This is a genomic window from Bartonella sp. LB28NMGDW (assembly GCF_042194435.1).
Classification (GTDB): Bacteria; Pseudomonadota; Alphaproteobacteria; order Rhizobiales; family Rhizobiaceae; genus Bartonella; species Bartonella grahamii.
Window position 1 is genome coordinate 1 of the sequence record NZ_JBHIMX010000007.1, and the last position, 57,671, is coordinate 57,671.

Sequence of the window (57,671 nt, forward strand, 5' to 3'; positions counted from 1 at the left end):
CTGGATAAGGCTTATCAAATTTCATCACCACTGTTTTCTCATCAACAGCTTGCAAAGCATCATCAACATTTTGTTCTATAATTCCATATTCATTAAAAATTGCCGCATTACCCATCTTCAATTTGACAATCCGCTTCATCCCCCAAACAAGATCATTGGCATTAGCTGGTTTGCCATTATTAAACTTCAAACCATCACGCAAATGAAAAGTAATCACCGTACTGTGATCATCGCCTGAAACATCCCAATGCGTTGCTAAAGCAGGAACCATTTTAGCAGGATCATCTGTCGCAGTACTGACTAAGTTATCACAAACATTGCGAACAATTTCACTTCCATAAACATCATTGAGCTGCGCAGGATCAAACGTACTGATTGCATCCAGATTCCAAGCCATCACAAGGGTATCAGCCGGTGTTTTTGCTGAAACCTGTTGTACAACTACTCCCAGTGCCATAAGAGCAGCAACAATAGAGCTGCTACTTTTCAATATCTTTCTTTTTAAGTTCATAGACTTTTCCTTTTAAAGTTTATTGTATAAATTCCCCACGCAACAAGAATGCGCAAAATAATAAAATCAGACAAACCATAGGCTCTGAGAGATAAAGTATTAAAACGTTCAAACAACATCACTTATCAACCACTCCTCCTGCCCATAGTTACAAACCAACCCCCAATATGCACCGAGAAACAATCTAATATATGATGAATGACATAACCCATCACCAATCTATTGATAATATTACAACGTCTACCATTGAAAGCTATAAGACAAAGATTTCTTCTCTCTTGTCGAACAAGTTTACCTCTTCTTTACTCTAGCGTTTTTATGCCATCAAAGAACTATCCCCTGTTAGCTCAAAAATCTTAATAACAAAAAGCCTTCATAATAACTTGATTATTTCAACAAAACAGAAAAATTTGCCCATCGTCCAACATCAAGCACCTCTACCTCTTCTGCAAAAGGAATTTTGAATTTTTCCATAATTCTCCACTAAATAACGGCTTCTCATTATATCTTATTTCCAAATAAAAGGAGCACGGGCACCACAAACCTCTAACATTCCCTCACGCGTCCGTACATAACAAAACTTTTTTCAATATCGTATTTTAAATATCTTTGCTCCTTTAACAACACTCAATTCATTGCTTATATTTTTTCAGAAAAAAAGATCTTTTCAATGCACTAAGGTTGAAATATCTGAATATAATATCTATATAAGCACACCCTTATTAGAATAGATAGTCTTTTTTTAAGTAAACTGTCTTGAAATATTATTTCTATACACGACAATAATAAGTTTGTTACAAAATCTTCAATATACTAAAACTCTCACTCTGATGCGAAATATCGAAACGTTATAAAATTTCTCTACAAATTCTCAGAAACGAAAGGATCTCCCTTCATTTAATAAAAGAAGCGCCATGAAAATATCGCAAAAATGCAATAAAACATGTGCATATTTCAAAAACCAGCACCGTTAATCAGACTAAAGGTGATAAACTCAAAGTAAGAAAAAATAAAAAAATGTTTTTGCTTTATGATAGTAACATCGCCGCACTATGATAATACAATAAGAAACACGATCTTCGAAAGTATATTAAAATGAAGCGGAAAAAAAGATTATCAGATTCTTTTCGTGCGTTTCTTGGAAGAAAATTAAGCAGCGTTAGTCTAAAATTGCTTATCCTGTCATTCTTCATTGGCATCGTAATGAATTTTTTGGGATGGACACACCGAAACCTCATACACAAAATAGTAGATTTTTTTAAATCACTATGGGAAGCAGGATTTATAACGCTTACAAATTTCTTCCATATAACTATGACGGGAGCTATTATTGTTGTGCCTATTTTTCTTATCTTACGAATTTTTCATAAAAAATAAAAGCCTTAACATTTTCCTTGCGTTAATCTTTTCGAAAAATCAAACGACATAAAAATCCTGTAGTAATAGCAATAATCACTGCAACAATACCATATAAAAAACGATACTTGTGCGCTGCATAAAAAATTGTATAAGCGATATGTGCTTTAACAATTTCAAGAGTCGTTGTTGCACTATCAATAAACTGTCCATCACGAAAAAGATAAGCACGAACTTTATAATGTCCAACCGGGATATTTGCTGGCAAACGAAAATGTGCTGTGAAAAGTGTGTCAGAACCAAAACGAACCCCACCCACTTCCTCATAATAAAGGCTTTTAGCTTTTTGCAACTTTATAAGTTCATCGCGAAAGATTTGTATTTTTTTCTGATCTTGTTCATCCGTCTGCAATGGCAAATAGAGTAATCCTAACCCCAAGCGTTTATAATCTTCAATGCTCGTAATATCGCCAATTTCACGCGTTGTGACCATAGAGTAAAAAAGAGGAACCTTTTTAAAAATAAGAGAATCTGTATTAACCCATACACCGGCATTGCGTTTTTTTTCTCGCATCACCATTGTCCGATCTTGTCCCTCCAAGCTTACAACAATATCATAACGGTTCTGTCGAGAATATAACGGATCAATATTTTCCAAAACACCAGCAATATAAAGATCACGACCAGCAAAATTTGCATCCACAGTAATCGTATTCGTTGTTACGATAATTTGGACAGTTTCGTGGTCAACTTGATCAATGAATGTAGCTGGCGTCCCAACATGTGACCATGTAGAAAAAGAAATAAAACAAAAGCAACCTGCAATGATGTATAAAGAAAATAATCTACCCATTTTTATCTCATAAGAATATCCAAAGAGAAAAGATTATCAGGGCGTATAAATAATTGAAAAGCAAGACGCATACACACAATCAACACTAAACATGCAAGCGCCATACGCAATTGTTCAGCCTTTAACTTCCGTCCAGCCCTTGTTCCATATTGTGCACCAATACTTCCTCCAAGCATTAACAAAAAAGCCAAGACAATATCAACGGACTGATTAGTCACACTTTGCAAAACTGTCGTGAAAGAAGACACAAATGTAATCTGAAAAAGTGAAGTCCCAATCACCACACTGGTTGGAACACGCAGAAGATAAATCAATGCTGGTATCATAAAGAACCCCCCACCAATTCCCATAATAGAAGACAACAATCCCACAATGAGACCAATCCCTAAAACTGGAATAATGCTAACATATATCATAGATGTCCGAAAACGCATTTTTAAGGGTAAGCGATGAATCCAGTTATGTCGACCAGCAAGACGAATATTGGCTTTTCCTGCCTTACGCTTGCGCATCATATCATACCAACTTTCAACGATCATCAAGCTTCCTACACTTCCAAGAAGAATCACATAAAGAAGCGAAATCATTAAGTCTAATTGACCTAACTTTTTCAAAACAGAGAAAACCTGAATCCCAATTAAAGAACCACCTCCTCCTCCAATCGCCAAAAGAATACCAAGTTTAATATCGAGCGTACGTCTTCTAAAATGTGTAATTGCTCCTGTTACAGATGACGCAATCATCTGGTTAGCGCCTGTTCCAACAGCAATAGCAGGAGGAATATTATAAAAAATCAATAACGGTGTGATGAGAAACCCACCACCGATTCCAAAAAGGCCTGAAAAAAAACCAGCAACGACTCCCATACCAATCAAGATCAGCATATTGAGTGACATTTCAGCAATTGGTAAATAAATACTCACTTACAGAACCTTCAAGATAATTTGAGGTTTTTTTACAACTAGAGAATCCTTCTCCAATTATCCTCTTTTCCAATAATTTCTGTTGCGTGTTTAAAAGAATAATTTTAGTTTCTATAGCTTTCGCACAAACACGAATGCGCAATACATTTCACATCTATTAACATCAACATCATACAAATTAAAAAAAACGAGCTCCTTTTAAAAAGCTATAAAGACATAACGTTATCGCTAGCACAAATACAACGGTTAAAAAACAAAGAACACTTTTTTTTACCAAATAAGATAAAAACGAGACATGTTTCCGAGACTGCACCTTTAAAGAAGAAAAATCATTCTCACTGCAATGATTAGATGCCTGAACACCCATCATCCCCTTTTCTTCTATTATAGCACGCTTCACTACTCCCTCATCCTTTTTAAAAGAAGGTTTCAGAGCATCACTTAGCAAAATAGCATCACTGGGCAAAGAGCTTCTATTTTCTTGCTGCAACGTATTTTCAACATTTGTTTGGAGTGGAATTATACCGTTTTGTTTCGAAAAATTTTGCACCTTTTGAAGGAATAAACGTTCTTGATTGTCCTTACATTCCATATGAGCAAGTTTTTGTACAACAGAATCAGGTGATTTTGAACGAGATACCCGTCGTGTTACCGCTTCTTCTTCTAAGCTTTTTTTTTCACTCTGCAAACTTTTAACAATTGTTTTAATCTGCTCTAAAGACTCAAAAAGCTTTTTTTCTCTTTGACGACGCATATAATGTTCAGCCAAAATGGCTCGACTAATATCATCTAAGTAAGATTTAAAATGCTCTTCTACAGAACTCTGCTGCATCAAAGAATGGGGCGGATGCTTCATTTGCATTTGCGTATAAACGGTGCGTAATTTTTGAGCAATATCTGACATCGTTACTTCTACAGAAGTATCCATTCTCTCTTTCTGTTCAACAAAAGAAAAGAATTTACCATGCCTAACCTGATTGGTCGCCTGATCGATCGTATGACCCTTCGTATTCACAAACGCTTACCCCTCATTAACCTTTTTGAAAAGAATCGCAACAAATGATGAGAAAGTGTGGTCTATTTTAGTAAATAGAGCTTTAAGAACTCCTAAAAACTTTTTATTTTGCGCATTTGTTAGAAATATTTTTCCCCAATCTTTATCCAAAATATTTGAAAGAAAGTTCTTTAATTTTTCTGTCTTCAAGATTTGAAGAGCAAAATCATTCCCCCATTTTTATCTTTTTCACTTAATTTTTCATTGTATAAAGGGCCTATTGCACCATCATAAACAAAGCATAAGAAAATAAAAAAGAATATTCTCACAAGACAGATTGATTTTTTTACTTTTTATTCAAGCAAATAAGGCAATTATAGCAATGCAAAATATGAAGGTTGAAAATAACGACGAGAAAGTACAAGTAAACGTAAAAAAGCTTATATCAAAGAGAACACAAGTTATAAATGAGACTTCATTCTAAACAATTTGGTTTCTTATGAGTATTGCTATAAACTTGTGGGCATACAAACAAAGAGGATCATTATGAAGATAATTGTCGCTGTCAAACGTGTTGTTGATTATAACATCAAGATACGCGTCAAACCCGATAGTACAGGTGTTGATCTGTCTCACGTAAAAATGTCTATGAATCCTTTTGATGAGATAGCCGTGGAGGAGGCTATTCGCCAGAGAGAATCCGGTAAAATTTCAGAAGTTCTTCTTGTTTCAATTGGCCCAGAAGCAGCCCAAGAAACTCTACGAACAGGACTTGCAATGGGCGCTGATCGCGCACTTCTTGTCACAACGGATCAAACACTTGAACCCTTAGCAATTGCTAAGGTTCTCAAAGCTATTGTTGATGAAGAAAAACCCGATATGGTCTTTTTAGGAAAACAAGCAATTGATGACGATAGCAATCAAACAGGACAAATGCTCGCTGCTCTTCTTGGTTGGGGACAGGCAACTTTTGCCTCACATCTTAATATAGAAAATGGGCATGCTACAGTTACTCGTGAAGTTGATAATGGAACACAAACTCTTTGTCTTCCCCTTCCCATGGTTATGACCGCCGATCTACGGCTCAATGAACCGCGTTACACCTCTCTCCCCAATATCATGAAAGCAAAAAAGAAAATCATTGAACAAAAATCTCTTGCTGATCTTGGCATCGATACGGAAGCACGCTTAACAATTTTAAGCGTTGAAGAGCCAAAACCCCGTCAACCCGGTATTAAAGTGGCGAATGTAGCAGAGCTTGTCAGTGCACTAAAACAAAAGAACTGCATTTAATATTCTCACCACTAGAGTAAAAGCAACACTCACATAAAAGGGCAAAAACTTATGGCAATTCTTTTATTGGCTGATCATAATACAGAAGAAACAGCAAAAGTGCTCACCGCTGCACGCGCACTCAGTAATGATATCGATATTCTGGTTTGCGGAGAAAAAATTCAAACGATAGCGGAAAATAGTGCTAAACTTAGTGGTGTGCGGCAAGTTCTTATTGCAAAAGCAGACTATTTAGCCCATCAACTTGCCGAGCCTATGGCAGATACAATTCTCACGTTAGCAAATGATTATGATGTGATCATGGCAGCATCCAGCAGTACTGGGAAAAATGTGATGCCGCGCGTAGCAGCTCTTCTTGATCTTATGCAAATTTCAGACATTACCGCCATTCTTTCACCCAATACCTTCAAACGACCAATTTATGCAGGCAATGCATTTGAAACTGTACGCACCAATGATTATAAAAAGATTATAACAGTTCGCACCGCTTCTTTCACCCCAACGCCTTCCCAAAATGATTCTGCTCCCATTAAAATAATAACACCAGCTCCTAATCCAAATCTTTCTTCTTTCGTAAAAGCAGAAACCAACAAAAGTGATCGTCCTGATCTTACCTCTGCACGTGTTATTATATCAGGCGGGCGTGGTCTTGGTTCTCAAGAGAAATTTATGGCCCTTCTTCTTCCTCTTGCAAACAAATTAAATGCTGCTTTAGGTGCCAGCCGCGCAGCAGTTGATGCAGGCTATGCTCCCAATGATTGGCAAATTGGACAAACAGGAAAAGTCGTTGCCCCTGAACTCTATATCGCCGTTGGCATTTCCGGTGCAATCCAGCATTTAGCCGGTATAATGGATGCACAAGTTATTGTTGCCATTAATAAAGATGAAGAAGCTCCTATAATGCAAATTGCCGATTACACCCTTGTAGGTGATCTCCACCAAATTATTCCAGAATTGGAGAAAGCTTTATAAGTTATGAATACATCTCTGCATGACCAACGTGAAAGTATGGAGTTTGATATAGTCATTGTCGGAGCGGGACCTGCAGGGCTTTCTGCCGCAATTCGTTTTAAACAAATTAATCCTGAGCTTTCTGTCACAATTGTTGAAAAAGGGACCGAAGTTGGTGCACATGTTCTCTCGGGCGCAGTTGTTGACCCCATTGGTATAGATACACTCTTACCAGAATGGAGAAATGACAACGACCATCCCTTCACAACCCCCGTCACCCAAGACCAATTTTTTTTTCTAAAGCCTCAAAAATCCACAGTATTTCCCAATATTTTGCATCCCAAAATCTTATCAAATAACGGATGTTATATTGTTTCGCTTGGGAAAGTCTGCCGCTGGCTAAGCAAAAAAGCTGAAGCGTTGGGTGTTGAAATCTATCCTGGTTTTGCTGCAACAGAACCCATCATCCAAAAAGATAACGGAGCTATCATTGGTGTTCTCACCGGAGATATGGGGCTTAACAAAGATGGAACCCCTGGAAAAAATTATATGCCTGGTATGGCTTTATTGGCAAAATATACTCTGATTGCGGAAGGAGCACGCGGCTCAATTGCAAAACAACTGATACAACATTTTAATCTTAGCAAAAATCGAGAACCACAAAAATTTGGTCTTGGTCTCAAGGAGCTCTGGGAAATTGCCCCCAACAAACACCAACGCGGTTTAGTGCAACATTTCACTGGTTGGCCCTTAGACAATAATACCGGTGGTGGTGGCTTTCTTTATCACCAAGAAAACAATATCATTTCTGTCGGTTTTGTTGTGCACTTAGATTACAAAAATCCTTATCTTTCTCCTTTTGAAGAATTTCAACGTTTTAAAACACATCCAAAACTCTATGAAATCTTCAAAGGTGCAAAACGTCTTTCCTATGGTGCACGTGTTATCAGCGAGGGAGGTTGGCAATCTGTACCAAAACTCACCTTTCCTGGTGGAGCACTTATTGGCTGCTCTGCTGGCTTTGTCAATGTTCCTCGTATCAAAGGCTCACACAATGCCATCTTATCTGGCATATTAGCTGCCGATAAAATCGCTGCCGCTCTCGCCCAAGGGCGTGCCCATGATGAGGTCAAAGAAATCGAAGAACAGTGGCGAAAAGGTCCCATTGGCAAAGATCTTTATAAAGTGCGAAATGCCAAACCGCTCTGGGCAAAATATGGGACAAAATATGGAATTAAACTTGCCGGTTTTGATATGTGGTGGCAACAACTGTTCGGATTTTCCTTATTTAAAACACTCTCCCATGGAAAGGAAGATTATGCATGCCTTGAACCAGCAGAAAAATTTCAACCCATTGCTTACCCAAAACCAGATGGCGTTGTAACCTTTGATCGCCTTTCAAGTGTTGCCCTTTCCAATACGCAGCATGAAGAAAATCAACCTTGCCATTTAAAAATAGCCTCATTAAAAAAACATAAAGACTCTGAATATGCAATCTATGGAGGACCCTCTACACGCTATTGTCCCGCCGCTGTCTACGAGTGGCTAGAGTATAATGATCATCTGACTTATATGATCAACGCTTCAAATTGCATACATTGTAAAACATGCGATATCAAAGATCCGAACCAAAATATCACTTGGATCTGTCCGCAAGGTAATGAGGGGCCCTTCTATCCCAATATGTAATGCCCCAATGTACAATCATTGTTCACTCTCCCAAAATTGAAATATACAAAACGCAATGAATAAAAATATTCTCCTCAGATCAGAAATCTATCAATCACCTTCCTGCATACGTTCTTTCACAATGTAAAAAGGACTCTATTCTTATATAAAATACTCTCCCCACCGTATGACTTTTTTCAATAGCAAAACATAACATATTTTTATCAAAAATTTTTATCTAAATGACAAAACAATAATGAATATATTCTTGAAAATTCTGCAATAAAGAAACAGCCGCGCTTCTCGAAAAGAAGGAAAATAAGTCCGCTCTACTTTGCTCCCTCTCCCACATGATCCAAAATGCTTTTAGCCCCTCATAAGAAACATCAATTGTTTTAACTAGCCAAGAACAAAAGCCATGACGATGCGTTTCAAGTTTATTTTTTCTCCTAAACTTTGCCAAGTAATGCTCACTAAAGAAAACCACAGACAAATGTAGAAAAAACGTTGCGAGATAACGAAATAAAGAGCATGCTTGTTCAAGCCCTTTCAATGGTTCTACTGATAATGACACGAAAAAAATCTTTAACCTTACATTAACCTTTTATTTTTTCATCAAGGATAATCGCCTTGCATCTAACCTTTACCAATATACTGCAATGAATGTGTACAAACACCGTAAGAATAAGCAGATGCCAAGCCATGGAGACTATCGCTATTAGCAAAACCATCTGATAAAAAACCAAAATAGCTTTCATAACCACTCTATGACGCGTTTTATAGGGTTGTTTTTCTTATAAAGCTTGTGCTTTCGCTGTTGCTTGTCAATCAACATCCAAATTTAACACAAGTGATATATTTAAAAGAAAGATTAAGGTTAATGAAAGCTCTGCGCGCCGTTCCAGCTTTTGTAGTTAGAGAAAAAATATTGCCTATTCTATTTGAGTAATCTCTGAAACGAAAATACAGCTTCATTTAGCAAGAATATAAAATCTGAAAGGAAAAAACCTGTTTTCCTCTTTACTATCATCTGTCCATTCAGTTTTAGAACTTTCAAAAGAATCACAATATCTTTTAAAAAGAAAAGACCACGGATTATCCCCGCTTTTTACGCATTATATTTATGGGCTTGTTTTTAAGAGATAGCTCTTAATCAATATGCAAAATGATAAACTCTCCGTTATAAATCAAATCTTTAAGATAAAAATTAGCCTTAAACATTTCTAAGGTACTCATTCATACTGTTAAAGCTGTAGAGAATATGAAAAAATCAAATATTTTGCTGATAAGGGCTTATATTTGATCAATAACAATACAGTTAGCTGTTTATGTTTCAAAACAGGCTGTTTATATTTTCTCAGAAAAATAGTTTGGATATCAAGAGAATATTTGAAAGATAGGCGTTATGGAAATAATCTAAAAATCTTAGTTTTAAAAGAGCACAGCCAAGCGTGAGATGGTGGCATAGGTAAAATTGTTTTTTGGTTCTCGAAGGAAAAACTTTATAGAAAATCATGGAGCTGATAGAATATTGGTGGAATTTTTTTTACTAAAAAAGATAACGCAGATCAAAATAGATAATAATGTTAGATTAAGACGTTAAAGATGAGATTATCTTATTAGAGAGTAATCGATTATTCGAGTAAGGTAAGCCTTTATAAGGATAAAAAATGTGCTGGTAAAAATGAGCCAAAATGACTTATGAGTATGGATAAAAATCTTGTGGTGAGGGAAATTTGATGAAAAGAAAAGAGCATGTGTGAAAAAGCATATTTTATAGGTGCGCATGCTTATTCTGCACCCGTTATAGAATCAGGGCTTTATCTTGTGGCAACGCCTATAGGAAATCTTGCAGATATTACGCTTCGTGCTTTGCAAGTGCTTGCAGGAATTGATATTTTAGCCTGTGAGGATACGCGGGTAACACGTGTTTTGTTGGAACGTTACGGTATTCAAAAAAAACCTTTTCTCTATCATGAATATAATGCGCAAAAAGCGGGTCCGAAGCTCTTAGCGGCTTTAGCAGAAAACAAAACAGTAGCGCTTGTGTCAGATGCGGGAACACCACTTATTTCTGATCCTGGATTTAGATTGGTGGAAGAAGCCCGTAAAGCTGGTCATAAAATTATTCCTATTCCTGGAGCATCTGCTCTTTTAGCCGCTCTTATACCGACAGGGCTTCCTACTGATAGCTTTTTTTTTGCAGGTTTTTTGAGTGCACGCAAGCTACAGCGCAGAAAACGGTTGGAACAATTAAAAGAGATTCCAGCAACTTTGATTTTTTATGAATCACCGCATCGTCTTGTTGAAACTTTACAGGATATGGTCACTCTTTTTTCGGCTGATCGACCTGCTGCCATTTGTCGTGAATTAACAAAGAAGTTTGAAACAGTAGATGTTTCCAATTTAGGGAATTTGTTGGAAAATTACAGAAAACAAGCACATATTCGTGGGGAGATTGTTGTGCTTGTTGGAGAATCATCCTCTTCTTTAAATGTGATAAGTGATCAAGAAATTGATGAAATGCTATTAGAACGCGCACGGACACATTCTGCTGCTCAAGCAGCAGCTTTGGTTGCAAAAGAGACCGGTTTTAAAAAGCAGGAACTTTTTCAGCGATTAATCTTTTTAAAAAATGCGTAAAATGATACAAAAAAAACGTAGACAAAAGTCTTTTTATCGAGGGATTCGTGCAGAAAAATTGGCCGCTTGGTGGCTACGTTGCAAAGGGTTTCACATTGCCGAAAGGCGTTTTAAAACAAAATGTGGGGAAATTGATTTAATTGCACGACGTGGAAATCTTGTGTTAATCGTTGAAGTTAAAGCACGTTCATCGTTGGCTGAAGCAATGGAAGCGGTTTCCCGAATGAATGAAAGGCGAATTGAAGCAGCTGCCGATATTTGGCTCGCACGGCAAAAAGATTATGCCCTTTTATCTGTACGCTTTGATTTAATTGCAGTTTTACCTTGGCGTTGGCCACAGCATATCCCTGCATTTTTTACATCTGATCAATAAAAGGCAGCCCCCGTTTTAACCATATTCAATAAAAAACATTTCGTTTTTATGTGCATGTGCGTTAAAAAGTGTGTAATAATTGAGCGCTATAAGGAGTGAAATATGGATGATTATGAAAAGTTTGCAACAGGTTTGCTCATTGTTTTTGGAGCGCTGATTATTGGTGGTTTAATGGCAATGCATATTGTGCTTATGAATAAACCAGGTTTTTTATTTGCATTAGCCGCAGCTGTTGTTGGTTGGTTTTCTGCTTTTGCCGTTCTCTTTGACAAGCCTAAAATCTATTTGGGCTTGATTATTTTTGCTATGTTATGTGTTGCTTCTTCAATTAGCGTTTATGTTAGTTAAAACACTTGAGATGTTGATTAAGATTCCTTTTAAATTGTAAAACTGAGAAATAGAAATGAGACTTGGCTTTTTAGGAACGGGTACAATCAGTGCTTCAATGGTGAATGGCTTAATGACAAGCACCTTTGATGTTTCTTCTATTGTTGTTTCACCTCGCAATGCACAAACAGCAGAGCGCCTTTCAAACACTTATAACAAAGTTATGATTGCTGAAAATAACCAAACATTGCTCGATGTTAGTGATTGTGTTTTTCTTTGCTTACCCAACCAAATTGCAGAAGACGTTTTGCGCTCTCTTCGTTTTCGTCCAGAACAGCTGGTTATTTCCGTACTTGCTATGGCAAAAGCAGCAGAAATAGAAGAGTGGATTAATCATAAAGTTTATCGTGCTGTTCCATTACCTTTTGTTGCAGAATGCAAAAATTTGACACCAATCTATCCCGATCATCCCTTCTTACGCACTTTATTTGACGCATTGGGGGGCACATTGGTGCTGGATAAGGAAGAGCAGTTTAATCTTTTTATGACAGCTGGTTCACTTATGGGAGTATATTTTAATTTTATAGAAACAGCCCATCAGTGGTTTATAACACAAGGGTTAAAAAAACAGCAATCAGCAGAATTCCTTACCATGATGTTTGGAAATCTTACGGATGAAATGCGTAAAACTATAGCAATTGATCGTTCTGCACTTCTCGATTTTGCACTGCTTGAAAAAGAGTTTTCAACAAAGGGTGGAACAAATGAATTTTTGTCAAATTACTTTTCTCATCAAGGGGGAAGGAATGCTTTAACAACGGCTCTTGAGGCTACTTTGCAAAAAATGAATGCTTCTAAAAAGACTTGACCAACATTTTTTTATCATCTCAATAAGAAAGAGCTAAATGTTGAAGATTTATATCAAGAAAACTCATATCGAAAAATGCTTTTTACACCTGAAAAAGATATCATCTTATGAAGAGAATTGATTTTTAAAATATTTTTTACAACCTTTTACAATTTTTCTAAATTATTTTTATTTTCTGTCTTCTTCTTTTATCCTCAATACCAATATTTTTTCTACCTCATGGTTCTATCTCTTCTAATTTGGGTCCCCTTCAGGTTATCCAAACGCATGAATAATTTTTTGTTTATTTAACCTATATACTCTACTCACACATTAAAACTTCCCCTTACAAAGAAGCAACTATTTTTACGTCTTCCATGATTGTGTTTTAATAAACTTTCTCAAACAAATATCCATTTAAAAAAGTTGATTTTTTATTTGATCAACAATTTTACGATACAGTTTAGTATGCTCTTTACTAGGCTTAGCAACAAAAATAGGGGTCCCCTCATCTGAAAAAAATCGTAAAGCTGCATCAAGCGGTATTTCCGCTAAGAAAGGGACTTCTCGACGTTCCGCTTCTGCCCGTGCACCACCATAGCCAAAAATATCATAGCGTTTTCCCGTATCAGGAGCGATAAAATAACTCATATTCTCAATAATTCCTAAAATAGGAACATTGACTTTCATAAACATTTCTATTGCTTTACGCGCATCCACTAAAGCAAGATCTTGGGGCGTAGAGACAACCAACGCACCTGTTAACTGTACCTGTTGTGCAAGCGTTAGTTGTGCATCCCCTGTACCTGGCGGCATATCAACGACTAAAACGTCCAGAGGTCCCCATAAAACGTCTCGTAACAATTGCGTTACCGCTGCCATAACCATAGGACCACGCCATACTACCGGCTTTTCTTCCTCAACCAAAAATCCCATCGACATCAATTTAAGTCCGAATTTTTCAAGAGGTTGAATCTTTTTTTCTTCAATGAGCTGTGGTTTTTGATTAACAAGTCCTGTCAAACGCGGCAAAGATGGACCATAAATATCAGCATCCATCACCCCCGTCTTGAAACCAGAATCTTGTAAAGCTAAGGCGATATTTATTGCCATTGTCGATTTTCCGACCCCTCCTTTTCCAGAAGCAACAGCAATCACATGCCGCACACCTTCTATGGGCATTTTGATCGGTAAGAGATTTGCTCTCCGTCTAGGTGCTGCCTTTGTTGTTTTTTCTGCTGTAAGTGTGACAACAACAGATTCCACTCCCTCCAAAGCACATACCATCTTTTCAGCAGAACGACGCAATGATTCCCATTCTTGCACACCTCCATCAGGAACTGTAATGGAAAAAAAAACCTTACCATCAGCAATCAATATTTCTGAAAGAAGCCCCAACGACACAATATCGCTTTCAAGATCTGGTCCTTTGATTTTACGTAATACGTTGCGGACAGCCTCACTTGTAATAGAATCCAAGTTCTTTCCTCTCTATAAAAATACCAGCAAATACAAGCATAAGAACGAAAAATACTTACAGGTTCATCACCTGATAATTTTCTACTTTACTCAGAATTATAAAGTATAAATTACTTATCTCTTTTCTCTTTTCTCTTTTCTCTTTTCTCTTTAAAAATATGAAACCATCCTTAAATAAAGAATCTCAAACATAAAATCTGCTATAAAATCCTATCAATCGTATTTTTCTACAACCACTTTAATGAATGTTCTGATAAAAATTTTGTAAAAACAAAAACTGAAAAAATTTTTTTAATATTAAAGGATACTTTAAATTGAGTATACAGTAATCAGTCACACTTTCTTTAATTCTTTAACGCCCTAGTCATTTATTTTCTGTAGACTCAATCGTTATTTCTGACACTCTTACAGTATCGTAAAAAAATATCACAGACGGTTGTAAGGTGTTTTGTATTCTTTCAAGAGCGAGAAAAACAATCTAAGATTGACTTTTTTTATATTTTTCCTTATGGGTTAACAGCCGTATGATAGGATAAAATCGTTCATCTCGCGCATAACTGCTCATAAAACGAAGATTAAGAAGGGCCGCACTCCGCGGTATTTAAATAAATGAAACGTACTTACCAACCCTCTAAACTTGTCCGTAAACGCCGCCATGGGTTTCGTGCACGCATGGCTACAGCTGGAGGACGTAAAGTTATTGCTGCAAGACGTGCTCGTGGACGTAAGCGGCTCTCTGCTTAACCATTTAAATTTTCACAACCGTTGAGGATTGCTCACCATTTCTTCGTTGTGAAACTTTTGTTATGAACCTCTAATGCCTGCTTGCAGGCATTTAGTGAAATTGCGAAATGTTCTTTTATGAAGAAAAAACATCCCTGCCGTATTCGCAAAAGAGCAGACTTTTTGGCTGTCCGTACAGGAGAAAAGCGGCGTGGTCCTTTATTTTTGCTCGAAGTTAAATCTCGTGAACAAACAACAGAAAGAAAAGATTCTCTTGTTGCACGTGTAGGCTTCACGGTTACCCGTAAAAACGGTAATGCTGTGAAACGCAATCGTATCAAAAGGCGCTTGCGTGAAGCCGTAAGAGTTGGTGTAACAAACCACATGGAAGCAGGAACAGACTATGTCATTGTAGCATATCGTGATGCGTTACATGCGCCTTTTACATCCTTAATTAGTGAATTAAATCGGCGAATAAAACCAAAAATAAAACATCAGCAACAACAACAAGGGTGTACGGATGGAATATAACCGCAATTTCTTTATCGCTATTGGCTTATCTTTCGTAGTGCTCATCGCATGGCAATTTCTTCATGTTGCTCCCAAACAAGCAAAGTTACAAAAACAACAAGTCATCACACAGCAATTGTCAAAACAACAATCAACCCTTTCTACTACCACGACGAATTTTTCTGACGATACCTCAACGCATCAAGCAACATCTATCATCGAACAGCCAATGACACCTGAAATCCGGAAAGCTGTATTGGCCAAAACAAAGCGTATTGCGATCAAAACCAATGAACTGGAAGGCTCTATTAATCTTGTTGGTGCACAATTTGATGATCTTCACCTCAAAAAATATCGTTTAACAGTCGATAAAAAATCACCGGAAATCGATTTGCTGAATCCTAAGGGTTTCAAAACGACCTACCTTGCTGAATTTGGTTTTGCAAGTGCATCTTTACCAGCAAAAGCTTTGCCACAATCGGATACACAATGGCAAATAGAGGGAAACAATACAATCCTGACTCCTTCAACACCTATCACTTTAATTTATAATAATGGACAAGGACAGATCTTCCGGCGTATTCTTTCTGTTGATGATCATTTCATGTTTACCATTGAAGATTCTATCAGCAATGAAAGTGATCAACCAATATATCTCTCATCCTATGCCCGCGTTGCTCGTGCAGCACCACCAGAACATACAAATGCAACCTATTTACTTCATGAAGGTATGATAGGTATTGCAGGAGATTCGCTCAAAACTGAAAAATATAAAACCTTAGCAGAGCTTGATCCAAATCCTGATAATGGGCAAAAGAGCATGACTTTCTCCAAAGTAACAGGAGGTTGGATTGGTATTACCGATAAATATTGGGCTGTAGCAGTTATTCCCCCGCAAAATAAAGAATATACAAGCCGTTTTATTTATTTTGATCGTTTGCAAACGCATTATCAGTCTGACTTACTAGGATCGCTTTTAACGATTGCTCCAAATGAAACAAAAACTATTACAAATCGGCTTTTTGCTGGTGCAAAACAAGTTGAAATTATTAATAACTATCAAAATGACCTAAAAATCAAAAAGTTTGCTCTTTTAATTGATTGGGGCTGGTTTGATTTCATCACCAAACCAATGTTTTCTCTCATTGATGTCCTTTATAAACAAACAGGAAATTTTGGTATCGCCATCCTTCTTGTCACGGTGCTCTTAAAAACTCTTCTTTTTCCTCTAGCCAATAAATCTTATAAATCTATGGCACGCATGAAGCTTTTACAACCGCGGTTGCTAGAAATAAAAGAAAAATATCCCGATGATAGAACCAAGCAACAACAAGCAATAATAGAACTATATAAAACCGAAAAAATTAATCCCCTTGCTGGTTGTTGGCCAATGTTGGTTCAATTCCCAATATTCTTTGCTCTTTATAAAGTTCTCTATATCACCATTGAAATGCGCCATGCCCCTTTCTTTGGCTGGATTGAAGATTTAGCGGCACCCGATCCAACTTCTCTTTTTAACTTGTTTGGTCTCTTACCGTATACAACTCCAACATTCCTTATGATTGGTGCATGGCCTTTGATTATGGGAATAACGATGTTTTTACAAATGCGTATGAATCCCGCTCCTCAAGACCAAACCCAAGCGATGATATTCACATGGATGCCTGTTGTCTTTACTTTTATGCTCGCCTCTTTTCCTGTTGGTCTCGTTATCTATTGGGCATGGAACAATATATTATCAATCATTCAGCAAGGTATCATGATGAAGCGCCAAGGAGTTAAAATTGAGCTTTTCGATAATCTGAAAACCATGTGGAGAAAATCACCCAAAAAAGAAGTGCATGAATGACAAGAGATTCTTCCCTTTCTGGAATTTTTTCTCGCAATTGGATTTTTATTCGTGGTGTACCAGCAATACGCTTTCTCCCCCCTGAAGGACCACCAGAAATTGCATTTGCAGGACGTTCCAATGTTGGAAAATCATCTTTAATAAACGCACTCGTCCAACAAAAAAGCTTAGCACGCACCTCAAATACACCAGGACGGACTCAAGAGCTTAATTATTTTGTCCCCGATGGCTTCAGTGGACAGCTGGGAGATCTTCCCCCTCTAGCATTAGTAGATATGCCTGGTTATGGTTTCGCTGCTGCTCCTAAAAATCTGGTTGATGCGTGGACAAATTTGATTTTTAGCTATTTACGGGGGCGCACAACATTAAAACGTGTATATATCTTAATTGATTCACGACACGGAATCAAAAACAATGATGAAGATGTTCTTGCTCTCCTTGATAAAGCAGCCGTTTCTTATCAAATTGTTTTGACAAAAAGCGATAAAATCAAATCAAATGCCTTGGAAAAATTAATTATGAGCACACAAACAAAGCTTCTCAAACGTCCGGCAGCTTATCCTGAGCTTCTTGTAACCTCTTCAGAAAAAGCTCTTGGTTTAGAAGAATTACGTGCTGCCATTTTGCAAACCATCGCATAAAAGAATAATTGCTATTATTAACAATTTATTAATTATAATTGCTAGCAGCTGCTAATGATCTTGTACTTCTAGTCAAGCATCTTTATAAAAATGATTACTTGAAAGAATTCTCATCAACTCTATTTGATAGTGTAAATTATGCTGACACTTTTTCACTCTCCCCTATCCGCTGCCTCGCGCTTCATACGCCTCATTCTTGGGGAATATGGTGTAGCCACTCAACTGATTGAAGAATATGAATGGGCAAGAAGACACGAATTTCTAGCCCTCAATCCCGCTGGTCATGTTCCTGTTTTTCTCGATGAACACGAGGTTCCATTATCAGGTCCTCTTGTTATCTGCGAATATTTAGACGAAACACATGGAAGTTTACGACAAGACAATAAGCTCTTTCCGGAAAATCCTTTAGATCGTGCGGAAGTACGCCGTCTCAATGACTGGTTCTTAAATAAATTCGAAAATGAAGCAACGCGCCATATCGTACGAGAACGAATCCATAAACGTGAAATGCCACTTGCCATTGGTGGTGGTGCTCCTAATTCACAAATTTTACGCAATGCACGTGCCAATATTTTACCACATATGAACTATCTCAACTGGCTCTGTGCCTCTCGCGATAGCTTAGTCGGTTCTGCCTTGTCCTATGCAGACCTAGCAGCAGCAGCCTCTATTTCTGTACTTGACTTTCTAGGGGAAATTGACTGGGAACAATCTCCTGCTGCCAAAGACTGGTATATGAGAATTAAATCACGCCCTTCTTTTCGTTCTCTTTTAACAGATCGCGTCCGCGGAATTGTTGCAAGTGCTCACTATGCAGATCTTGATTTCTAGCCTTCTTCCACAAAAAAAGTAAAAACGATATTTTATCTAAAGGATATTTATAGGCTTATGAATTTTTATGCATGCGTATAAACAATACGATAATACATTGATTTAGAATCATATTAAACAGAGAATAAGCCCCCCATAATATTTTCTTATTTTATCCCCCTTATAATGCATGAAAAAAATCACTTTCTTGACGTATCACAAAAATATTAGCACAGGAATAAAAATTATTTAAGAAAAGACTTTAAAGAATCTCTTTAAATATAAGAGCTGTAGCATCACTGGAAGCTAGGCAAATAAAATAACAATACTTAACACATGTTATCCTCCATTCTCCCCAATATATGAAAAAACGCATTACATAACATATATACTATTTTCTCTATAACAAACAAAGCCTCATCATGCGTTTTTACAACATAACAATTTTTTCAACTGACTTTCCTAAAAGATAAAGAATCCGACCAATTCTCATGTATAAACAATTCAACTTCTTGTTGGTCCCTTATTTCTACCCCCTTTTACGTGATTTTATTAATGGATAACATATTGATATAAAATGATTAAATAATCGTTTTTTTAACTTGAATCATCAATTCCAAATACCTTTTTCTCATTACCTTCATCAAATTTGAAACAATCAATATCGCTTGCTTAAGCATCACACATGGAATTGGTGTGTGAAAAAATATTAAAGAAAAGCATAAATTGACAACATAGGTGTATTTGTTTGGGAGATCTTGTTTTGCATAAAGAACGCCCCCCTTAAAGAACGAAAGAAACAAAAACGTGAAGTAATACACAATCTTCATTAGGTTTCATAAGCAAACCTTATTTAGGAATATTCATGACACACTCTAACGAAAAACATCTCTAATTTAAATTTGTAAATCTTATATCACTTGCTCTAAACAACAGTGTTTTACAGCACAAGAAGATAAATTAAAGCAGGAAAAATTTTTTCCTATAAAGAAAAAGAACCATTGGAAAGAAGGCAAGAATTTGCCTATACTGCACAGTGAAGTATTATAAGGAGATAAGAATGCGCCTTACAGTTGTTGGTGCAAATGGGAGAATGGGACGTGAACTCATTACAGCAATCCAACAGAGGAAAGATGTAGAGCTTTGTGCTGTTCTTGTACGCAAAGGCTCACCGTTTGTAGGAAAAGATGCCAGTGCCTTAATTGGTTCAGATTCTCTTGGGATTGGCATTACTGACGATCCTGAAAATGCCTTTTCTAACACAGAAGGTATTTTAGATTTTTCTCAACCAGAAGCCAGTATTCTTTATGCTAACTACGCTGCTCAAAAAAGCCTTGTCCATATTATTGGCACCACAGGATTTAGCAAAACAGAAGAAGAAAAAATTGCAGATTTTGCGAAATATACAACAATTGTCAAATCCGGAAATATGAGCCTTGGAATAAATCTTTTGGCCAACCTTGTAAAGAAAGCCGCTAAAGCATTAGAAGCCAATGATTTTGATATCGAAGTTTATGAAATGCATCACGCGAACAAAGTTGACGCCCCTTCTGGAACAGCCCTTCTTCTTGGCCAAGCAGCAGCTGAAGGGCGCAATGTTACGCTTAAAAATGTGCGTGTCAACGAACGCAATGGTTATATAGGTAAACGCGAAAAAGGCTCCATTGGCTTTTCTTGTTCACGTGGTGGAACAGTTGTTGGAGAACACAGTGTCATTTTTGCCGGTTCCCATGAGCGCATTGTTCTTTCACATACAGCGCAAGAACGCTCTATCTTTGCCAATGGCGCATTAAAAGCAGCTTTGTGGGCAAAAAATCATGAAAACGGTCTTTATTCAATGCTCGATGTTTTGGGATTGAACGATGAATTTTAAACAATCAATAGAATAGAGGCAATTCATAATGGAACGCATACTTGTACTAATTCGTCATGGACAAAGTGAATGGAATCTCAAAAACCTTTTTACCGGTTGGAAAGATCCCGATTTAACAGAAAAAGGTCATGCAGAAGCGATAGAAGCAGGAAAAAAACTGAAAGAATATGGTTTGAAGTTTGATATCGCTTATACATCTGCCTTACAGCGTGCTCAAAAAACGGCTCAGCACATTTTAGAGCAAATGGGACAATCAGATTTAGAAGTGATAAAAAATCCCGCATTAAATGAACGTAATTATGGTGATCTTTCTGGTTTAAATAAAGATGAAGTACGCCAACAATGGGGACAAGAGCAAGTGCAAATGTGGCGCCGCTCTTATACGATTGCGCCCCCGAATGGAGAAAGCCTACGCGACACCGGTGCGCGCATCTGGCCTTATTATCTTTACCACATCCAGCCTCATATTTTGCGCTCCCAAACTGTTTTGATCGCAGCGCATGGAAACTCTCTTCGTGCTCTTATTATGGCGCTTGAAGGTCTCTCCGGTGAGGAAATTATATCTCAAGAATTAGCGACCGGCATTCCTATTATTTATACATTTAATTCGGATTCAACAATTTTATCGAAGACAGTCCTCGCACCTTAAACTTCTAAAATCATGATCTCCCAAAAAATCAATTCAATCGTTTTAAGCTAAAAAAATAAATTCTATAATTTCATTGACAGAATTGCTTCATACGCTTAGATCAATTTTATGAGCCCAGATGGCGGAATTGGTAGACGCGCAGGTTTCAGGTACCTGTGCCGCAAGGCGTGGAGGTTCGAGTCCTCTTTTGGGCACCATTTTATTTATTAAACATATTGAAATATATAGATTTTTTCTTTAAATAGCCATTTTCAGACCAGCTTTTAGACCACCTTATACGGTTTATACAACTTTACCTAATTTACTCCTATTTTCTCCTTATTTTTCTTTGGAGTGACGGTTAAGATCTCTTTCTTTCTCCACCTCACTGCTCTACCTAGCTTATATAGTTCTGGAAATACCCCTTTGAAATACCCAATTACAAATTGTGGTTGTGGATACACTAAAAAGCTTTGCACATTCACGGGTTGTTACATATCTATCTCCATCATCAAGTATCATCTCATTGCCTTTCTCTTTTTTATATTAATTAAATGGGCGGGGGTGTTGGGGGAAGCACCCCCATAGGTTTAAGCGGCTTTTGTCAAAATCTTGTGCATCTCTTGTTCTATTTCCGCTAAGAAGGTTTCAACAGTTTTATTAATCTCTTCAATGTGTTTCTCATCATGGAGGATGCGTTTGATTTTCATTCTCAAACCAGTAGATTTACCTACAAAGTTTGGATTATAGTCCATGAAATCACACCATTTGCGTCCGGTGCATGCCATTTGGAATTGCATCTGTACGTGATATTCTGGCTTGATTTCGTCATATACAAAAAAACGAAGATGAGTCGTTGATTGTGAACATTTGACTTCAATTAAACCGTCCTCTCCAATGAACCCATCAGGACTTGCATCAACTATTTCTATTGTAGGATGTTGGATGAATCCACATTCTATTATATCGACATTATAAATGAATGCATATTCTTTCAAGGTATCATCCTCATGTTCAATGCCCCATTGCATAGCAGGTGTTGTATGAGATTGGCTTATTTCTCCTGTTAAGCGCTCTTATTATGAGTTTCATTTTGTAATCTTCACATTTGCTTTTCAGAAAACATTTTGCTGCCTTACTGAGTACGCTGTAGACATTAGATGCGGTGACTTTACCCAAGCGTGCTTGAAACTATTCTGCTGTTCGTTGCTCCATCTCACACCGCCGTTTGTTGCTCTTGTTGTGCTTTATTCATTTGCGAGAGCATTGCTTTTTTTCAAAGAAAACAAAGCGGTTTGTGCTTGTTTATAAGACATATCTGTGAAGTTTTTTACTCCTATGAAAGAGAGAAGCTTACTTTCATCCGATCTTGTCTGTTCTATTAATTCTCTGATCTCATTCATTTGTTCAAGAGAGACACCTGAAAGAAGCATTGTTCCATCGTGCGTAGGTGAGAGTAGAACCAACCGCTTGGATGTTATTTTTGCTCCCTGCAGCATCAAAAGGAAATATTCCTTTTATTGAGTGTCAATCAAAAACATCTAAACACAAGGAGTTATTTATGAACAATCTTATAGAAATTAGAGAACAGGTTATTAATCCGGAAGCTGTTCAAACAGTAAACGCACGCGAGTTGCACACATTTTTTGGAATAGGAAAACGTTTTTCTAATTGGATTACAGATCGTATTAATCAGTATAAATTTGAAGAAGGAAAAGATTTCATAAAAACACAAGATTTGCGGTTCCCAAAATTGGGAAGCGTAAAATCTAGGGCTGTTACAGCAATTAATTATCACCTTAGATTAGATATAGCAAAAGAGTTCTCAATGGTTAAACGCAATAAGAAAGGACGTCAAACATGTCGCTATTTTATTGAATGCGAAAAAAGTTGAAAAGCCAATCTGTTGATTATGAATTATTTTCTTATGAGTGTTTAAAAAAACTGCCGGTGTTGAAGAGATCTTAGGATTGATGATAAGACGTTTGTTAGATGCAAATGGACTCGAAAAAGAACTTGAACATTATAAAGCTCTCATTAAAGAAGTAAAATAGGTCTTAAAAAGATCTTTCATGAAAGCTGCATAAGTAAAAAACAGAAATCCCCTCCTCTTTCTTAAAAATGAGGAGGTGGTTGGTTTAGATACCACTTGCTTTTTTAAGACTTCCCCATACGCACGCGCCAGTCTCTCCCCGGTTTCTTACAAAGAGGCAATAACGTTTTGGTCAAGAAATAAAGTAACCGCCTATTTGGGAGATTCAACTGGTAGACGCCCATATTTGCGGCGTTCTTGTGCTACATATAAAAAAAAGAAGCAGGTAAAACTTCTTTAGCTGGCTTTAGGCCTACAAGTTCTTCATCTGTTAGTGGTGGGGAATCCACAGCGTCCCAATCTTCTTTTGTGTAGCCACATCCTGTTCCAAAGGTTTTTTTAGTCATTGAAAACCTCTCTTTCTTATTCTCTTGAGGAAAATTGATAATCGACACCGCTTCATTGCCAAGCTTTGCAAAAACAACAACTACGATGCCATCAGAAAAATGTCCAATAGCCCTCATGCGATTTGAATTTGTGCATCAATAAGAGCATGTTCCCAGTCAAAGTAAATAACATCAGCAAAATCAAGCTTATGTTTATCAATGTTTAAAGCTCTTTATTGGTCCATCCTACACTATCTTCATATACTTTTATGTACACGAAAAATATCACACCATCAATAAAATTAAAGTGTACAATAATTCGCACAAACCATTTAAAATAGAGAAACTATGAATAAAAAAAACGGCATAGCATATCGGTTCGTGCGTTTGTCAGCAAGATACGTGTCTCTCCTAATACGGTTGTTTCACGATTTAAAACAGGCAAATTTGATGAGGCTCTTTTTGAAGATGGTTCTATCAATGAAGCTCTTGCAATAGCCATATGGAATGAGAATCCAACAAAGCGCCCTGCTTCACTTTTAGCGCCTGATGGACAACCACAGACAAAGATAAAACAAGCCTCCACAGATGGAGCCAATGAATACAAAATAGACACTGGAGCAGATGCAAGTTCCGCTTGAAAGCGAAAAAATTGCACTTGAACGACTACGCGAAACAACCGTCGACCGTGAAGAAGTAAAGAGAGCAGCCCGTGAGTTTGGAAGAGCGCACCGTAATGCCATGTTGAATTTTCTTCATCTTCTAATTGTTTAGATAGAAAAACTATCTTTAAGTTTACTTTTTTAACGCTATAACGATATTATCATGTGATAACCGCAATAATACAAAAAACGAATCATTCCTTCTTTGCAAATAAATATTTTAACTATACCTTGTGAACCAAAGAATTTTTATTCTTAACAATTAAGAATTTAAATAATTCTTTCTTATCTCCTCATCATCACTCAAAATCAAAGACCCTTTCTTCACTATAAAATAGCATTTACAATGCATACCATTTAAAAAATAAAGGCCCTATCAAAGAGATAGAACCTTTTAAATTTAAGCTCCTTTATCCTACAAAACTAGAATTTGTAAGCTATTCCTGCGCGAAAATCATTCGTCTTATACTTAACTTCAATCTCGTCTTTAAATTTCTTTTTACCAAAATCTGAGTAACGATACTCCGCACGCACAACAAGATGATCTGTCATTGCAAAATCAACACCACCACCGAGAGTATAACCAATCATTGTTTTTGTTACATCTGATGTCCTATTAAAAGGCTCATCTCCCGTAATTATTGTCGACAAAATATCTTGAAACTGTCCATAAGCGACACCACCAGCAATATAAGGCATCACACGCCCCGCAGAAAACCCAACACGCACCCGTGTAGCACCTGTCCATTTTTGTTTTAACGTATGATTAAAAGTTAAACTGTTTTTCTCTTCTTTACCCTCTGCAACAGAGCGAGAAAAGCCTCTACCCTGGCCCTTGACAAGTTTTGCCCTTTTTCGACTTTTTTCTTCAGTGCCCGCTCCTTCAGTGCCCGCTCCTTCAGTGCCCGCTCCTTCAGTGCCCGCTCCTTCAGTACCCGCTCCTTCAGTACCCGCTCCTTCAGTGCCCGTTCCACCAGCACTCGATTCATCAGCATGAAATCTTGTTTTTGTATCCTTTTTTTCCGTTAAAAGCATATCCGTATCAATCCCCACAATAAAATTATTACCGAGATCAAAATTAACACCTGCATAAAAACCACCTATAAATCCAGAAAGCTCAGGCATATACTGTTTCTCGACAGGTATCCATGGTTTACTTTTACTCTCCTCATCAGGATAGAGAGGAATATCAACATCACGCGTCATTGCAGAAGTCTTACCTGAAAAGCCACCCACTTGCCCCCCGAAATAAATACCTGCCCAAGAAAAAGGTGAAGAAGCAACAACTTCTGAGGCAACGTGTACTGGCTCCTCATGAGCCACCACATCTGCAGCCTGTACTATAGAAGATGAAATCAAAGAAAAAAAAGATGCTGTTATAAATTTTGTATTCATAAAATTATACCCCATTGCTAAATTTAAATATAATCAAAAATCACATTTAGAAAAACAAAGTTTTATAAAATCTTATGCCGAAAAATCGCATGTACTCCTTTATAGTTACATTTAAATCTATCACTAGATTAATATATAATTACATCAAAATTTAATATTATCAAATAAATTTTAAAATATTAGAATAATGAATACTTCAAATAATAAATATTTAATAAAAATACCTATTATATTTTTTAAATGATAAAATATAAAGCATTTTGTATCAAAACAAACGCAAAAAATAACAAAATAGTATATTTTATAAATTTTTTTATGAGAAAAATTCTAAAAATGATGTAACTATTTTTAAAAAATCGATATTCATTAAAAATATTATAAATACCTCAATATTTTTATATCCAAAATGCATACTTTAGATTCTATATAGTATAAAAAATATACCTATTTTATACTACAATCATACCTTTTTTCTACCATTTTCTAAAGGATGAGATTATTAATACGACAATATCATTATCCTTCTAAACATTATCTCTAAATAAAAATTCTCAATCATTTTATTTAAAAATTGCTCTTCCCCTACTGATTTCTATATTATCATCTGCCTTTATTGCAAAACGGTCTTTATTAGGAAAAGTTATAAAACATCCCTTCATACAAATTGTAATTGTTTGATGAGTATTTAAAGAAACTTTTGAAGGTATACTTCCCTCGACAACAATGAGAGACTGTACCTTTAAATCTGTATTCTTCACTGTTGCGGCAAAAGCTGTTATGGTAAAAATATTCAATAGAATAACTGTAATCAAAGCATAAATATATTTCAGCATTCTAAGATTCCTTCCTCAGCAAAACGCTTATATAAGACAAATCGAAGAGCATTGGTTACATGAGAAGGTGAGGTAATATTAGGCACATAAATAGCTAAATTAAAGGAAAAACTCTTATGATCAAATGCTGTAAAACTCACCTGCGGGGTAGGATTTTTTAAAACGCCTTCTGTTGCAAAAGCAATCTCCAACAAAATTTCAGCAACATGCTCTGGAGCAACTTTAGATGATACAGTAACTGGTATATCAATTCGTCCTACTTTATTACGTCTAGTCCAATTACTAACGTTGTTATTAATAAGGCTTGAATTGGGAATAATAATCGTCTTACGCTGAATGGTCTCAAGTTCCGTTGCACGCACACTAATACGCTTAACAACACCACCTACTGATCCAGATTCTATATAGTCTCCTATTTTAAACGGTCTGCCAACTAAAATAATAAGTCCAGAGACAAAGTTTTGGACAATATTCTGTAAACCAAAACCTATACCAAGTGAAAGTCCTCCAGCAATAAGAGCGAAATTTCTAAGATCCAAACCTGCCATTGACAATCCCGTCAAAGCAGACACAACAACGCCTCCATAACTTATCACTGTTTTGATAGAATTCCGTATACCAGAATCAAACTCTCCATGGACCAACACCACACTATCTAACCAACCAATAAATCGGCGAATAAGAAACCAGCAAACACAAAAAGAAATAATTCCTGTTATAATAGAAATCAAAGAAAGAGTAATATTTCCAATCTGAAAACCAGTAACCAATTGCCACAATACTGCTTTCAAATCAGAATAGGAAAATCCAAACTGTACAGCAATTGGCATTGCACAAAATACAACAACAAATAAATTAAGAAAAACGCTCACAAAAACTCCCAATTGATTCATCGTTTTTTCTTCTAAATGAAACCTCTGCATCAAAAGATGACCAACCGTTGTTTTCATAAATTGGCCTTTAGTTCCAAGTGCTTGAGCGCTTTGTATTCCTAAATACATGAGAACTAAAAATGCTCCACCAATCATAATTTGCTGCATAATAAAACGTGCAAGACCAACATAACCTAAAAGATTTAACACAAAGAGCAGTACCCCCAAGCCAATAAGAGGAATGCGTATATAAAATGGCCAAAAGTATGGTTCTTTTTTTTCTCCTTGAAAACGCTTACGTCTAAATCGCAAAGGTACAAATGATATTATAAACAGCAATATCGCTACAAGAAAAACAGCAATAAAACTTTTAGCAATTGTCAAAGATAGAGGCGCTGAAATGATTTGATAAATACTATCAAGAACAGCATCAAATGCCAACACACCCGCTAAAGAAGTGAGTAAAATCACTAATTGATAAGCAGACGATGGTGCAATACTGAGAAGACGCGCATGGGGCATATTCGAAGATAAAAGAACAATTGCTAAGCGATTGATTAAAAATACTAAAATAATCTGACAACCTATCATATCAAAAACTGTTGTAAGCTTACCTAGATCTAAGTTAAAACTACGAAACAAAAACAACACAAGATAAACGCAAAGAGTACATATAAGCGAAGGTAAGAGAACTGAAATAAAGGCGATCAATAAGCGTTGTAAATAAGATATTTCCTCATTAGACTTCCTAAAGTGGCAATACACATGAACAAGAACTTTTCGAGAAAAATACGAAAGACCCAAAGTGATAAAAAGTGGAATTAAAAAGGAAAGAAATAGTTGTAACAACTTGAAATAAAATATAAAATTCCACCAAGAATTTAACAACAAAAGAAAATCTGATGAAGCCTCTTTTGTTTTTTGGGCGAGCTGTTTAACCATCGGAATCGAAAACTCAAACCTATACGTAAGCGTGCGTTTAAAAAGCTCCCGAGATTGAGAAATAGAAAGTTCAGCTATCCCATTTGCCGCTAAGAAAATTTCTTCAAAACGAAGCATGATACTGTTAATTTTAGCTTTTTGCTCTATCAAGTAAGAATACTCTTTCACTGAGCTTTTCAGTTTTTTTACGTCACGATGAAGCTCTGTTAATTGATCAAGAAGTGTATTAATCTCATTAAGAGGAGGACGCAAAACAAATGCTGCCTCAATAGCACGTTCACTGATATCTTGTGCACGTAACCGCAATTCTTCTAAAGAACGCTCATCTTCTGACTTTCTGTCAAAATCTCTTTTTAAAGTTTCACTATTTTCTTCAAGAGTCTCAATAATCAACTGTTGTTGTTGAATAATTTCATCAACTGAATAAGAATCTATTGTTTGTTCGACAATTGTATTTTGTGCACCCCTATTCCCCCATGCACCAGAATTAAATACAAAGATAATCCCCAAAAGAAGGAAAAGTATGTGGATGTTTTCTCTACAAAATGAATACATATCGACCTTATGCGCACAAAAAGGATTTTATCCCCCCTCCTTAATATGGTATAAAGCAGATATTTTCAACTTTTGTAGAATAATCTTATAAAAGCTTTCCCTTATCCTATAATACTGATAATAAGAGAAAAGGATAATAAATAAGCTGAACTCAATAAGATTAAAGAAGGCACTCTAGCATGTGTTTTTTGCACCTCTATTGCAAAAAAGAAAATTTTCTTCCTTTGACAACTTGGATTTTTCTATCCAGTTTAGGTGTATTCTTGACGAGCAACCTAGGAACGCGTGCCTATTTGATCAAACAGTCACACACTAATAATACCATTAAAACGAATAGATTTGATTTACACAATAAGCGTGATCAGTTGAATGTTACCACAACTGAAAACAAAAAACTTGTAACACTCCATACAGAATCTATTTTTACGAGAACCCTTCAAAAAATCCTAATATTGGATTTCTTTTTAATAAAGATTCCAGCTATTGATACGCGATTTCGTAGCGTTAAAACGCAATATTTCTCAAATAAACGCGCTCCTCCTAATGAACACACTTAAATTCTCTTCCTTGAATATAAAACGATCATCTTATTTTACTTGTGCTTTTAACTTTGAATAACTGTTAGATTGCCTATTAGCGGAATATATCATGCGTACACCTGGTTGGTTAACTACCCTTTATTGTTTTATTCTTTTAAGCAGCATTTATGTTGCCTTACCCAATTTATTTTCATACGAACAAGTTAAAAACTCGAAATTCTTACCCGACACCCGTGTAGCACTTGGTCTTGACCTTCAAGGAGGCTCTTCTCTCCTGCTCGAGGTTGATAGCAAAACGTTAAAACGCGATCAGTTACACATAGTTTTAGGCAGTGTACGCAATGTATTGCGTGAAAAACAAATCCGCACCTCAAGTGTGCGTATCGTTGAAGATAGCATTATTGCCCTTATTTCTGATCCATCGCAAACTGAAAAAGCACTCTCTGCTTTGAAAACATTAATAACCCCCATACACAGTAGCTTTGGTACAACAGAACATAACATCACGATCAGTGCTCAAAATGAAACTCTCCGCGTCACATTAACGGAAGCTGGTATAAAAGACCGTGTAAGCAATGCTATTGAACAAAGCTTAGAAATCATCCGTCGCCGTATAGATCAAGTTGGTGTTTCAGAACCAGCCATCCAAAAGGTCGGAAATGATCGTATTATGGTCCAATTGCCCGGACTACAAGATCCAAAACAACTACGTGATCTTTTAGGAACAACCGCTAAGATGAGTTTTCATCTTGTTCCTTCTAATGTGGACCCCAATAATCCCCCTATAGGTGTTTCTATTCTTCCTGGATATACTGATGCAACACAACATTATGCGATTTATGATCAGATCGCTTTAGATGGAAATGTCCTGAAAGATGCCCGTGCAGGTTTTGACCCCCAAATACCAGGACGTTCCATTATTTCATTTACTCTAGATTCCGCTGGTGCAAAAATATTTGCCGATATAACACGACAAAATATTAACCGTCCTTTTGCTATTGTTTTAGATAATAAGGTTTTAACCGCTCCGACCATCAATAGTGTCATTCCCAATGGACAAGGCCAAATTACAGGAAACTTTGACCCAAAAGAAGCCTCAACTCTGGCTGCTTTGCTTCGTGCTGGTTCCCTCCCCGCACCACTCACGGTCATTGAAGAGAGAACCGTAGGTCCAAATCTTGGTGCTGATGCCATCCAAATGGGACTTTACACCGGCATAATTGGCTTTATTCTTGTTGCAATTTTTATTTTTCTTCTCTACCGCATTTGGGGATTAATTGCCAATATAGCACTAGCTCTACACACGATTTTAACATTTGCTGCACTGAGTCTTTTGGGAGCTACGCTTACCCTGCCTGGTATTGCTGGTATTATTTTAGGCATCGGTATTGCCGTTGATGCTAATATTCTCATCAATGAACGTATCCGTGAAGAAAGTCGAAAAGGTGTGGGTGCTTTTGCAGCCCTAGATCGTGGATTTAAACACGCTTTTGCAACCATTGTTGATGCAAATGTTACAGCAATTATAGCGACCGTCTTACTATTTTGGTTCGGTACTGGTCCCGTTCGTGGTTTTGCCGTAACAATGTTGCTTGGTATTATCATCTCCATGTTTACAAATATCACCATTGTACGCATCATCATGATTTGGATCGTTCGTAAATGGAAAATTAAAAAATTGCATATTCACTCTGCTTTCAACATCCTGCCACAAAACACAACTTTCCACTTTATGAAAGCACGCTTCATTGGTATTGGCGTCTCAATTGTTTTATCAATGGCTTCAGTTTTTCTCTTTTTTAAGCCTGGATTGAATTTCGGAATTGATTTCATTGGCGGAAGCCAAATGAGTATTACCACGAAAGCACCAGCAGATCTAGCAACTCTGCGTTCCAAGCTTTCTACTCTTAATATTGGTGAAGTTACCTTGCAAAATATTGATAACGAAAATACCGTATTAATTCGCATGCAGAAACAAAGCGGTAGCGAAGCACAACAAACCATCGCCATTGATAAGGTCAAAACAGCTGTACAAAATATCTATCCCGATACCACATTCGATCAAATAGAAGTTGTTGGTCCCAAAATTTCAGGCGAGCTTGCCACAGCTGCTTTTACTGCTGTTATTCTTGCGGCTATTGCCATGTCTCTCTATATATGGTTACGCTTCGAGTGGTTCTTTGCCATTGGAGCAATTATCACTCTCATTCTAGACACCACAAAAATGATTGGCTTTTTTGCTTTATTTCAATTTGATTTTAATTTAACGGCTATCGCTGCACTCTTAACAATTGTTGGATATTCTATAAATGATAAAGTTGTCGTCTATGATAGGATGCGCGAGAATATGCGTCTTTATAAAAAAATGCCGTTGCGCGAGCTGATTGATCTGTCAATTAATCAGGTTCTTGTACGTTGTTTTTTTACATCAGCCACAACAATTCTTGCTATGCTCCCCATGGCGATATGGGGTGGAAGTGCTGTGCATAATTTTGCATTGCCCATGGTCTTTGGGATTATTATTGCAACATCATCCTCTATCTTTATTGCTGCTCCTATTTTACTCCTGCTAGGAAATTGGTGGCGTGAACGAAATAATCGTGCGAATACCAAAGTGAAATAAAAATGCCATTTAATACGTATGATACATTTCGCCTCTCTTCTCATAGAAATATAATCATTTTCATTCATTCGCTTTTTGATCAAGAATAGTAAATAATCCATGCTCCACGACACACCACTTATCACAACTATTGTTGCAGGTTTATGTTTAGCATTTCTCTTGGGAATGATTGCTAGCCGTTTGCGTATTTCACCACTTGTAGGCTATTTGTTAGCTGGTGTTATTGTGGGACCCAATACAGGCGGATTTAAAATAGATTCCGTCATCATTAATCAACTTGCTGAAATTGGCATTATTTTGCTGATGTTTGGTGTTGGGCTCCACTTTTCATTAAAAGATCTTTTATCTGTCAAAGCTATTGCTGTCCCCGCTGCTATTGCACAAATGGCATTTTCTACTTTTCTAGGTTTGTGCCTTGGTTTGATTATGGGATGGGGCTTCAGTGGTAGTTTGATCTTCGGTCTTGCTTTATCCATAGCAAGTACTGTTATCCTGCTACGTGCTTTGCAGGAGCGTCATCTTATTGAAACAGAAAAAGGACGCATTGCAGTTGGATGGTTGATTATTGAGGATTTAGCAATGGTCCTTATACTTGTTCTCATCCCTTCCTTGGCAAGTGCCATCAGCAATACCAAAAAAGAAGCGTTTGATCCTCTTGTTCAATGGTTGGATTTAAGTATTTGGGGTATTTTTGGTCTCACCATCCTGAAAGTGATTGTATTTATTGCACTTATGCTCGTCATTGGGCGACGCGTTATCCCATGGCTTTTAAAAATGAGCGCACAATCGGGATCCCGTGAATTATTTCGTCTTAGCGTCTTTGCTATTGCATTAGGAGTAGCTTTCGGAGCCGCTCATTTATTTGGTGTTTCCCTTTCTCTTGGTGCTTTTTTTGCTGGTATGGTCATGAGTGAATCAGAATTAAGCCACCGTGCCGCAGAAGAATCTTTACCACTGCGCGATGCCTTTTCTGTTCTCTTTTTTGTTTCTGTAGGCATGTTATTTGACCCAGAGAAACTCTTAACTCATTTTTTTCCTCTCTTAGCAACCTTATTCATTATCGTAATCGGAAAATCTGCTGTTGCCTTTTTCATCGTTAAGGCTTTTCGCTATTCTAATGCAACAGCTTTGACTATTTCTGCAAGCCTTGCCCAAATCGGAGAATTTTCCTTTATCCTTGCTGGTTTAAGTTTAAGCTTAGGACTTTTAAACAATGACGCTCATGATTTAATTCTTGGAGGAGCAATTTTTTCTATTTTGCTCAATCCTCTTGTTTTCATTGCCTGTAATAAAATTAAAAAACGTCTAGAAAAAAATTCTGCATCTTCACAAAATGCCCAAACAATTATTGATATTGATCCACAAGATCCCGACCAAGATTTTTTACCGATGACCTTAAAAAATAACCATATCGTAATTATTGGCTATGGTCGTATTGGTAAGTGTGTTGCATTATCTTTAATAAATAGAGGTAAACCTGTAGTGATCGTAGAAGAATCAAAACGCCTCTCTGATAAAGCGATTGCAGATGGCTTTGAGGCTATTTGCGGCAATATCATTCAACAAGAAATAATGGACGCAGCAAATATAAATAATGCACATAAAGTTGTTATTACAATGCGAAGCACCATTGAAGTAGGAGAATGTATCGTGAATATACGTGATATGAAGAAAGATATTCATATAATCACACATGCATTATCCGACACAGAAACAGCATATCTCATTGATTTAGGTGCTGATGTTGTAGTAACGGATGATGAAGAAATTGCCAATGGCATTATGGAGTATATAACGGAACGAAGATCTGTACGGAATACGCTCAACCATGAAAATTTACAGAAAACATAAAATGGATAAAGAATCGTGAAAATAAAGCAATTTATATGGCCCTTGATTGGTATCTTAGCAATGCTGATATCTATTCGGATTCTTTATATGAAACTCTCTGCCATTTCATTTGGGGATGTATTGGAGCGCTTGAGCGATTTAAATGCACAGCATTGGTTACTAGCCTGTTTATGTTCTCTCCTAGCTTATGCTGCTCTTGCTGGATATGATCGAATTGCCTTGCAACATCTAGGGCATAAAATTTCTTGGATTTTTATCGCTATATGTTCATTTACAACCTACGCTCTTTCACACAATATCGGTGCTTCAGTTTTTTCTGGTGCCGTTGTGCGCTATCGTGCCTATAAAATGAAAGGATTAAACGGAACAGAAATCGCAATATTAGTAGGTTTTTGCTCTTTTACTTTTGTAATCGGAACAATCTTACTTTTGGGAATCGTTTTGGTGCTGCAACCCGAAATTATCACCCTCATTCACAAAGAACTTCCTGAATGGTTAGGAACAACGGTTGGAGCAATTTTACTCAGCTGTATAGCACTTTATACGTTTGGTAGCTGGCTTCAGTTAAAACCCTTACGCTTAGGTAAGAAAATTCAACTTTCTTATCCACGGTTGAAAATTGTTATTCAACAGCTTCTCATTAGCCCTCTAGAGCTTTTAGGAGCAGCAGGAATTATATATGCTGTTCTCCCACACAATGCAGATATTCATTTTATCTCTGTTCTTGGTGTTTTCCTAGCATCTTTTACGATAACTCTTCTCTCCAATGCTCCAGCAGGAGGAGTAGGAGTTCTTGAAGCTCTCTTCATAACAGGCATGCCCAATATAAATCCAACCGATGTTATTGCAGCACTTATTGTCTTTAGAATGTTTTATTTGATTATACCGCTCATCATTTCATTATTTGTGGTCGCCATTTTTGAAGCGCATCAATATTGGAAAAGAGCCTCCAAAACACCACCTGAATAAATAAAAGGCTATCAACGACTTCTTTTTTGTATGCCTATAAAGATTATAATCTATACTAAATTCGATTGTATATGTAAATTAATACAATCATTATTTGTATTTATCTTTTTTATATTGAAACTTGAAGGTCCCCTTTTATAAGAATCTTACTTTACGAAAAACATAGAAATATTTATCTATTTTCCTTCAAAAAAACTCCCATAAAATTGGATACTAAAAGTACTATTTCATAGTGTAATCGATTTTTATGTTAGATAAAGCACATGATTGCAAAACTTTTTGCAAAAAACAAATGCGCAAAATTAAAAACCTCTATCTGAAAATAATTTCATTTTATTGTTTGAAAAGAAAATTTATTATAGATAAAGAATACCTAAAGAACCCTTTTAATGAAAGAGCAAGCCTGCACCATTATACTATTTTTCCAATGTTGTGATAACTTTTAGCGCTTCAGAACGTTAATAAGAATCATTTTTATGCTTTTCTTCAATAGTCTTTATCCACACGTTAATCTCATTTATGATGCAAAAATAATAATTTTAATTAATTCATTATAAGAGGGATTGAAACAAAAGAAGTTTATTACAATAAAGTTTTTTTCAAAAAAGAATAATTAATTATTATAAATCAATATATTATAATGATTCTGAGCAGCTTTCTTAATGTTTATCTTTTTAGCGGTTAAGCTAAAGGCAAAACAGTATAGCGTAACTGTAAGGTCTAATATTTAAAAACTTGAAGCCTTATTAAAGCTTATTTTCTGTCGTTTAGCAGGTATTAGCTTTAAACAATTAAACTGATCTAATTTTATTCCTGTTATGTCCATCTAACTACTTTGTTTTATCTTGATTTATCCTCTTGGAATACTGATGATTATTACAGAGATTTTTTGTTTAAGTAGGAGAGTTATCAAAAAATATCCACGCTACTGACACAACTAAAATGTAAAGTTTCTTCTATCTTTAAACAATATGCCAAAAATCCAAAAAAAATTTAATCAATTTATATTAAAAGAAGTGAAAACTGTTGATTTTTATACCCCTTTAATAACACAATTGTCGGTAAGAAACTTCTCCTTACCAATTGCGATTAAAAAAAAGAAACAATACGCATTAAAAGATCTTTAAATGTCTTTTGGAAGTTCTTTAAGCCCTCTAAAAGTACAAAACCTGATGACTAAGCTATATCAACAATCTTCACTTTTAAACAAACGCATATGGGGAAATCCTACTTCCCAATTTTATTTAGCAACTCGTATCTTAAAAAATTTACGCAATCAATTAAGTTATTTATGGTATAAAATCGAATGGTGGGTGATGAGGGGATCGAACCCACGACCCGCTGATTAAGAGTCAGCTGCTCTACCGACTGAGCTAATCACCCATAAGCTTCCCAAAAGATGAGAATGAGCGTTTCTATAACGCTCCTAAGGATGGATGTCCAGATATTTTGTTGTTTGTTATATAGACTCATTGTCTGTAAGGTTAAAAATATGATATTCTCCACTTGATCTTATATAAAAATAAACCCATTATAAGAAGCTTTATAAATAAATGTTCTGATTGTTATACAGAATCTATAGTTGGAGGATTATCGAGCATAATGCCCGAGCAAAATTTAGAGGAACCTTCTTGTGGTTTTAAGCGGGATGGGGCATCATTTTGTTTTATCAGTAATCACATGCATTCAAGCAATATTTTGCTGGTTTTTTCGTTGAATATAAATTTTTTTACATTCAATGTTCATGATCCAATATACGAATAAAAGCCTATGAATTTTTTTTGTCAATCGCGCGCTTTTAAGCTTCTAAAAGGTAAGGAATGATGGAATGGATCACTGATCCCCATGCGTGGTTTGGTTTGATCACGTTGGTTTTTCTCGAAATTGTTTTAGGAATAGATAACCTTATCTTTATTGCAATTTTAGCTGAAAAATTGCCACTGCATTTGCGTGACCGCGCACGCTTTCTAGGTCTTACTTTAGCATTAATTATGCGGCTCTTCCTTCTTACAGTTATCGGATGGGTTATGAGACTCGATAGGGTAATTCTTTCATTTTCATCTTTTGTCTTTAGTTGGCATAGCTTTATTTTAATCGGTGGTGGAGCCTTTTTGCTCGCAAAGGGAACGCTAGAATTACATGAAAGGTTAGAAGGGGTATCACATGAAAGAAAAACAGGCGTTGCTTATGCTGTTTTTTGGCAAGTAATTGTTCAAATCGTGGTGCTGGATGCCGTTTTTTCACTAGACAGTATTATTACCGCAACAGGGATGATTGCAAAAGAGCAGGCAACAGTTATGTATATCGCAGTCATAGCTGCTATGGGAGTAATGATGTGCGGATCTGGTGTTCTTATGCGTTTTATTAATCGTCATCCCACTATTGTAATCCTCTGTCTTGGTTTTTTGATGATGATTGGTTTTACTCTCATTGTTGAAGGATTTGGTTTTCATATTCCAAAAGGGTATTTGTATGCTGCTATTGGTTTTTCTGTTCTCATTGAAGCTTTTAATCAAATTGGACGTCGTAACCGTGAAAAATTGATTAAAACAAATGATCTACGCAGTAGAACAGCTGATGCTGTTTTGAGGCTCTTAGGAGGAGGAAGTAAAGATAGTCATCTTGCTGAGACCGTAGATGTTATTGCTGAACAGGCTGCAGCTTCTGAGTTGTTTAGACCAGAAGAAAAGGAGATGATTCGTGGTGTTCTCGATTTAGCTGATCGCCCTGTTCGCTCTATCATGTCGCCGCGTAATGAGATTGAGTGGTTAGATTTAAATGCTGATGAAAATGAAATGCGTGAAGAATTACAAAAGGTTAAACATAGCCGCTTAATTCTTGCGCGTGAAAAAGTAGATGAATTTGTTGGCGTTGCGTTGACAAAAGATCTTCTTTTGAATTTGGCTGAGGGGAAAAAAATTAATTGGAAAAAAGCTATGCGAGAACCCCTCGTTGTTCATGAAAATACAAGTGTTTTACGATTGATGGAGCAATTACGTCATTCTTCGATTCAGCTTGCAATTATTGTTGATGAACATGGATCTTTTGAAGGAATTGCAACACCAACCGATATTCTTGAAGCTATTGCAGGAGACTTTCCCGATGACGATGAAGAACTCATGATCGCAGAACAACTTGAAAATGGCAGTCTTCTTGTTGAGGGATATGCTGATATCCGCCGTTTAAGTGGTTATCTTGGGCGTAACCTTGTGGATGAAGCAGATCGTTATACGACTCTGGCAGGCTTTATGCTTTGGCAGTTTGGTCATTTACCAAATGAGGGAGAAAGTTTTGAAACTGATGGTTTACACTTTAAAGTGATTGAAATGGAACGCCGAAACATATCTAAAATCCTTATTTCTCCAATTGTCTTACCAGAAAAAAGCTAATTCTTTTTATAAGCAAGATGAATAAAAAGATTTTTTTATGATTAAAAATTGAAAAGAATAAGAAGTTGATGACTTAATTGCATTTCATTATTTTTATATTTTTTAAGCGTAAAGTAATGAACATACAAAAGTTATGTTATCAATAAACTTTCCATTATAAAAATTTTCATTGATGATTTACAAAAAGCTGTAAGAGAAAAAATGATGCAAAATTATTTGTCAATGGTCATTAATCTCAAAAATTATGAATATATACAACATATTGATTTATAATAATTATTTATTATAACATTAGCTTCACATCAAGAAATCATCTTTCAAACATCAGATTTCTGCCAATGGATAGAACTCCGCCATTGTTGGGTTCACTCAACTGATAATGGCAGCGTTACACTAGACTCTGGTTCCTATAATTTTTTGAGATCTTCTTGATATTTCTTATCTTTTGTTTCGATAAATTTAGCTATTTTTTTCCTTCCAAGAATGAAGCTCCACCTCTCTGGAAAGCTCTTATTAAGAACTTTGTTTTTCTTCCACATGGCTCATATTTTTTGCTACTTTTGCAATTAAAGTGTAGCTGAGTTTCTTAGATTTCACCACTTCTTTAGCTAAAGCCAATGCACGTTCAAGATGAGTCTTTTGGGTATTTTCATCAAAGCTAAATGATCCCCTGCACTGAAACTTTGATAATAAGATTGTAAGGTTGCAACATTACCCAATAAAGCCAGTGCACCAATATGAAGTAGCTATAATCTGCATCATCTATCTTGATAACCTTATTGCCTCAACTTCACTCTTTTGCCAAGGTAGTGCTCCATATCTGGAATAAAAGCATTTATGAAGATCAATTTTTTCTATCGCCTATTTCAAGAGATAATCAAGCTTAATTCCAACCAATCCGCATATATTTCTTCTTCACAAACTCTCAACCCCTTTTTATAAAAATCAAGTTGTAGATCTTGTAAATGCTGAGAATTGATAGGGATCAATTACCATGCAGGCAGTAGCTAAAATACCAGTACTAATCGAAACTCCAACATCAAATTACGGATAACCTTTGATAATTGCGTCATTATAAAGAATTTGTACTTCACAATCTGGTAGTTGATAACGTGCTGAATAATTATCTACCTCTTTAATTTTTTCAACAGACCAATCAAGATTTTTGAAGAACACTGTTGCACTCTCCATGGCTAAAAAATTCTTTGCTCTACCTCAAAAGAGGTTGTATCCATATCAAAAGTCAAAAGCGAAGCAGATTTTTGCAAATAAAATTGATAACGCCGTATAAGAGAAGAATCTTATCATAAAAAACACACAACAAAGTCAATAGTTTGTGTGAAATTATTTCATATGAATTCCATTTAGAATTCACACTTTATACGTGATTCAATTGACCATTTTTTATAAACAATTGCCATGTATGAATAGACTATAAAAAGCAAATTATGATGCAAATGTTATAAGGCATGTAAACATTCAAATAAAGTGAAAAGCAGCTATCATTCATAACAGTTCATAAACTTTATGATACGTTTTTATCACACACAAATCGCATTGTTAAAAACGTAATCGTTTGAAATTATCGATAACATAAATTGCATGCGCTTAAAGAATAGCATACTTCAAACCAAATGTTTGTCGCATCACGCGCCCTGTTCAAACTAATAATAACATATTCATTACCTAATAGAATACCAACTCCTGCACCTGCATAAAGCGAAGCAATAATCCACCCATTATGGCTATGCTGCATGACCATAATAGAACCCAAAACCACCATTGCTGCACTCGCAACACGAGAAGCAAAACGGATCAAGTGTTAACGCCATGGAAATAATAAGTGCACTCATTACTATAGCTGCACAAGATAGCATGTGAGGAGCAAGAGATATATTCCGAATTCTGCCAAACGTAAAGAACATACTCCCAACTAAATAACCACCGTAATTAGCGCTAGCTATATAAAAAAGTTGATTAAAGGTAAACAATCCCTCATCCAACATAACTGGCAATATTGGTGTATAGAGAAATCACCCGATACCCATTCTCAAAACCATAATAACCATACCGAATACAGCGTTTTGAAACAATTCAAATTTTGACGATTATTTTTATCCCCATTATTATTCCTTTAACTGGTGATATTCCTCATCCGCGTTCCATCTCACCATAAAAGCCTTTAGCTCGAAAAATAGAATAAAAGAAAATTTAGCTATCTATTTTAATGCTCAAAACAACATATTTAGCGATCTACTGTCAAAAATGCCAGATCAATTATACAATAACATATTGAATTAATTATGTATTTTTATGTTATAAATGTTTTATAGTTAAATTGAAAGCATATTTAGATAATCTTGCTTTTTTATCTCGATATTCAAAATGACTAACCGAGAAGTTATGTACACAACCGTAAATCTTACTTCTCTTAAAATCATTTTCTTCTTCGCTATAAAACTTAATAAACAACTCAAATGGACCATTTTCATGAAAGAGGAAATTGGCTTCTTTTTTGGTAATATTGTTATTTAGAATGGTATGCAGTTGAAGAATTTGGTGCACCCGACAGAATTCGAATCTGTGACCTCTGCCTTCGGAGGGCAGCGCTCTATCCAGCTGAGCTACGGGTGCTTTAAACTGATTATTAAAATCAGTTATGGTCTTTTAACTAATCATACTCTTAGCTTCAATGCTAAATTATCATTCTAATAAAAAAATTACTTGTTTGTAACTTATCTAACGATGCACTCCTCTTACTTTTCAATGATACTTTACCTTGAAATAACTTCTCTTTATTCAATGCTCTTTTTATTATAAAAAGAGCTTTTGTTACAACTTCAAAACTCTCAAAAATAAATTACAACATACATTATAAGTATCAGGATAATTTTTAAATGACTACATTACCAAGTCGCTTTCATTTTATTTCCGCAGAAACTGAGGACGCTATCAAAGCTACCCATAAATTAATTTCCGTTTATGGTCATTCTTCTCTGGAAGAAACTGATATTGTTGTTGCAATCGGTGGTGATGGGACAATGTTACAAACCGTACGAGACGTCATGAACACAGGCAAACCTATTTATGGCATGAATCAAGGTTCTGTAGGATTTCTTATGAATGAATTTCATGAAAAAAAATTGCCCAATCGTATTGCTGTCGCACATAAAAAAGAAATTCATCCCCTGCGCATGATTGCAAAATCTGAATGTCAAGATTCTATCGAGGCGCTTGCAATTAATGAAGTATCCCTCTTTCGGCAATCTTATCAAGCCGCAAAAATTCGCATCACTATTGATAACAAAGTACGCATGGAACAATTAAGTTGTGATGGTGTCCTCGTCGCTACACCAGCTGGATCGACCGCCTATAATTTATCAGCGCAAGGACCTATCTTACCTCTTATGGCCCCTCTTATGGCCCTCACTCCCGTTAGCCCTTTTCGCCCTCGGCGTTGGCATGGAGCTTTGCTTCCCAATACAGTAACAGTGCGCTTTGATATGCTTGAACCTGACAAACGCCCTGTCAACGCTGCTGCAGATAATATTGAAGTTAAATCTGTCCATTCAGTTACTATTTCAATGGCAACAGAAGTAACAGCTTCAATCCTTTTTGACTCAAATCATTCATGGGATGAGCGCATTTTATCAGAACAATTTCGCTATTAATGATTGTATTATGCTTTTTATGTGTATATGATTGTTATAGTTAGTTTTTTTGTGAAAACATCTTAACACTCTTAAGAGTATAGAATATTGGTTATAATTATCATTTAGATAGCGCAGTTAAAATCACAGAGCAATTGATAAAAAAATGATACCATCTTTAAACAGTTTTGCTGATTTAGGTCTTTCCGCAAAAGTTATTAATGCGGTGGAATCAGCGGGATATACAGCTCCAACACCTATTCAAAGTGAAACAATTCCACATGTCCTTCAAAGAAAAGACGTTTTAGGAATCGCCCAAACGGGAACAGGTAAAACCGCTTCTTTCGTATTGCCTATGCTCACTCTCCTTGAAAAAGGTCGTGCAAGAGCACGAATGCCCCGTACGCTCATCTTAGAACCAACACGGGAAATTGCAGCTCAAGTTGAAGAAAATTTCGACAAATACGGAATAAATCATCGTTTAAATGTTGCTCTTTTGATTGGTGGAGTTTCTTTTGAACTCCAAGATCGCAAACTTGAACGGGGAGCTGATGTTCTTATAGCAACACCAGGGCGCCTTCTCGATCATTGCGAGCGCGGTAAACTGCTCCTGATGGGCGTTGAAATCCTTGTTATTGATGAAGCTGATCGCATGTTGGATATGGGCTTTATTCCTGATATTGAACGCATCTGTAAGCTAACTCCTTTTACACGTCAAACTTTGTTCTTTTCTGCAACAATGGCGCCAGAAATTGCAAAAATAACAAAGCAATTTTTACATTCTCCTGTTTCTGTTGAAGTTACAAAAGCATCCTCAACCGCAACCACAATTACACAGCGGCTCGTCAAATCGGGAAGTAAGTCATGGGATAAAAGAGCTGTTTTGCGAGAACTTATTCATAATGAAGGTGCAGAACTTCAAAACGCTATTATTTTCTGTAATCGGAAAAGAGATATCTCTGAACTTTTTAGATCTCTCATCAGACATAATTTTAGTGTAGGTGCGCTTCATGGAGATATGGACCAATACTCGCGCATGAGCACATTAGCCGATTTTAAAGACAATAAACTCACACTTCTTGTTGCATCTGATGTTGCCGCCCGTGGACTTGATATCCCCGCCGTAAGCCATGTCTTCAATTATGACGTTCCCACACATGCTGAAGACTATATTCATCGAATTGGTCGTACAGGGCGTGCAAATCGTAGCGGAAAAGCTTTTACAATTGTCACAAAAGCTGATCAAAAATATATCAATGCCATTGAGGAAATGAGTAATGAAAAAATTGAATGGCTCAATGGAGATCTCTCAACTTTAATAGCCGATGATCAAACAGAAGATATTGTTGTAAAGAAAAAATCTTCAAAATCACCAAAGAAAACTGCTCCAAAAGAGCCTGTTGCTCACACTAAAAAATCTGTAGAAGAGAATGAAACAGAATGTATCAAAAATGCAAATGATAAAGAGAAGCCATCTGAGCAACAACGCCCACGAAAAAATAAGAATTACACGCCCCTTGGATTTGGTGATGATATTCCTGCTTTCATGCTTATAAAAACGTGTAAATAAATTCGCTCTTTACTCTCTTTAAGAGTGAAATGAACGAAATGCTTAAAAAAAAGCCGCTCTTATTTCCTAGAGAGTCTTTCTGCTACCTTTTCACGCCCTAAAAGCTGCAAAATTTTTCCCATTTCAGGTCCATGATCCATGCCTGTAAGTGCCTGACGTAATGGCATAAATAAAGCTTTTCCTTTTCGACCTGTTTTTTCTTTTAATGCTGTTGTCCAAATTTTCCAACTTTCCTCATTCAAAGCACCTTCAGGTAAGAAATCGAGTGATTGACGCACAAATACACGATCCTCTAGTGCCACTGTATCAAAATTCTGTTCATCATGAATGATTTTCCACCACAAAACAGCATCATTGACTTTATTAATATTGTTTCTTATCGCGTTCCAGAAATATTCCGCCTTATCTCCCTCAATAGAAAGTTTTTTAAGGCGCATTTTTACTTCTTCATAGGTTAACTCATGGACAAGATGACTATTCAAAGCAAGAAGATCAGCAATATCAAATTTTGCAACGGATCTTGACGTATCTTGGAGATTAAAATGCTCTAAAAGCGCTGCTTGATTAGGATAGGAATGCACATTTTGCGATGTCCCAATCAAAACGGCAAGGCATTGAACAGCTATAGATTCAAATCCTTCTTCCCTTAGAGAACGAATAGAAAGATCATTATTACGTTTTGAAAATCCTTTTCCTAAAACTGTCGCCAATAAATTGGTATGAGCAAAAACCGGTAATTCTGCATTAAGAGCTTTAAAAATAGCAATTTGAGCGCCTGTATTTGTAATATGATCATCCCCACGAATAATATGCGTAATAGCCATATCTACATCATCAACAATAGAGGGCAATGTATAAAGATAGCTTCCATCTTCACGAATAAGAACAGGATCTGAAAGAGAAGCCAAATCAATCGTCTGCTTTCCCTTTATTGCATCATTCCAGCAAACTTCTGTTCGCTTTGTTTGTAAAGGATCACTTTCAAAATTAGGAAGAAGAAAACGCCAATGGGGTTTACGACCTTGAGATTCAAAGTTTTTTTTCTCTTCTGCTGTCAATTTTAATGCTGCACGGTTATAAATAGGAGGCAATTTGCGTGAAAGCTGGATTTTACGACGTCGCTCTAATTCTTCTGCAGTCTCATAACAGGGATAAAGAAGCCCGCGTTGTTTGAGAATTTCCGCAACTTCATCATATCGATTAAATCGCTTAGATTGGTAATAAATTGAATCTGGTTGAATACCAAGCCATTCAAGGTCAACAGCAATAGCATCGATATATTCTTGTTTAGAACGTTCAACATCTGTATCATCATAGCGCAAGATAAATGCTCCTTTATGCGCTTGCGCATAAAGCCAATTGAAAAGCGCAATACGGATATTGCCAATATGAATATAACCTGTTGGAGAGGGAGCAAAACGAACTTTAACCATAAAATAATACTCAATTTTTATCGCGAAAATGATTGACTATGGGATAGCGACGATCGCGTCCGAAATTCTTGTAACTGATTTTTACACCGGGTGCAGATTGTCGTCTTTTATATTCGGCACCATAAAGAAGCTGTTCAACTTTCTCAACAGTTTCCCGTGAATACCCACGTTTAATAATATCACAAATACTCATGTCATTTTCTATAAGAGATTGCAAGATATCATCTAGAATAGGATAAGGCGGAAGAGAATCTTCATCTTTTTGATTTTCCCGCAGCTCTGCAGAAGGCGTTTTTTCTATAATATTGGATGGAATGACAATTCCTTCTGGTCCTTTCAAATTGTGCAAGTGATTTTTATTGCGCCACTCAGCTAATGCATAAACCTGCATTTTATAAATATCCTTAATAGGATTAAACCCGCCATTCATATCACCATACAGTGTTGCATATCCCACAGCCATTTCCGACTTATTGCCTGTTGTCACTACCATTGAGCCAAATTTATTGGAAAGTGCCATTAAAATAGTCCCACGTACACGGCTTTGAAGATTTTCTTCTGTCACATCAGACGGCAACCCTAAAAAAACTGGCGCCATTGCGTTCAAAAAAGCTTCAACAGGTTGCTCAATCGGTATTATTTCATAATGACATCCTAGAAGTTGTGCACACTCTTTAGCATCTTTTAACGATTCTTGTGAAGTATAATGATAGGGCATCATAATGGTGCGAACTCTCTCAGAGCCAAGAGCATCCACCGCCATTGCCGTACACAGGGCTGAATCAATTCCTCCTGAAAGACCAAGAATAACATCCTTAAAGCGATTTTTATTAACGTAATCTCTCAACCCTAAAACACAAGCTTGATAATCGGCCGCTAATCCATTGAGAAGACTTTCATTAGGACCTGAAATACAGTGCCATCCCGTCGTTATTTTTTGCCAATGGCTCAAAGCAATATGGCTATCAAAGTGCTTCATTTGAAATATCTTTTTTCCTTCTCCATTCAAGGCAAAAGACCCGCCATCAAAAACGAGCTCATCTTGACCACCAACTTGATTAGCATAAATAATTGGTACCCCAGATCGTAGAGCTTGCGTATGAACAACATCTATACGTTTTAAGGTTTTATTACGATAGTAGGGAGATCCGTTAAGGACAAGAATAATTTCCGCTCCTTTATTACCAAGCTCCGCACAAAGTGAAGAATCATTCCAAATATCTTCACAAATCACTATTCCTAGTCCTACCCCACGATAGATAAGAGGCTCAGGTCGTGGGCCTGAAGAAAATAAACGCTTTTCATCAAATTCAGCATAATTAGGTAGATCAAACTTCAAATTTTCGGCAATGACTCGCCCTTCATCAAGAAGCATGACACCGTTGTAAATATTGCCATTGCGTCTTAATGGAAGACCAATGACAATTCCTGGTCCACCTACGGTTATCTTTGCTAATTTCTTAACAGTCTCTTCACATGTTTTTGTAAAAGCAGGTTTTAGAACAAGATCTTCCGGCGGATAAGCGCTTATAAAAAGTTCCGTGAATAAAACAAGATCAGCCCCCTCTTCTTTGGCCTTTTGATGTGCCATGGCAGCTAAAGAAAAATTCCCCTCAATATCACCAACAATAGGATTTAATTGGGCAATTGATACCCGAAAATCATTTTTCATAAGCCTTTGTATCATTTCATCAGTTTAGCAACCACAACTTTATTCTTCATCATCAGGAAATATCACTTTTTTAAAAATTCTCTTCTGCCATAATGACCTAAAAGTATATTAGGCAAATTTTTCCTACCCACCAGCAGCAATTCCTAACGAATCATTCGCACGATTTTTTTTAAGGAGTTCAGCAACAAGAAAAGCCAATTCTAACGCTTGATCTGCATTTAACCGTGGATCACATTGCGTATGATAACGATCAGATAAATCGTCTACAGAAATAGCATGCGCCCCTCCTGTACATTCAGTAACATCACGACCTGTCATCTCAATATGAATACCTCCTGGATAAGTTCCCTCTCCACGATGCACTGCAAAAAAATTCTCTACTTCTTTTAAAACATAATCAAAGGGACGCGTCTTATAACCATTGGCAGTAATTGTATTGCCATGCATTGGATCACATGACCATATAACCGCACGCTTCTCACGTTCAACGGCACGGATGAGTTTAGGCAGATAACTTTCAACTTTATCATAACCAAAGCGCGTAATGAGAGTAAGCCGCCCCAGTTCGTTTTCAGGATTTAAAATATCAATTAATTTTAAAACCTCATCAGGTTCAATGGAAGGACCACATTTTAATCCTATAGGATTTTTAATGCCGCGACAATATTCAACGTGAGCATGGTCAATCTGACGTGTACGGTCACCAATCCATAACATATGACCGGATGTTGCATACCAATTTCCTGAAGTTGAATCAATCCGAGTCAAAGCCTCTTCATAACCAAGCAAAAGTGCTTCATGACTGGTATAAAAAGATGTTTCACGCAATGAAGAATGTGTTTTGGATGTAATCCCTATAGAACGCATAAAATCAATTGATTCAGAAATACGCTCTGCCAATAATTCATAACGTTCCCCCTGCGGACTGTTAGAAACAAAACTCAACATCCATGTGTGAACATTTTCTAAATTAGCATAGCCACCTTGTGAGAAAGCACGCAATAGATTAAGTGTTGCCGCAGATTGGCGATAAGCCATAGACATCCGTTGCGGATCTGGAATACGAGAACCGGCTTCAAATTCAATGCCATTAATAATATCCCCACGATAAGCAGGAAATTCAACTCCCTCTTTGCTTTCGATATCAGAAGAGCGAGGCTTTGCAAATTGACCAGCAATACGACCAATTTTAACAACTGGTTTAGAACTACCAAAGGTTAAAACAATCGCCATTTGCAAAAATACACGAAAAAAATCACGGATATTATCAGCTTCATGTTCTGCAAAGCTTTCGGCACAATCACCACCTTGCAATAAAAAAGCTTGTCCTTTTGCAACGGCTGCTAATTCATTTTTTAAATCACGTGCTTCACCGGCAAAAACTAAAGGAGGATAGCTTCTCAGTTTTCGTTCAACATCTTCTAACATAGACTTATCCGGATAAGTCGGAACTTGTTTAATTGGCCTTGTTCTCCAGGAGTCAGGCGCCCATTCTTTTATCATTACACTCTCGCTAAAGATTAATCTTAAAGATTGGCATATCAAAAGCTTTTTACCGCAATATATGCTGTTTAACTTTCTATTTTCTTCCCATTTTCATATATATAACTTGGTTTATACATCGTTACCAATTCTTCTGCCATCGTTGGATGCACGGCCATCGTTTCATCAAAGATATCCTTCGTCAGCTTTCCTTTGAGAGCTATCCCTATAAGCTGTGCCATCTCACCAGCGTTTTCCCCTAAAATATGAGCACCCACAACAATACGGCTTTCACCATCAACAATGAGTTTCATAAGCATTTTCTCTGAACTCCCAGAAAGAACATTACGCATAGGACGAAAAACTGTACGATAAATTTCAAGACGCTTATAACAACGTACCGCATCTTCTTCTGAAAGACCAACTGTTCCAATCTCTGGCTGAGAAAAAACTGCCGTCGTAATTAAATCATAATCAGGTGTCGTGGGAATATTCTCAAACGCAGTCTTCACGAAACACATTGCATCATGAATCGCTACAGGTGTTAATTGAATATGGCCTGTTACATCACCAACAGCCCAAATATGGGGTATATTTGTTGTCATTCTTTCATCAACAACAACTGCACCAAATTCATCCACTTGAACACCTGCCCGCTCAAGTCTTAAACCCGTTGTATTTGGTACACGCCCCGTAGCCAACATAATCTGATCAGCACTAATCGTTTGCCCATTTGATAAAATAACTTCATAACAATTTTCTGCAGCCTGCACTTTAGAAATTGTTACGCCATAGAGAATAGAAATCCCTTTTTCAATCATTGCATCATTAAGCAATTGCCGCAAATCATGATCAAAACCACGAAGGATTAAATCACCACGATGGAGCAGCGTTGTTTTTACACCTAATTCATGAAAAATATTAGTAAATTCAACACCAATATACCCTCCACCAACAATGACTATTGATTTTGGGAGTTGATCAAGGTCAAAAATCTCATTAGAAGTGAGGCAAAATCCACCGCCTTCTATGGAAGTATTTGGTGCAACTTTTGCCCCTGTTGCAATCAAAATTTTTTCTGCACTTACCCGCTCACCCGTGGCAGAAAGCTCTAATGTGTGATCATCTACAAAAGTAGCACGACTTTCATAAATATGCACATTGTTATTCTCTAATCCCTTACGATACAGCCCTTCTAACCTTGATATTTCTTTATTTTTAGCCGCAACCAACTTTTCCCAACTAAAAATTGGATCCGCATATTCCCACCCAAAACCAATACTTTTCTTAAATTCTTTTACATATTGTGATGCATAAACATAAAGTTTTTTGGGAACACAACCACGAATAACACAAGTGCCCCCTATCCGATATTCCTCTGCTATAGCAACACGCTTACCGAGTCCTCCAGCAAGCCGTGCTGCACGCACTCCACCAGAACCACTTCCAATAACAAATAAATCAAAGTCAAAAGAGCCCACGAATTATTCCTTCTTATGTATCTGCAAGAATAGGCTAAGATCATTTATTATCAAATGAAAGTCTTTTTTTCTTTTGAAGAAGCATTTTTTATAAAGCCGTATTCTAAAAAGACCTACTCTCATTAAAATATTAAAAACGGCGGGAAAACCGCCGCTATTTAAAAAATCAGAAATTGCCCATTGGTTGTCATGATATTAATCAAGCTATTTTTTATTTTCTGAAGATTCTGATTTTATAGGCATATTTGTAGGCATAGTAGACTTATTCAAATTAAGTATTTCAGACATCTCTTTTTTCACATTTTCTACAAGATCCCGCATAAGCGCAGAACGCCATACATCAAATGCTGAATAAGAATCACGTGCGATATTGGGGACTTCTGTCAAAAACTTTTTACCGGTATCAGAACTGTAGAATGCTGTTATTGCATCAAGCTCTTTTTGAGTAAAATATTTTGCATATACATGAGCAATCTCTTTTTCTAGATCAGAGCGCCTTTTAATTAAAGCAAGCGCCTGCTTATCAACAATATCAGAAATTGCCTCTGCCAAATTTGGATCATCCCTCATCAGTGCAGTTTTAAGATCGTCTACCGCATTTGGTAAAAAACTATCAAACTGATCCGTTGCGTGAATGGCACTTATAGCCTTTCTAGCTGAAGCTAAATGTTGATCGCTCACACCTTGTGCATAAGCCATTCCAATATTCACAATAAAAATAGCAATTGCACCAAAATATACGACAAAACGCTGAAAAGAAAATATTATTCTCATTTAATGATTACCCCGATCGTTAATTATAATTTTAATTCGTTTTCTATCTAAAATCTTTAAGATCTTTTTTTACTGTGCTAACATATCGTCATGAAACTGTCTTCTCTAAAAATCAAAAGATTCTAAAATTTTTGTTTGACCATCAGCCATAGCTACAATTGCACGTGAAGCCAATCCCAAAAAAAGGCCATGCTCAACAACACCAGGAATGGAAAGAAGTGCGTCCGATAATGGTTTTGGTTGCAAAATGCAGCCCCAAAATGCATCAAGAATAAAATGACCACCATCTGTTTCAAAAGGATTTTTTCCATTCATTCGCAATGCAATTTCTCCAGAAAGCCCTAAATCATCAGCGACTTTTTCAATGGTTCTGCATGTTGTGTGGATACCAAATGGATTAACTTCAATTGGTAGTGCAAAAGCACCAAGTCTTTTTACCACCTTTGTTTCATCAGCAATGACAAGCATTGCACGAGATGCCGATGCTACAATTTTTTCATACAACAATGCTCCCCCTCCCCCTTTAATGAGCATCATCTCAGGACCAATTTCATCTGCTCCGTCAATATCAAGATCCAGCTCAGGTATTTGTTCTAAAGTGCTAACAGGTACTCCAAATTTACGACAGAGTTGTTCAGAATATCTTGAAGTAGCAACACCAGTCACATGCAAACCATCCGCAACACGCTCGCCTAGAAGACGAATAAACTCATTGACTGTCGAACCAGATCCGATACCAAGCCGCATACCATCTTCAACAAACTCAAGCGCTTTTATAGCTGCCATTTTTTTTAACTGCTGAACATCCATGAATGACTTTGCCTTTTATCCGTATAAGCAGCATTTATCACCCCTATTACCATCGATAATAATGATAATAAAAGATAACCTCTTGACGCAATCTATTTAAATTTACCATCATCTCTTGCTTGAAGAGATGTTACTCGTTATAGAAATATATGATAAGAATAAAATAGAATAATCAACAATTATCTTTTTTATTTCTTTGAGAAAATTTGTTAGCATTTTTCTCATTCAATAAGAATTTTTGATTTATCTTGTGCTATCAATAGGATGCACAAAGATGTGCATCTTAATTTTTTTTGAAAAATTTAAAATGATTAGATATAAAAATCATCTGTTTCTAGAAAACTCTAGATTATTATCCCGTTTTAATGACTTTGATAAACTTACTAATTTAAATACCGCAAAATTTTATCAGAAAAGTCTTCTATTATTTTTTGTTTTGTCATTATCCAAATGTGAAGCAAAATATGATAGATTATATTTTTTTATGAATGCTGTCTGTGCATATTCCATGGTCTATGAAACCCTAGAGAAGACCAAATAATATCTCCACCTTTGGTCATCATAACACTTCCTCGTGATAACAATTGTTGAGGCATAAATATTATTTTTGCCTTCTTGTAACAAGTTGGATTATGCATCACAAATGTCTGAATGAGAATATCTGCCTCTACACATTGATCTGTTTCTCTTTGTAAAACAACTACTTTTAATCCATTCTCTAATAATGACGTACATACATGATAATCACAAATAAATTGTCCGTGCAACGAAGGACCATATTTTGTTGGTTTAATCGTTTCATTCACACGAAATGACTTTTTCCATATGGATGTCGTGAACTTAGAAATATGGTAACGATCAATATATAATTTTTTATCATGGATAACGCCCACGAGACGCATATTATCTGCTATAATCAGTTGTATAGGTGAATGCATTACACAAATAGAAATACCTGCCAAAATAAACAAACTAAAAAAGAGCCGGATGGGTGTTTTGCAAAAAGTCAGTCCAACCAAGCCTATACTCAATAAAACTAACGCTGATAACGGCATAAAACCAGGATTCAAATCAGGAGAAATAGCCTTGATCGCAAGCGCAATCTTTATCACAAGATCAACACCAAACCCCATAATTTGAAGGGGGAGCCATTCGAATCCTCCTAACATTGCGAGAACTGCAATTAATCCAAAAGGAATGACGAAAATTGAGATGACAGGCAAAGCAAAAGCATTACTGATAACGCTCAAAGATGCCGTATTAGAAAAATGATAAGCAGCATAAATTCCACTTGCACTCCCTGCAACAAGGGAAGAAGCACATGTTGAAAGTATCGATAAGAAAGCAAAATTTATCACTCCTCCTCCAACATAAGAGGGGGTTGTTTTTCTTTTACGAAAAAATGATCTTCCACTCCACCAATCAAAAAAAGCGATCAAAGCAGCAGTCGCAGAAAAGGACATTTGAAAGCTAGGACCTAATATTTCATGGGGTGTAATCGCCAGAGTTATCAACCCTGCAATAGAAAAATTACGCATTGTTATAGCAGAGCGATTACACAATATAGCAACCAACATAACAGCAATCATCACAAAACTTCTTTGCGCTGATATTGCTAAGCCCGACAATAACAAATAAAAAGCTGTTATCATAAACGCAACGATAGCAGCAAATTTTTTACTGGAATAATAGGAAGAAAAAACTGGAAAAAATGCTAAAAAACTACGGATACTCAAAAGAACTATGCCGCTTAACAACGCCATATGTAAACCTGATATTGATAAAATATGGGCTAATCCAGCCGTCCGTAATGCTTCATTTGTCTCATTTGAAATGCCAGCACGCTGCCCTGTTATGAGAGCAGCAGCAACACTCCCCTTTTCTCCTTCAAGGGCCATACGGATTCTTTGTGTCATCTTCGTGCGTAAATTTTCAATTTTCTGTAGAACGATAGCAAATATTCCATCAGGCTGCGAAACGGATATTTTTCTTGGTTTTCCTAAATAAACGCCTTGAGCCCCAATTCTTTTAAAATAATTATGAAAACTAAAATCGTAGCCTCCTGGACGCACCGGCCCAGAGAATGCACGAATCTTAACTTTTCCATGCAGTCCATCACCAATCGCTAAGCCGGATGGCAAATATCTTGCCGATAAACGAATACGATGAAGACTATGGCGTAATATGGGCTTTTCTGTACTCAAAATATCCAAAACTAAACGAAATCCTCCTTTGGCGCCTGACTCAATAGAAACAATTCTTCCCGTCAATGTAGTGACAATGTCACTGCTTAACATGGGTGTTGCAATACGCCACGTTTCTATTTTTGCCGCTAAAGCACCCAATATAATACAAAACAGAAATCCCACGGGAATCCATATTTTTCGATAAAAACGTGCAACATAGAATATTCCCAGAAAAATACTGACCAACGCCCCCAATTGTCCCCAACTTGGTTCCCACTCTAAATGAAAATACAAAATGATTCCTAGGGCAAAAAAGACTAAAATCAGCGAAAAAAGGATACCAAAAGAAACTTCTTTACTAATACAATCTTCTAACCATTTGCGAAAAAAAATGATTACTTCTTTTGAGAGTTTCAATAAAAAAAGTTTTTGTTGGTTATAGCTACCGTTCTTTGCATCATCATATCTAGAAAAAACACTCTGCCCTATTTTGCATGGCTTTTTTCTTTCTGTAACAGATTTTTCGGATAAACCCTCTTTACTTTTATAAAACATCAGTCCCCCACTTTAACTCGCAATACGGCTATTGCACACCCCATCACTTATGCTAACATGACTTTTCTATAAAGTTCCATAAGAAATATCTTAGTTTAAAGGAAAATATTCGTGTCTGTTATTACTCGTTTTGCCCCTTCACCCACTGGCTTCCTTCATATTGGTGGTGCTCGTACTGCTCTTTTTAATTGGCTTTATGCAAAACATACCGGTGGAAAAATGCTTTTACGAATTGAAGATACAGACCGAGAGCGCTCAACAGAAGCAGCTGTAAAAGCTATTATAGATGGCTTGCACTGGATGGGGCTTAATTATGATGGCGCCCCTATTTCGCAATTTGAACGTGCTGAACGTCACCGCCAAATCGCCGAACAGTTGGTCAAAAACGGCAAAGCTTACTATTGCTATGCTTCACCTGAGGAGTTAGCTGAAATGCGTGAAAAAGCCCGTGCAGAAGGGCGCCCACCACGTTATGATGGACGTTGGCGGGACCGTGATAGTTCTGAAGCTCCTAAAGGTGTTAAGCCTGTTATTCGCATCAAAGCCCCTCAAGATGGAGAAACGATTGTACATGATCGTGTTCAAGGTGATGTCCGTTTTCCTAATAAAGATCTCGATGACTTCATTATTTTGCGTTCTGATGGTTCGCCTACCTATATGCATGCTGTTGTCGTTGATGATCATGATATGGGTGTAACACATATTATACGCGGTGATGATCATCTTACAAATGCAGCACGCCAAACAATTATCTTCAATGCAATGGGGTGGGACATTCCTGTTATGGCCCATATTCCTCTTATCCATGGTGAAAACGGTGCAAAATTATCAAAGCGGCATGGTGCACTCGGTGTTGATACCTACCGAACAATGGGATATCTTCCTGCTGCTTTGCGCAATTACCTTGTCCGTTTAGGTTGGAGTCATGGTGATGACGAACTGATGTCGCTTAAAGATATGATTTCTTGGTTTGACATTGAGGATATTAACAAAGGTGCTGCTCGTTTTGATCTCAAAAAGCTCGATTCCATCAACGGACACTATATGCGCATGAGTAATGATCAAGAACTTTTTGATGCCGCTCTTAATATTCTACCAGAAACCGATAGGGGAGCACAAATTATTGAAAGACTTGATGAAAAACGCCGTGTTCAATTTTTAAAAGCAATCCCGCATTTGAAAGAACGTTCAAAAACACTGTGCGAACTGATTGACAATGCCTCCTTCATTTTTACACAACGACCTTTACAACTTGATGAAAAAGCACAAATGCTCTTGGATAAAAATGGACGAACCATTTTAAACGATCTTTATCTTGCCCTGAAAGCTTGCCCCTCTTGGGATACAAAAAACCTAGATGAAACACTTCGCTCTTGTGTACAAACGCAGAATCTCAAGTTTGGATCTATCGCCCAACCACTTCGCGCAGCTCTTACAGGATGTGCAACATCACCAAGTGTTTTGGATGTTCTTATTTTATTAGGACGCGATGAAGCTCTTCATCGCATCAAGGACCAACTTATCACACCAATATGCCCATGATGTGTACTGAGTATATTTCCTCAAATAGGGATCTATAGAGATATCTCAACGCGCCCTAAAAGAGTTTTTTATGTTATATCATTGAAATACATTTTTTATTGAGTAATAATGATCAATGAGGGAATATTTTTAGATTGCATGTACTCACTTTTGGAGGCAATCTACCCTTAATATAAGTAAGAAAAGCTTCAGTTATACATCCCCCACTCTGATGAAGCAGAGTCTTAATTTTTAGAAGTGAAGGATCTGAAAGGAATACCGAATGTCTGAGAGTAACGCATATATTATTGTGAATGATAGAAAAGTAGAGCTTCCCTTGCGTAAAGGTACGATTGGACCTGAGGTCATTGAAATTGCTTCTCTCTACAAAAAAACCGATATTTTTACTTATGATCCTGGTTTTACTTCAACAGCTTCTTGTGAATCAAAAATTACTTATATCGACGGTGATAAAGGCATATTGCTTTATCGTGGTTATCCTATTGATCAATTGGCTGAGAAAGGAGACTTTCTCGAAAGTTGTTATCTTTTACTTTATGGTGAACTTCCAACACAGCAAGAAAAAAATGAATTTGATCGATGTATTATGCAGCATACCATGGTACACGAACAGTTTGCACGCTTCTTCCATGGCTTCCGCCGTGATTCTCATCCTATGGCCGTCATGGTTGCCTGCCTTGGCGCTATGTCTGCGTTCTATCACGACTCTATTGATATTACAGATCCTCACCAGAGAATGATTGCTTCTGTTCGTCTTATCTCAAAAGTTCCAACGCTTGCTGCTATGGCCTATAAATACAGTATCGGACAAGCATTTGTTTATCCACGTAATGATCTTAGTTATGCTGCAAATTTCCTCCGTATGTGCTTTGCTGTTCCTTGTGAGGAATATAAAACAAACCCTGTGCTTGCTCGGGCGATGGATCAAATCTTTATCCTTCATGCAGATCATGAACAAAATGCTTCTACATCTACGGTACGTCTTGCTGGATCCTCGGGTGCTAATCCGTTTGCCTGTATTGCAGCAGGTGTTGCATGCCTTTGGGGACCAGCACATGGTGGTGCCAATGAAGCATGTTTAAAAATGCTACAAGAAATAGGTTCTATTGAAAGAATTCCTGAATTTATTGCACGTGCAAAAGATAAAAATGATCCTTTCCGCCTTATGGGCTTTGGGCACCGTGTCTATAAAAATTATGACCCACGTGCAAAAATCATGCAAAAAACCTGTCATGAAGTTTTAAAAGAACTCAACATTCAAGATGACCCGCTTCTTGATATTGCAATAGAACTTGAAAAAATTGCCTTAAGTGATGAATATTTTATTGAGAAAAAGCTTTATCCCAATGTTGATTTCTATTCCGGCATTACATTAAAAGCTCTAGGCTTTCCAACTGAAATGTTTACTGTTCTTTTTGCATTGGCACGCAGTGTCGGGTGGGTGGCTCAATGGAAAGAAATGATTGAAGACCCTGCACAAAAAATTGGTCGTCCTCGACAACTCTACACAGGCTATGCTATGCGTGACTATGTTCCTATAGATGAACGTGCAAATTAAAAAAAGAAATCAATAAAGCTTTAGTTTACTGAAGCTTTATTGAAAATAATCCAAAAATATCCTTTGAGAATTTTTATAAAACGTGATTTTAAAACTCTTTCTACAGAGGTAACATCATCATAAAAATTAAAATTCTAAGTTTTAAATTGAGAATACTCTTCTGCAAGTTAGCCAAACATTTAGCAAAAAGAAATTGAAAATTTTACCTTATAATTCTCATTATCTTTAATGGAAGTGTATTTCCTGTCATTCCCTCGTGTTTAAAAACCTTATTGCATATTAAAATCTAGCAATGTAACAATTTTACTTTCTATCTTCTCCAGATAAAATTGCAAAAGGCTTACATTAAGTGCTTCTTTAAAATGCCAAAACTTCTTATCTCTCTTCAAGTAGATTAGAATAAAAATACTTTACATTTTGTCCTGTTAAGAGCTGAAATTTTCTTCGTATTTAAGTTAATAGTTTTCCTTTTAAATCTAACTTGTTGATTTTTTAAGTAAAATTATTAAAAATCATTATATAATCAACAAGAGGTGTACTTTTTTCCTGTATTTTTTATTCCCATACTTGATAAAAATAAATCATTTTTTTGATAATGATATCCAGCATAATGATAGCAAAATGAACACAGATAAATTTTTTACATTGCTCCAAAAGA

44 protein-coding genes, 3 tRNA genes and 6 pseudogenes are annotated in these 57,671 nt (G+C 36.6%); 28 read left to right on the forward strand and 25 right to left on the reverse strand.

Annotated features, from left to right (window positions below; translation table 11 throughout):
* Positions 1-511 (reverse strand): ABC transporter substrate-binding protein (locus ACFIKG_RS05450; protein WP_375651882.1); only part of this gene is annotated, 511 nt, incomplete at its 3' end.
* Between the two features lie 1,095 nt (positions 512-1,606).
* Between ACFIKG_RS05450 and ACFIKG_RS05455 the strand changes: the two genes are divergently transcribed.
* Positions 1,607-1,888: a DUF6460 domain-containing protein gene (locus ACFIKG_RS05455; RefSeq protein ID WP_375651883.1), complete on the forward strand. Its 282-nt coding sequence runs from the start codon at positions 1,607-1,609 to the stop codon at positions 1,886-1,888.
* Between the two features lie 22 nt (positions 1,889-1,910).
* On the opposite strand, the gene ACFIKG_RS05460 is transcribed toward ACFIKG_RS05455, so the two are convergent.
* The 3 genes from ACFIKG_RS05460 to ACFIKG_RS05470 form a co-directional block, all read right to left on the reverse strand.
* Positions 1,911-2,720 (reverse strand): TIGR02186 family protein, encoded by an 810-nt coding sequence (locus ACFIKG_RS05460; RefSeq protein WP_375627249.1) that lies wholly within the window; start codon positions 2,718-2,720, stop codon positions 1,911-1,913.
* Positions 2,721-2,722: 2 nt separating this feature from the next.
* On the reverse strand, positions 2,723-3,643 hold the full coding sequence (locus ACFIKG_RS05465) for a sulfite exporter TauE/SafE family protein (RefSeq protein WP_375627248.1): 921 nt from the start codon (positions 3,641-3,643) through the stop codon (positions 2,723-2,725).
* Between the two features lie 178 nt (positions 3,644-3,821).
* Positions 3,822-4,658 carry a hypothetical protein gene (locus tag ACFIKG_RS05470; protein WP_375627247.1) on the reverse strand — a complete coding sequence of 279 codons (837 nt, stop codon included), beginning with the start codon at positions 4,656-4,658 and terminating at the stop codon, positions 3,822-3,824.
* Between the two features lie 525 nt (positions 4,659-5,183).
* On the opposite strand from ACFIKG_RS05470, the gene ACFIKG_RS05475 reads away from it, so the two are divergent.
* The 7 genes from ACFIKG_RS05475 to ACFIKG_RS05505 all read left to right on the forward strand — a co-directional run bounded on the left by ACFIKG_RS05475 (position 5,184) and on the right by ACFIKG_RS05505 (position 12,760).
* Positions 5,184-5,930: an electron transfer flavoprotein subunit beta/FixA family protein gene (locus ACFIKG_RS05475; RefSeq protein ID WP_375627246.1), complete on the forward strand. Its 747-nt coding sequence runs from the start codon at positions 5,184-5,186 to the stop codon at positions 5,928-5,930.
* A 51-nt stretch (positions 5,931-5,981) separates the two neighbouring features.
* Positions 5,982-6,902, forward strand: a complete 921-nt coding sequence (locus ACFIKG_RS05480; protein WP_375651884.1) for an electron transfer flavoprotein subunit alpha/FixB family protein — start codon at positions 5,982-5,984, stop codon at positions 6,900-6,902.
* A gap of 3 nt (positions 6,903-6,905) precedes the next feature.
* A complete protein-coding gene (locus ACFIKG_RS05485; protein WP_375651885.1) occupies positions 6,906-8,570 on the forward strand; it encodes a 4Fe-4S dicluster domain-containing protein in 1,665 nt (554 codons plus the stop codon).
* A 1,734-nt stretch (positions 8,571-10,304) separates the two neighbouring features.
* Entirely contained in the window at positions 10,305-11,192 is an 888-nt protein-coding gene (gene rsmI, locus ACFIKG_RS05490; protein ID WP_375648616.1) for a 16S rRNA (cytidine(1402)-2'-O)-methyltransferase, read from the forward strand.
* Positions 11,193-11,196: 4 nt separating this feature from the next.
* Positions 11,197-11,565: a YraN family protein gene (locus ACFIKG_RS05495; protein ID WP_375627263.1), complete on the forward strand. Its 369-nt coding sequence runs from the start codon at positions 11,197-11,199 to the stop codon at positions 11,563-11,565.
* A 102-nt stretch (positions 11,566-11,667) separates the two neighbouring features.
* Positions 11,668-11,913, forward strand: coding sequence for a hypothetical protein (locus ACFIKG_RS05500; protein WP_330168884.1), 246 nt, complete (start codon positions 11,668-11,670; stop codon positions 11,911-11,913).
* A 55-nt stretch (positions 11,914-11,968) separates the two neighbouring features.
* The gene (locus tag ACFIKG_RS05505) at positions 11,969-12,760 is read left to right on the forward strand and encodes a pyrroline-5-carboxylate reductase (RefSeq protein ID WP_375651886.1); all 792 of its coding nucleotides are present in this window, start codon (positions 11,969-11,971) and stop codon (positions 12,758-12,760) included.
* Between the two features lie 396 nt (positions 12,761-13,156).
* On the opposite strand, the gene ACFIKG_RS05510 is transcribed toward ACFIKG_RS05505, so the two are convergent.
* Positions 13,157-14,218: an Mrp/NBP35 family ATP-binding protein gene (locus tag ACFIKG_RS05510; protein ID WP_375626510.1), complete on the reverse strand. Its 1,062-nt coding sequence runs from the start codon at positions 14,216-14,218 to the stop codon at positions 13,157-13,159.
* Positions 14,219-14,827: 609 nt separating this feature from the next.
* On the opposite strand from ACFIKG_RS05510, the gene rpmH reads away from it, so the two are divergent.
* The 8 genes from rpmH (at position 14,828) to ACFIKG_RS05550 (ending at position 21,470) form a co-directional block, all read left to right on the forward strand.
* Entirely contained in the window at positions 14,828-14,962 is a 135-nt protein-coding gene (rpmH, locus tag ACFIKG_RS05515; RefSeq protein ID WP_005864709.1) for a 50S ribosomal protein L34, read from the forward strand.
* A 117-nt stretch (positions 14,963-15,079) separates the two neighbouring features.
* Positions 15,080-15,472 carry a ribonuclease P protein component gene (gene rnpA, locus ACFIKG_RS05520; protein WP_015856278.1) on the forward strand — a complete coding sequence of 131 codons (393 nt, stop codon included), beginning with the start codon at positions 15,080-15,082 and terminating at the stop codon, positions 15,470-15,472.
* Complete coding sequence (gene yidC, locus ACFIKG_RS05525; protein WP_375648613.1) at positions 15,462-17,300, forward strand: membrane protein insertase YidC; 1,839 nt, start codon at positions 15,462-15,464, stop codon at positions 17,298-17,300. The genes rnpA and yidC overlap by 11 nt, the downstream gene beginning before the upstream one ends.
* Positions 17,297-17,941 carry a ribosome biogenesis GTP-binding protein YihA/YsxC gene (gene yihA / locus ACFIKG_RS05530; RefSeq protein WP_273788101.1) on the forward strand — a complete coding sequence of 215 codons (645 nt, stop codon included), beginning with the start codon at positions 17,297-17,299 and terminating at the stop codon, positions 17,939-17,941. The genes yidC and yihA overlap by 4 nt, the downstream gene beginning before the upstream one ends.
* Before the next feature lie 138 nt (positions 17,942-18,079).
* Positions 18,080-18,772 carry a glutathione S-transferase family protein gene (locus tag ACFIKG_RS05535; protein WP_375642514.1) on the forward strand — a complete coding sequence of 231 codons (693 nt, stop codon included), beginning with the start codon at positions 18,080-18,082 and terminating at the stop codon, positions 18,770-18,772.
* Positions 18,773-19,811: 1,039 nt separating this feature from the next.
* The gene (gene dapB / locus ACFIKG_RS05540; protein ID WP_375626501.1) at positions 19,812-20,624 is read left to right on the forward strand and encodes a 4-hydroxy-tetrahydrodipicolinate reductase; all 813 of its coding nucleotides are present in this window, start codon (positions 19,812-19,814) and stop codon (positions 20,622-20,624) included.
* A gap of 28 nt (positions 20,625-20,652) precedes the next feature.
* Positions 20,653-21,273 (forward strand): 2,3-bisphosphoglycerate-dependent phosphoglycerate mutase, encoded by a 621-nt coding sequence (locus tag ACFIKG_RS05545; protein ID WP_375651887.1) that lies wholly within the window; start codon positions 20,653-20,655, stop codon positions 21,271-21,273.
* Positions 21,274-21,385: 112 nt separating this feature from the next.
* Positions 21,386-21,470 (forward strand) — tRNA-Leu (locus ACFIKG_RS05550).
* A gap of 99 nt (positions 21,471-21,569) precedes the next feature.
* On the opposite strand, the pseudogene ACFIKG_RS05555 reads toward ACFIKG_RS05550, so the two are convergent.
* From ACFIKG_RS05555 to ACFIKG_RS05565, 3 genes and pseudogenes are all read right to left on the reverse strand, one after another.
* Positions 21,570-21,774, reverse strand: a pseudogene (locus tag ACFIKG_RS05555) (helix-turn-helix transcriptional regulator).
* A 68-nt stretch (positions 21,775-21,842) separates the two neighbouring features.
* A pseudogene (locus tag ACFIKG_RS05560) lies at positions 21,843-22,431 on the reverse strand (lambda exonuclease family protein).
* A 68-nt stretch (positions 22,432-22,499) separates the two neighbouring features.
* Positions 22,500-22,751, reverse strand: a complete 252-nt coding sequence (locus tag ACFIKG_RS05565; RefSeq protein ID WP_375651888.1) for a hypothetical protein — start codon at positions 22,749-22,751, stop codon at positions 22,500-22,502.
* A 62-nt stretch (positions 22,752-22,813) separates the two neighbouring features.
* On the opposite strand from ACFIKG_RS05565, the gene ACFIKG_RS05570 reads away from it, so the two are divergent.
* Together ACFIKG_RS05570 and ACFIKG_RS05575 are read left to right on the forward strand one after the other, a co-directional pair.
* Entirely contained in the window at positions 22,814-23,146 is a 333-nt protein-coding gene (locus ACFIKG_RS05570; RefSeq protein WP_375651889.1) for an antA/AntB antirepressor family protein, read from the forward strand.
* Positions 23,147-23,183: 37 nt separating this feature from the next.
* Positions 23,184-23,306: a hypothetical protein gene (locus ACFIKG_RS05575; protein WP_375651890.1), complete on the forward strand. Its 123-nt coding sequence runs from the start codon at positions 23,184-23,186 to the stop codon at positions 23,304-23,306.
* Between the two features lie 84 nt (positions 23,307-23,390).
* Here the strand turns inward: ACFIKG_RS05575 and ACFIKG_RS05580 are convergent.
* Positions 23,391-23,691, reverse strand: a pseudogene (locus ACFIKG_RS05580) (BrnA antitoxin family protein).
* A 6-nt stretch (positions 23,692-23,697) separates the two neighbouring features.
* Positions 23,698-23,891, reverse strand: a pseudogene (locus ACFIKG_RS05585) (hypothetical protein); the annotation flags it as partial.
* A gap of 150 nt (positions 23,892-24,041) precedes the next feature.
* On the opposite strand from ACFIKG_RS05585, the pseudogene ACFIKG_RS05590 reads away from it, so the two are divergent.
* Positions 24,042-24,429, forward strand: a pseudogene (locus tag ACFIKG_RS05590) (hypothetical protein); the annotation flags it as partial.
* Positions 24,430-24,755: 326 nt separating this feature from the next.
* Here the strand turns inward: ACFIKG_RS05590 and ACFIKG_RS05595 are convergent.
* The 3 genes from ACFIKG_RS05595 to ACFIKG_RS05605 all read right to left on the reverse strand — a co-directional run bounded on the left by ACFIKG_RS05595 (position 24,756) and on the right by ACFIKG_RS05605 (position 28,929).
* A complete protein-coding gene (locus tag ACFIKG_RS05595; protein WP_375651891.1) occupies positions 24,756-25,727 on the reverse strand; it encodes an outer membrane protein in 972 nt (323 codons plus the stop codon).
* Between the two features lie 560 nt (positions 25,728-26,287).
* On the reverse strand, positions 26,288-26,560 hold the full coding sequence (locus tag ACFIKG_RS05600; RefSeq protein WP_375626209.1) for a hypothetical protein: 273 nt from the start codon (positions 26,558-26,560) through the stop codon (positions 26,288-26,290).
* Positions 26,554-28,929, reverse strand: a complete 2,376-nt coding sequence (locus tag ACFIKG_RS05605) for a mechanosensitive ion channel domain-containing protein (RefSeq protein ID WP_375651892.1) — start codon at positions 28,927-28,929, stop codon at positions 26,554-26,556. The genes ACFIKG_RS05600 and ACFIKG_RS05605 overlap by 7 nt, the downstream gene beginning before the upstream one ends.
* Before the next feature lie 179 nt (positions 28,930-29,108).
* On the opposite strand from ACFIKG_RS05605, the gene ACFIKG_RS05610 reads away from it, so the two are divergent.
* The 4 genes from ACFIKG_RS05610 (at position 29,109) to ACFIKG_RS05625 (ending at position 34,911) form a co-directional block, all read left to right on the forward strand.
* The gene (locus ACFIKG_RS05610) at positions 29,109-29,486 is read left to right on the forward strand and encodes a hypothetical protein (RefSeq protein ID WP_375648630.1); all 378 of its coding nucleotides are present in this window, start codon (positions 29,109-29,111) and stop codon (positions 29,484-29,486) included.
* 91 nt (positions 29,487-29,577) lie between these two features.
* Complete coding sequence (secD, locus tag ACFIKG_RS05615; RefSeq protein WP_375626215.1) at positions 29,578-32,091, forward strand: protein translocase subunit SecD; 2,514 nt, start codon at positions 29,578-29,580, stop codon at positions 32,089-32,091.
* Positions 32,092-32,190: 99 nt separating this feature from the next.
* Positions 32,191-33,942, forward strand: a complete 1,752-nt coding sequence (ybaL, locus tag ACFIKG_RS05620) for a YbaL family putative K(+) efflux transporter (protein WP_375627221.1) — start codon at positions 32,191-32,193, stop codon at positions 33,940-33,942.
* Between the two features lie 15 nt (positions 33,943-33,957).
* Positions 33,958-34,911: a YbhN family protein gene (locus tag ACFIKG_RS05625; protein WP_375627219.1), complete on the forward strand. Its 954-nt coding sequence runs from the start codon at positions 33,958-33,960 to the stop codon at positions 34,909-34,911.
* 1,307 nt (positions 34,912-36,218) lie between these two features.
* Here ACFIKG_RS05625 and ACFIKG_RS05630 read toward each other — a convergent pair.
* Positions 36,219-36,294, reverse strand: a tRNA-Lys gene (locus ACFIKG_RS05630).
* Between the two features lie 437 nt (positions 36,295-36,731).
* Here ACFIKG_RS05630 and ACFIKG_RS05635 point away from each other — a divergent pair.
* Positions 36,732-38,300, forward strand: a complete 1,569-nt coding sequence (locus ACFIKG_RS05635; protein ID WP_375651893.1) for a TerC family protein — start codon at positions 36,732-36,734, stop codon at positions 38,298-38,300.
* A gap of 608 nt (positions 38,301-38,908) precedes the next feature.
* On the opposite strand, the gene ACFIKG_RS05640 is transcribed toward ACFIKG_RS05635, so the two are convergent.
* The 4 genes and pseudogenes from ACFIKG_RS05640 to ACFIKG_RS05655 form a co-directional block, all read right to left on the reverse strand.
* Positions 38,909-39,037, reverse strand: coding sequence for a hypothetical protein (locus tag ACFIKG_RS05640; protein WP_375626294.1), 129 nt, complete (start codon positions 39,035-39,037; stop codon positions 38,909-38,911).
* 307 nt (positions 39,038-39,344) lie between these two features.
* Positions 39,345-39,476 (reverse strand): hypothetical protein, encoded by a 132-nt coding sequence (locus tag ACFIKG_RS05645; RefSeq protein WP_375626221.1) that lies wholly within the window; start codon positions 39,474-39,476, stop codon positions 39,345-39,347.
* Positions 39,477-39,882: 406 nt separating this feature from the next.
* Positions 39,883-40,306: pseudogene (locus ACFIKG_RS05650) on the reverse strand (YbfB/YjiJ family MFS transporter).
* A gap of 551 nt (positions 40,307-40,857) precedes the next feature.
* Positions 40,858-40,934: transfer RNA gene (locus ACFIKG_RS05655), tRNA-Arg, on the reverse strand.
* A gap of 263 nt (positions 40,935-41,197) precedes the next feature.
* On the opposite strand from ACFIKG_RS05655, the gene ACFIKG_RS05660 reads away from it, so the two are divergent.
* Positions 41,198-41,971 (forward strand): NAD kinase, encoded by a 774-nt coding sequence (locus tag ACFIKG_RS05660; RefSeq protein WP_375651894.1) that lies wholly within the window; start codon positions 41,198-41,200, stop codon positions 41,969-41,971.
* Positions 41,972-42,116: 145 nt separating this feature from the next.
* Positions 42,117-43,520 (forward strand): DEAD/DEAH box helicase, encoded by a 1,404-nt coding sequence (locus ACFIKG_RS05665; protein WP_375626225.1) that lies wholly within the window; start codon positions 42,117-42,119, stop codon positions 43,518-43,520.
* 59 nt (positions 43,521-43,579) lie between these two features.
* On the opposite strand, the gene gltX (ACFIKG_RS05670) is transcribed toward ACFIKG_RS05665, so the two are convergent.
* From gltX (ACFIKG_RS05670) to ACFIKG_RS05700, 7 genes are all read right to left on the reverse strand, one after another.
* A complete protein-coding gene (gltX, locus tag ACFIKG_RS05670) occupies positions 43,580-44,953 on the reverse strand; it encodes a glutamate--tRNA ligase (RefSeq protein ID WP_375651895.1) in 1,374 nt (457 codons plus the stop codon).
* Positions 44,954-44,963: 10 nt separating this feature from the next.
* On the reverse strand, positions 44,964-46,625 hold the full coding sequence (locus ACFIKG_RS05675) for an NAD+ synthase (protein WP_375626229.1): 1,662 nt from the start codon (positions 46,623-46,625) through the stop codon (positions 44,964-44,966).
* 123 nt (positions 46,626-46,748) lie between these two features.
* The gene (locus ACFIKG_RS05680; RefSeq protein ID WP_375627207.1) at positions 46,749-48,128 is read right to left on the reverse strand and encodes a class II 3-deoxy-7-phosphoheptulonate synthase; all 1,380 of its coding nucleotides are present in this window, start codon (positions 48,126-48,128) and stop codon (positions 46,749-46,751) included.
* A gap of 68 nt (positions 48,129-48,196) precedes the next feature.
* The gene (gene gor, locus ACFIKG_RS05685; RefSeq protein ID WP_375626232.1) at positions 48,197-49,588 is read right to left on the reverse strand and encodes a glutathione-disulfide reductase; all 1,392 of its coding nucleotides are present in this window, start codon (positions 49,586-49,588) and stop codon (positions 48,197-48,199) included.
* Between the two features lie 204 nt (positions 49,589-49,792).
* Positions 49,793-50,362, reverse strand: coding sequence for a DUF2059 domain-containing protein (locus ACFIKG_RS05690; RefSeq protein WP_375626233.1), 570 nt, complete (start codon positions 50,360-50,362; stop codon positions 49,793-49,795).
* Positions 50,363-50,467: 105 nt separating this feature from the next.
* Positions 50,468-51,172 carry a ribose-5-phosphate isomerase RpiA gene (gene rpiA, locus ACFIKG_RS05695; RefSeq protein ID WP_375651896.1) on the reverse strand — a complete coding sequence of 235 codons (705 nt, stop codon included), beginning with the start codon at positions 51,170-51,172 and terminating at the stop codon, positions 50,468-50,470.
* 482 nt (positions 51,173-51,654) lie between these two features.
* Positions 51,655-53,913 carry a ComEC/Rec2 family competence protein gene (locus tag ACFIKG_RS05700; protein ID WP_375651897.1) on the reverse strand — a complete coding sequence of 753 codons (2,259 nt, stop codon included), beginning with the start codon at positions 53,911-53,913 and terminating at the stop codon, positions 51,655-51,657.
* A 111-nt stretch (positions 53,914-54,024) separates the two neighbouring features.
* On the opposite strand from ACFIKG_RS05700, the gene gltX (ACFIKG_RS05705) reads away from it, so the two are divergent.
* Both gltX (ACFIKG_RS05705) and gltA read left to right on the forward strand, forming a co-directional pair.
* Positions 54,025-55,455, forward strand: coding sequence for a glutamate--tRNA ligase (gene gltX / locus ACFIKG_RS05705; protein WP_375651898.1), 1,431 nt, complete (start codon positions 54,025-54,027; stop codon positions 55,453-55,455).
* A 262-nt stretch (positions 55,456-55,717) separates the two neighbouring features.
* The gene (gene gltA / locus ACFIKG_RS05710; RefSeq protein WP_375627199.1) at positions 55,718-57,013 is read left to right on the forward strand and encodes a citrate synthase; all 1,296 of its coding nucleotides are present in this window, start codon (positions 55,718-55,720) and stop codon (positions 57,011-57,013) included.
* Positions 57,014-57,671: the final 658 nt, after the last annotated feature.

Coding starts and splice junctions, on each gene's coding strand:
- ACFIKG_RS05455 (WP_375651883.1), top strand. CDS start 1,607: ATGAAGCGGAAAAAAAGATTATCAGATTCTTTTCGTGCGTTTCTTGGA.
- ACFIKG_RS05460 (WP_375627249.1), bottom strand. CDS start 2,720: ATGGGTAGATTATTTTCTTTATACATCATTGCAGGTTGCTTTTGTTTT.
- ACFIKG_RS05475 (WP_375627246.1), top strand. CDS start 5,184: ATGAAGATAATTGTCGCTGTCAAACGTGTTGTTGATTATAACATCAAG.
- ACFIKG_RS05480 (WP_375651884.1), top strand. CDS start 5,982: ATGGCAATTCTTTTATTGGCTGATCATAATACAGAAGAAACAGCAAAA.
- ACFIKG_RS05485 (WP_375651885.1), top strand. CDS start 6,906: ATGAATACATCTCTGCATGACCAACGTGAAAGTATGGAGTTTGATATA.
- rsmI (WP_375648616.1), top strand. CDS start 10,305: ATGTGTGAAAAAGCATATTTTATAGGTGCGCATGCTTATTCTGCACCC.
- ACFIKG_RS05500 (WP_330168884.1), top strand. CDS start 11,668: ATGGATGATTATGAAAAGTTTGCAACAGGTTTGCTCATTGTTTTTGGA.
- ACFIKG_RS05505 (WP_375651886.1), top strand. CDS start 11,969: ATGAGACTTGGCTTTTTAGGAACGGGTACAATCAGTGCTTCAATGGTG.
- rpmH (WP_005864709.1), top strand. CDS start 14,828: ATGAAACGTACTTACCAACCCTCTAAACTTGTCCGTAAACGCCGCCAT.
- rnpA (WP_015856278.1), top strand. CDS start 15,080: ATGAAGAAAAAACATCCCTGCCGTATTCGCAAAAGAGCAGACTTTTTG.
- yidC (WP_375648613.1), top strand. CDS start 15,462: ATGGAATATAACCGCAATTTCTTTATCGCTATTGGCTTATCTTTCGTA.
- yihA (WP_273788101.1), top strand. CDS start 17,297: ATGACAAGAGATTCTTCCCTTTCTGGAATTTTTTCTCGCAATTGGATT.
- ACFIKG_RS05535 (WP_375642514.1), top strand. CDS start 18,080: ATGCTGACACTTTTTCACTCTCCCCTATCCGCTGCCTCGCGCTTCATA.
- dapB (WP_375626501.1), top strand. CDS start 19,812: ATGCGCCTTACAGTTGTTGGTGCAAATGGGAGAATGGGACGTGAACTC.
- ACFIKG_RS05545 (WP_375651887.1), top strand. CDS start 20,653: ATGGAACGCATACTTGTACTAATTCGTCATGGACAAAGTGAATGGAAT.
- ACFIKG_RS05565 (WP_375651888.1), bottom strand. CDS start 22,751: ATGCTGCAGGGAGCAAAAATAACATCCAAGCGGTTGGTTCTACTCTCA.
- ACFIKG_RS05570 (WP_375651889.1), top strand. CDS start 22,814: ATGAACAATCTTATAGAAATTAGAGAACAGGTTATTAATCCGGAAGCT.
- ACFIKG_RS05595 (WP_375651891.1), bottom strand. CDS start 25,727: ATGAATACAAAATTTATAACAGCATCTTTTTTTTCTTTGATTTCATCT.
- ACFIKG_RS05600 (WP_375626209.1), bottom strand. CDS start 26,560: ATGCTGAAATATATTTATGCTTTGATTACAGTTATTCTATTGAATATT.
- ACFIKG_RS05605 (WP_375651892.1), bottom strand. CDS start 28,929: ATGTATTCATTTTGTAGAGAAAACATCCACATACTTTTCCTTCTTTTG.
- ACFIKG_RS05610 (WP_375648630.1), top strand. CDS start 29,109: ATGTGTTTTTTGCACCTCTATTGCAAAAAAGAAAATTTTCTTCCTTTG.
- secD (WP_375626215.1), top strand. CDS start 29,578: ATGCGTACACCTGGTTGGTTAACTACCCTTTATTGTTTTATTCTTTTA.
- ybaL (WP_375627221.1), top strand. CDS start 32,191: ATGCTCCACGACACACCACTTATCACAACTATTGTTGCAGGTTTATGT.
- ACFIKG_RS05635 (WP_375651893.1), top strand. CDS start 36,732: ATGATGGAATGGATCACTGATCCCCATGCGTGGTTTGGTTTGATCACG.
- ACFIKG_RS05660 (WP_375651894.1), top strand. CDS start 41,198: ATGACTACATTACCAAGTCGCTTTCATTTTATTTCCGCAGAAACTGAG.
- ACFIKG_RS05665 (WP_375626225.1), top strand. CDS start 42,117: ATGATACCATCTTTAAACAGTTTTGCTGATTTAGGTCTTTCCGCAAAA.
- gltX (WP_375651895.1), bottom strand. CDS start 44,953: ATGGTTAAAGTTCGTTTTGCTCCCTCTCCAACAGGTTATATTCATATT.
- ACFIKG_RS05675 (WP_375626229.1), bottom strand. CDS start 46,625: ATGAAAAATGATTTTCGGGTATCAATTGCCCAATTAAATCCTATTGTT.
- ACFIKG_RS05680 (WP_375627207.1), bottom strand. CDS start 48,128: ATGATAAAAGAATGGGCGCCTGACTCCTGGAGAACAAGGCCAATTAAA.
- ACFIKG_RS05690 (WP_375626233.1), bottom strand. CDS start 50,362: ATGAGAATAATATTTTCTTTTCAGCGTTTTGTCGTATATTTTGGTGCA.
- rpiA (WP_375651896.1), bottom strand. CDS start 51,172: ATGGATGTTCAGCAGTTAAAAAAAATGGCAGCTATAAAAGCGCTTGAG.
- ACFIKG_RS05700 (WP_375651897.1), bottom strand. CDS start 53,913: ATGTTTTATAAAAGTAAAGAGGGTTTATCCGAAAAATCTGTTACAGAA.
- gltA (WP_375627199.1), top strand. CDS start 55,718: ATGTCTGAGAGTAACGCATATATTATTGTGAATGATAGAAAAGTAGAG.